This window comes from Variovorax sp. GW821-FHT10B04, from assembly GCF_059415645.1.
This window is the reverse complement of sequence record NZ_JBWKNQ010000001.1, coordinates 167,497-224,251: the sequence shown is the minus strand read 5'-3', so window position 1 is coordinate 224,251 and position 56,755 is coordinate 167,497. Positions and strand designations below refer to the sequence as shown.

At 65.9% G+C, this 56,755-nt stretch carries 52 protein-coding genes (1 of these 52 cut by a window edge); 30 read left to right on the top strand and 22 right to left on the bottom strand.

Going from position 1 to position 56,755, the window contains the following annotated elements; all coding sequences use genetic code 11:
* The 3 genes from AC07PZ_RS01080 to AC07PZ_RS01070 all read left to right on the top strand — a co-directional run.
* Positions 1 to 1,000: the 3' portion of an aldehyde dehydrogenase family protein gene (locus tag AC07PZ_RS01080; protein WP_495293150.1), read on the top strand. It extends 500 nt beyond the left edge of the window; only the last 1,000 of its 1,500 coding nucleotides appear in the window; the start codon falls outside the window, past its left edge; its stop codon occupies positions 998 to 1,000.
* A gap of 54 nt (positions 1,001 to 1,054) precedes the next feature.
* Positions 1,055 to 2,020 carry a Bug family tripartite tricarboxylate transporter substrate binding protein gene (locus tag AC07PZ_RS01075; RefSeq protein WP_495293149.1) on the top strand — a complete coding sequence of 322 codons (966 nt, stop codon included), beginning with the start codon at positions 1,055 to 1,057 and terminating at the stop codon, positions 2,018 to 2,020.
* Between the two features lie 105 nt (positions 2,021 to 2,125).
* Positions 2,126 to 2,983 (top strand): coniferyl-alcohol dehydrogenase, encoded by an 858-nt coding sequence (locus tag AC07PZ_RS01070; RefSeq protein WP_495293148.1) that lies wholly within the window; start codon positions 2,126 to 2,128, stop codon positions 2,981 to 2,983.
* On the opposite strand, the gene AC07PZ_RS01065 is transcribed toward AC07PZ_RS01070, so the two are convergent.
* The 4 genes from AC07PZ_RS01065 to AC07PZ_RS01050 all read right to left on the bottom strand — a co-directional run bounded on the left by AC07PZ_RS01065 (position 2,960) and on the right by AC07PZ_RS01050 (position 7,236).
* Positions 2,960 to 3,826, bottom strand: a complete 867-nt coding sequence (locus tag AC07PZ_RS01065) for a sugar phosphate isomerase/epimerase family protein (RefSeq protein WP_495293147.1) — start codon at positions 3,824 to 3,826, stop codon at positions 2,960 to 2,962. The genes AC07PZ_RS01070 and AC07PZ_RS01065 overlap by 24 nt on opposite strands.
* Entirely contained in the window at positions 3,823 to 5,118 is a 1,296-nt protein-coding gene (shiA, locus tag AC07PZ_RS01060) for a shikimate transporter (RefSeq protein ID WP_495293146.1), read from the bottom strand. The genes AC07PZ_RS01065 and shiA overlap by 4 nt, the downstream gene beginning before the upstream one ends.
* A gap of 166 nt (positions 5,119 to 5,284) precedes the next feature.
* Positions 5,285 to 5,932, bottom strand: a complete 648-nt coding sequence (locus AC07PZ_RS01055; RefSeq protein ID WP_495293145.1) for a TetR/AcrR family transcriptional regulator — start codon at positions 5,930 to 5,932, stop codon at positions 5,285 to 5,287.
* Between the two features lie 179 nt (positions 5,933 to 6,111).
* Complete coding sequence (locus tag AC07PZ_RS01050; protein ID WP_495293144.1) at positions 6,112 to 7,236, bottom strand: NADH:flavin oxidoreductase; 1,125 nt, start codon at positions 7,234 to 7,236, stop codon at positions 6,112 to 6,114.
* A gap of 98 nt (positions 7,237 to 7,334) precedes the next feature.
* Between AC07PZ_RS01050 and AC07PZ_RS01045 the strand changes: the two genes are divergently transcribed.
* Complete coding sequence (locus tag AC07PZ_RS01045; protein WP_495293143.1) at positions 7,335 to 7,748, top strand: winged helix-turn-helix transcriptional regulator; 414 nt, start codon at positions 7,335 to 7,337, stop codon at positions 7,746 to 7,748.
* Between the two features lie 45 nt (positions 7,749 to 7,793).
* On the opposite strand, the gene AC07PZ_RS01040 is transcribed toward AC07PZ_RS01045, so the two are convergent.
* The gene (locus tag AC07PZ_RS01040) at positions 7,794 to 8,177 is read right to left on the bottom strand and encodes a UTRA domain-containing protein (RefSeq protein ID WP_495293142.1); all 384 of its coding nucleotides are present in this window, start codon (positions 8,175 to 8,177) and stop codon (positions 7,794 to 7,796) included.
* Between the two features lie 176 nt (positions 8,178 to 8,353).
* On the opposite strand from AC07PZ_RS01040, the gene AC07PZ_RS01035 reads away from it, so the two are divergent.
* The 10 genes from AC07PZ_RS01035 (at position 8,354) to AC07PZ_RS00990 (ending at position 18,298) form a co-directional block, all read left to right on the top strand.
* On the top strand, positions 8,354 to 9,169 hold the full coding sequence (locus AC07PZ_RS01035; RefSeq protein ID WP_495293141.1) for an SDR family NAD(P)-dependent oxidoreductase: 816 nt from the start codon (positions 8,354 to 8,356) through the stop codon (positions 9,167 to 9,169).
* 61 nt (positions 9,170 to 9,230) lie between these two features.
* Positions 9,231 to 9,896 (top strand): TetR/AcrR family transcriptional regulator, encoded by a 666-nt coding sequence (locus AC07PZ_RS01030; protein ID WP_495293140.1) that lies wholly within the window; start codon positions 9,231 to 9,233, stop codon positions 9,894 to 9,896.
* Between the two features lie 46 nt (positions 9,897 to 9,942).
* The gene (locus AC07PZ_RS01025; protein WP_495293139.1) at positions 9,943 to 11,133 is read left to right on the top strand and encodes an ABC transporter substrate-binding protein; all 1,191 of its coding nucleotides are present in this window, start codon (positions 9,943 to 9,945) and stop codon (positions 11,131 to 11,133) included.
* Positions 11,134 to 11,139: 6 nt separating this feature from the next.
* A complete protein-coding gene (locus AC07PZ_RS01020; RefSeq protein WP_495293138.1) occupies positions 11,140 to 11,907 on the top strand; it encodes an ABC transporter ATP-binding protein in 768 nt (255 codons plus the stop codon).
* Positions 11,904 to 12,620, top strand: a complete 717-nt coding sequence (locus AC07PZ_RS01015; RefSeq protein WP_495293137.1) for an ABC transporter ATP-binding protein — start codon at positions 11,904 to 11,906, stop codon at positions 12,618 to 12,620. The genes AC07PZ_RS01020 and AC07PZ_RS01015 overlap by 4 nt, the downstream gene beginning before the upstream one ends.
* A gap of 32 nt (positions 12,621 to 12,652) precedes the next feature.
* Positions 12,653 to 13,525 (top strand): branched-chain amino acid ABC transporter permease, encoded by an 873-nt coding sequence (locus tag AC07PZ_RS01010; RefSeq protein ID WP_495293136.1) that lies wholly within the window; start codon positions 12,653 to 12,655, stop codon positions 13,523 to 13,525.
* 3 nt (positions 13,526 to 13,528) lie between these two features.
* On the top strand, positions 13,529 to 14,563 hold the full coding sequence (locus AC07PZ_RS01005) for a branched-chain amino acid ABC transporter permease (RefSeq protein ID WP_495293135.1): 1,035 nt from the start codon (positions 13,529 to 13,531) through the stop codon (positions 14,561 to 14,563).
* A 5-nt stretch (positions 14,564 to 14,568) separates the two neighbouring features.
* Positions 14,569 to 15,807 carry a thiolase family protein gene (locus AC07PZ_RS01000; RefSeq protein WP_495293134.1) on the top strand — a complete coding sequence of 413 codons (1,239 nt, stop codon included), beginning with the start codon at positions 14,569 to 14,571 and terminating at the stop codon, positions 15,805 to 15,807.
* Positions 15,808 to 15,811: 4 nt separating this feature from the next.
* A complete protein-coding gene (locus tag AC07PZ_RS00995) occupies positions 15,812 to 17,452 on the top strand; it encodes an AMP-binding protein (protein WP_495293133.1) in 1,641 nt (546 codons plus the stop codon).
* Positions 17,453 to 17,524: 72 nt separating this feature from the next.
* Entirely contained in the window at positions 17,525 to 18,298 is a 774-nt protein-coding gene (locus AC07PZ_RS00990; RefSeq protein ID WP_495293132.1) for an SDR family NAD(P)-dependent oxidoreductase, read from the top strand.
* 48 nt (positions 18,299 to 18,346) lie between these two features.
* On the opposite strand, the gene AC07PZ_RS00985 is transcribed toward AC07PZ_RS00990, so the two are convergent.
* Genes AC07PZ_RS00985 through AC07PZ_RS00955 form a run of 7 tightly spaced genes read right to left on the bottom strand, consistent with a single transcriptional unit; the run spans position 18,347 to position 25,541 of the window.
* Entirely contained in the window at positions 18,347 to 19,471 is a 1,125-nt protein-coding gene (locus AC07PZ_RS00985) for an NAD(P)/FAD-dependent oxidoreductase (protein ID WP_495293131.1), read from the bottom strand.
* The gene (locus AC07PZ_RS00980; RefSeq protein ID WP_495293130.1) at positions 19,472 to 21,394 is read right to left on the bottom strand and encodes an ABC transporter permease; all 1,923 of its coding nucleotides are present in this window, start codon (positions 21,392 to 21,394) and stop codon (positions 19,472 to 19,474) included. It lies immediately after the preceding gene.
* Between the two features lie 3 nt (positions 21,395 to 21,397).
* Positions 21,398 to 22,114: an ABC transporter ATP-binding protein gene (locus AC07PZ_RS00975; RefSeq protein WP_495293129.1), complete on the bottom strand. Its 717-nt coding sequence runs from the start codon at positions 22,112 to 22,114 to the stop codon at positions 21,398 to 21,400.
* Entirely contained in the window at positions 22,104 to 22,880 is a 777-nt protein-coding gene (locus AC07PZ_RS00970; RefSeq protein WP_495293128.1) for an ABC transporter ATP-binding protein, read from the bottom strand. The genes AC07PZ_RS00975 and AC07PZ_RS00970 overlap by 11 nt, the downstream gene beginning before the upstream one ends.
* The gene (locus tag AC07PZ_RS00965) at positions 22,877 to 24,121 is read right to left on the bottom strand and encodes an ABC transporter substrate-binding protein (protein ID WP_495293127.1); all 1,245 of its coding nucleotides are present in this window, start codon (positions 24,119 to 24,121) and stop codon (positions 22,877 to 22,879) included. The genes AC07PZ_RS00970 and AC07PZ_RS00965 overlap by 4 nt, the downstream gene beginning before the upstream one ends.
* Positions 24,122 to 24,132: 11 nt before the next feature.
* On the bottom strand, positions 24,133 to 24,825 hold the full coding sequence (locus tag AC07PZ_RS00960; protein WP_495293126.1) for a DJ-1/PfpI family protein: 693 nt from the start codon (positions 24,823 to 24,825) through the stop codon (positions 24,133 to 24,135).
* 26 nt (positions 24,826 to 24,851) lie between these two features.
* On the bottom strand, positions 24,852 to 25,541 hold the full coding sequence (locus tag AC07PZ_RS00955; RefSeq protein ID WP_495293125.1) for a DJ-1/PfpI family protein: 690 nt from the start codon (positions 25,539 to 25,541) through the stop codon (positions 24,852 to 24,854).
* 96 nt (positions 25,542 to 25,637) lie between these two features.
* Here AC07PZ_RS00955 and AC07PZ_RS00950 point away from each other — a divergent pair, with 96 nt between their 5' ends.
* A complete protein-coding gene (locus tag AC07PZ_RS00950; RefSeq protein WP_495293124.1) occupies positions 25,638 to 26,615 on the top strand; it encodes a GlxA family transcriptional regulator in 978 nt (325 codons plus the stop codon).
* A 34-nt stretch (positions 26,616 to 26,649) separates the two neighbouring features.
* On the opposite strand, the gene AC07PZ_RS00945 is transcribed toward AC07PZ_RS00950, so the two are convergent.
* The 3 genes from AC07PZ_RS00945 to AC07PZ_RS00935 form a co-directional block, all read right to left on the bottom strand.
* Positions 26,650 to 27,075 (bottom strand): YybH family protein, encoded by a 426-nt coding sequence (locus AC07PZ_RS00945; RefSeq protein ID WP_495293123.1) that lies wholly within the window; start codon positions 27,073 to 27,075, stop codon positions 26,650 to 26,652.
* A 3-nt stretch (positions 27,076 to 27,078) separates the two neighbouring features.
* Positions 27,079 to 28,539, bottom strand: a complete 1,461-nt coding sequence (locus AC07PZ_RS00940) for an N-acyl-D-amino-acid deacylase family protein (RefSeq protein ID WP_495293122.1) — start codon at positions 28,537 to 28,539, stop codon at positions 27,079 to 27,081.
* Between the two features lie 65 nt (positions 28,540 to 28,604).
* Positions 28,605 to 29,207 carry a CHAP domain-containing protein gene (locus tag AC07PZ_RS00935; RefSeq protein WP_495293121.1) on the bottom strand — a complete coding sequence of 201 codons (603 nt, stop codon included), beginning with the start codon at positions 29,205 to 29,207 and terminating at the stop codon, positions 28,605 to 28,607.
* Positions 29,208 to 29,330: 123 nt separating this feature from the next.
* Here AC07PZ_RS00935 and AC07PZ_RS00930 point away from each other — a divergent pair, with 123 nt between their 5' ends.
* The 4 genes from AC07PZ_RS00930 (at position 29,331) to AC07PZ_RS00915 (ending at position 35,341) form a co-directional block, all read left to right on the top strand.
* Positions 29,331 to 29,990 carry a response regulator gene (locus tag AC07PZ_RS00930; protein WP_495293120.1) on the top strand — a complete coding sequence of 220 codons (660 nt, stop codon included), beginning with the start codon at positions 29,331 to 29,333 and terminating at the stop codon, positions 29,988 to 29,990.
* A gap of 113 nt (positions 29,991 to 30,103) precedes the next feature.
* Positions 30,104 to 31,942: a sensor histidine kinase gene (locus AC07PZ_RS00925; RefSeq protein WP_495293119.1), complete on the top strand. Its 1,839-nt coding sequence runs from the start codon at positions 30,104 to 30,106 to the stop codon at positions 31,940 to 31,942.
* A gap of 223 nt (positions 31,943 to 32,165) precedes the next feature.
* Positions 32,166 to 32,501 (top strand): hypothetical protein, encoded by a 336-nt coding sequence (locus tag AC07PZ_RS00920; protein ID WP_495293118.1) that lies wholly within the window; start codon positions 32,166 to 32,168, stop codon positions 32,499 to 32,501.
* Positions 32,502 to 32,695: 194 nt separating this feature from the next.
* Entirely contained in the window at positions 32,696 to 35,341 is a 2,646-nt protein-coding gene (locus AC07PZ_RS00915) for a hypothetical protein (protein WP_495293117.1), read from the top strand.
* 57 nt (positions 35,342 to 35,398) lie between these two features.
* On the opposite strand, the gene AC07PZ_RS00910 is transcribed toward AC07PZ_RS00915, so the two are convergent.
* The 4 genes from AC07PZ_RS00910 to AC07PZ_RS00895 all read right to left on the bottom strand — a co-directional run bounded on the left by AC07PZ_RS00910 (position 35,399) and on the right by AC07PZ_RS00895 (position 41,253).
* Positions 35,399 to 37,129 (bottom strand): tannase/feruloyl esterase family alpha/beta hydrolase, encoded by a 1,731-nt coding sequence (locus AC07PZ_RS00910; RefSeq protein WP_495293116.1) that lies wholly within the window; start codon positions 37,127 to 37,129, stop codon positions 35,399 to 35,401.
* A 67-nt stretch (positions 37,130 to 37,196) separates the two neighbouring features.
* Positions 37,197 to 38,099, bottom strand: a complete 903-nt coding sequence (locus AC07PZ_RS00905; RefSeq protein WP_495293115.1) for an SDR family NAD(P)-dependent oxidoreductase — start codon at positions 38,097 to 38,099, stop codon at positions 37,197 to 37,199.
* A 147-nt stretch (positions 38,100 to 38,246) separates the two neighbouring features.
* Positions 38,247 to 39,200, bottom strand: coding sequence for a helix-turn-helix domain-containing protein (locus AC07PZ_RS00900; RefSeq protein ID WP_495293114.1), 954 nt, complete (start codon positions 39,198 to 39,200; stop codon positions 38,247 to 38,249).
* Between the two features lie 133 nt (positions 39,201 to 39,333).
* A complete protein-coding gene (locus AC07PZ_RS00895) occupies positions 39,334 to 41,253 on the bottom strand; it encodes an AMP-binding protein (RefSeq protein WP_495293113.1) in 1,920 nt (639 codons plus the stop codon).
* A gap of 136 nt (positions 41,254 to 41,389) precedes the next feature.
* On the opposite strand from AC07PZ_RS00895, the gene AC07PZ_RS00890 reads away from it, so the two are divergent.
* The 10 genes from AC07PZ_RS00890 (at position 41,390) to AC07PZ_RS00845 (ending at position 51,737) form a co-directional block, all read left to right on the top strand.
* Entirely contained in the window at positions 41,390 to 42,739 is a 1,350-nt protein-coding gene (locus AC07PZ_RS00890; protein WP_495293112.1) for an enoyl-CoA hydratase/isomerase family protein, read from the top strand.
* 4 nt (positions 42,740 to 42,743) lie between these two features.
* A complete protein-coding gene (locus AC07PZ_RS00885) occupies positions 42,744 to 43,385 on the top strand; it encodes a TetR/AcrR family transcriptional regulator (RefSeq protein WP_495293111.1) in 642 nt (213 codons plus the stop codon).
* Between the two features lie 266 nt (positions 43,386 to 43,651).
* On the top strand, positions 43,652 to 44,890 hold the full coding sequence (locus tag AC07PZ_RS00880) for a branched-chain amino acid ABC transporter substrate-binding protein (protein ID WP_495293110.1): 1,239 nt from the start codon (positions 43,652 to 43,654) through the stop codon (positions 44,888 to 44,890).
* A gap of 57 nt (positions 44,891 to 44,947) precedes the next feature.
* A complete protein-coding gene (locus AC07PZ_RS00875) occupies positions 44,948 to 45,889 on the top strand; it encodes a branched-chain amino acid ABC transporter permease (protein WP_495293109.1) in 942 nt (313 codons plus the stop codon).
* A 1-nt stretch (position 45,890) separates the two neighbouring features.
* Positions 45,891 to 47,165, top strand: coding sequence for a branched-chain amino acid ABC transporter permease (locus tag AC07PZ_RS00870; RefSeq protein WP_495293108.1), 1,275 nt, complete (start codon positions 45,891 to 45,893; stop codon positions 47,163 to 47,165).
* Positions 47,162 to 47,917: an ABC transporter ATP-binding protein gene (locus AC07PZ_RS00865; protein ID WP_495293107.1), complete on the top strand. Its 756-nt coding sequence runs from the start codon at positions 47,162 to 47,164 to the stop codon at positions 47,915 to 47,917. Before AC07PZ_RS00870 ends, AC07PZ_RS00865 begins: the two co-directional genes overlap by 4 nt.
* On the top strand, positions 47,914 to 48,630 hold the full coding sequence (locus AC07PZ_RS00860) for an ABC transporter ATP-binding protein (RefSeq protein WP_495293106.1): 717 nt from the start codon (positions 47,914 to 47,916) through the stop codon (positions 48,628 to 48,630). The genes AC07PZ_RS00865 and AC07PZ_RS00860 overlap by 4 nt, the downstream gene beginning before the upstream one ends.
* Positions 48,631 to 48,726: 96 nt before the next feature.
* On the top strand, positions 48,727 to 49,326 hold the full coding sequence (locus AC07PZ_RS00855) for a TetR/AcrR family transcriptional regulator (protein WP_495293105.1): 600 nt from the start codon (positions 48,727 to 48,729) through the stop codon (positions 49,324 to 49,326).
* A 180-nt stretch (positions 49,327 to 49,506) separates the two neighbouring features.
* Positions 49,507 to 51,198 (top strand): catalase, encoded by a 1,692-nt coding sequence (locus AC07PZ_RS00850; RefSeq protein ID WP_495293104.1) that lies wholly within the window; start codon positions 49,507 to 49,509, stop codon positions 51,196 to 51,198.
* Complete coding sequence (locus AC07PZ_RS00845; RefSeq protein WP_495293103.1) at positions 51,195 to 51,737, top strand: cytochrome b; 543 nt, start codon at positions 51,195 to 51,197, stop codon at positions 51,735 to 51,737. The genes AC07PZ_RS00850 and AC07PZ_RS00845 overlap by 4 nt, the downstream gene beginning before the upstream one ends.
* Positions 51,738 to 51,776: 39 nt before the next feature.
* Here the strand turns inward: AC07PZ_RS00845 and AC07PZ_RS00840 are convergent, their stop codons facing one another.
* Entirely contained in the window at positions 51,777 to 52,646 is an 870-nt protein-coding gene (locus tag AC07PZ_RS00840) for a LysR family transcriptional regulator (RefSeq protein WP_495293102.1), read from the bottom strand.
* A gap of 176 nt (positions 52,647 to 52,822) precedes the next feature.
* On the opposite strand from AC07PZ_RS00840, the gene AC07PZ_RS00835 reads away from it, so the two are divergent.
* A complete protein-coding gene (locus tag AC07PZ_RS00835) occupies positions 52,823 to 54,067 on the top strand; it encodes an MFS transporter (RefSeq protein ID WP_495293101.1) in 1,245 nt (414 codons plus the stop codon).
* A 354-nt stretch (positions 54,068 to 54,421) separates the two neighbouring features.
* On the opposite strand, the gene AC07PZ_RS00830 is transcribed toward AC07PZ_RS00835, so the two are convergent.
* Positions 54,422 to 55,816, bottom strand: coding sequence for a GGDEF domain-containing protein (locus AC07PZ_RS00830; protein ID WP_495293100.1), 1,395 nt, complete (start codon positions 55,814 to 55,816; stop codon positions 54,422 to 54,424).
* Between the two features lie 16 nt (positions 55,817 to 55,832).
* Entirely contained in the window at positions 55,833 to 56,624 is a 792-nt protein-coding gene (locus AC07PZ_RS00825; protein WP_495293099.1) for a LysR family substrate-binding domain-containing protein, read from the bottom strand.
* Between the last annotated feature and the right edge of the window lie 131 nt (positions 56,625 to 56,755).

Here is a 56,755-nt window from a genome sequence, read left to right as displayed (position 1 = left end):
CGTGCCGATCACGATGGCGGTGTCCAAGCTGCTGCACGCCCTGTATGCGGGCAACACGCTGGTACTGAAGCCTTCTCCCTACACGCCACTGGCGACACTGAAGCTGGGCGAGATCGGTCGCGACATCTTTCCACCGGGCGTCTTCAACGTGGTGGCCGGTGGCAATGCACTGGGACAGTGGATGTCCGAGCATTCCAGCGCCGCCAAGATCACTTTCACAGGTTCGGGGACGACCGGGCGCAAGGTGGCCGAGAGTGCGGGCCGGGACTTCAAGCGCCTGACGCTGGAACTGGGCGGCAACGACGCAGCGCTGGTGCTCGACGATGCCGATATCGACGCCATCGCACCGCGCATCTTTGGTTCGGCCTTCGTCAACAGCGGCCAGGTCTGCATGGCCATCAAGCGCCTGTATGTGCAGGCGGGCGTCTACGACAGGCTGGTGGAGCGGCTGGTCGGCTACGCCCGGCAGGTTCGCGTCGGCGATGGCTTCGAAGCGCAGACCCAGCTCGGGCCGGTGCAGAACGCGGTGCAGTTCCGCATCGTGCAGGAGTTCGTGGCTTCGGCGCGTGCAGATGGCGCCGACTTCGCGGCAGGTGGCTACGCGCTGAAGCGGCCCGGGTATTTCATGGCGCCGACCATCGCGCTGGGCCTGCGCGAAGGGACCCGCCTGGTCGACGAGGAGCCATTCGGGCCGGTGCTCCCGATCCTGCGGTTCGCTTCGGACGAAGAGGGCGTGGCCCGCGCCAACGCATCGCGATATGGCCTTGGTGCATCCGTATGGTCGGGCGATGCGAAGCGCGCGCAACGGATGGCCGGCGAACTGCATGCCGGCACGGTCTGGCTCAACGACCACGCCGCACCTGATCCGCTGGTGCCTTTCGGCGGTGTCATGCAGTCGGGGCTGGGACGCGAGTTCGGCGTGCTGGGCCTGCAGAACTTCATGGAGCCGGTGTCGGTCGTCACCACACGAACGCCGAGAGCCTCCTGGTTCGTTCCATGAAGGCCGCTCGGCCCATCACCCGAGCACCCTGATTTTTACAACGGAGACATTCATATGCTCAATCGACGGAAGGCCACAGCGTCGCTGCTGGCGGCGGCGGCATGGGCGGGCGGTGCCCGCGCTCAGCTTGTCGGGGACAAGCCCATCACGATCCTGGTGCCCTATCCCCCAGGGGGGCCCGGCGACATGATGGCAAGAACCATCAGCGAAACGATGGGCAGCCGAATCGGGCGGCCAGTCATCGTCGACTACAAGCCGGGAGGCGCCGGATCCATCGCCGCGTCGGCGCTGCTGCAGCAACCCGCGGACGGCAACACGCTGCTCGTGGCCGAGATGTCCGTGCTGTGCACGAACAAGCTGCTCTATTCGAAGCTCCGGTACGACCCGATGGTGGATTTCAGTGCCGTGACGCCGCTTCCGCAGATGCCGGTCGTGCTCTACGTACCGCATGGCAGCCCGATCAACTCGATCGCAGACCTTGCAGTTGCATCGCGCAGCAAGCCCATGAACTACGCGACGCAGGGCAACGGATCGGTCGGCCATATCCTGGGGCAGCTGCTGGCGACGGCCACGGGCGCACAGGTCAACGCCATTCCCTACAAGGGCGCCGCCCCCGCCATGGCCGACCTGATCGGCGAGCAGGTCGACTTCCTGTTCGATGGAATCGGTGCGGGTCTGCAATACGTAAACGCACAGAAGCTCAAGGTCATCGCCGTGGCCGGCCCGAATCGGCTTGCGCAGGTGCCCCATGCACCGACGACCGCGGAGGCGGGGGCTCCGGGCGTCGAGTTGACGGTGTGGTTCGGTGCGGTCACCCGCGCGGGCACACCAGCCACTGCGGTGCAGCGCCTGAATGAAGAGATCAGCCACGCCATGGCGCTGCCGAAGAACACAAGCCGCTTCGGCGATCTGGGCTTTCAGTTCGTCAATCAGTCTCCCGCCGAGTTCCAGAAGTTCATGGGCCGCGAATCCGCGAAATGGGGCGCCTTCTTCAAGGAGCGGAATATCGCCCTCGACTGATGCGCCAGGTCGGCTCTCGAGGCGCGCTGGCATCTCCGGCTCGAGCGGCCGGAGATGCCAGTGGCCAGTGCATGTTCAATTGCCAACGTCTTTCGGATTGAATCGATGTTTCAGAACAAGGTGTTTGTCGTGACCGGCGTCAGCTCCGGCATTGGCGCTGAGACGGCGCGGCTGCTTCGTGGGCAAGGTGCACGCGTGCTGGGTGTGGACCTGCGCCAGCCAGCGATCGGCAGCGACGATTTCTTTCAGACAGACCTCGGCGATCCGGAGTCCATTCAGCGCCTGGTGGCGGCATTGCCGTCGGGTATCGATGGGCTGGCCAACATTGCCGGATTGCCGCCCACGCATCCCGCATCGGCGGTACTCCGCGTGAATCTGGTCGGGCTGAAATACCTGACGTTGGCGCTGGTGCCCAAACTGGCGGACGGTGCGTCCATCGTCAATCTGGCGTCGCTGGCCGGTGCCGGCTGGGCGCTTGCTGTTCCCGCGATCAAGGCTTGCGCCGAACTCCGATTTGCGGACGTCGAGCAGTTCTGTGCCGTGCAGCGCATCGAAGGCGCCCGCAGTTACTTCTTCTCGAAGGAGGCGTTGATCGCCTGGACAATCCAGAACCGCTGGACCTGGCGTTCACGCGGCATCCGGATGAACGCGGTCAGCCCGGGGCCCGTGGATACCCCCATCCTGAAGGACTTCGTCCAGACGCTGGGTGAGCAGGCCGGCGAGCGCATGCGTGCCATGGAGCGCCCAGGGACGCCAGCCGACATCGCTCCCGTCGTGGCGTTCCTTCTCAGCCCTGCGTCCGCATGGGTGCGTGGTGCCAACGTGCCCGTGGATGGGGGACTGCACGCCTATGCGCTGGACCGCCAGCATGGCTTGTCCCAGGCGACGCCGAGTGGGCTCGCAACGGTGCCGAAGGACTGCCGATCGACACGGTCGATATCAGACGACCCGCGGCAACCGTGACCGCAACCAGGCTGCGCTATTGCAGGCTCTTTCGGCAACGACGGATGCAGGCGACAACCCGAAGTCATCGTGAAACACCTCGAAGCTCAGTGGGCCCGCATAACCGGCCTTCCATAGAACATCGGCGTAGGCGACGACTTCGTCGCCATGCAGACCTTCGCCAGGGAAAACGCGTGCATGTCTTGCAACATGCAAACGCTCTGCCGTTCCTGCGAGATTTCGGGTCAGACAGTCCGACAGCTGGAGCAGAAAGACCTTGTCGATGTCCATCCGGGCCAGGGCCTCGGGCGACGTTTGCACGGCGAGCAGATGCAGGGAATCGACGGCCAGGCCAAAGCCGGCCATGTCGACTTGCTGAACCACTTCCCACGCGGCAACGACGTCGCTGACGGCGTGTCCCCAGGAGAGGGCTTCGTAGGCGAGTCGAACGCCGTGGCGCTCGGCCGCCTGGGTGAGCGCACGCAGGTCCGTGACGATCGTCGACCTGTCCTGGCTTGAATCGGGCGAGACGTTCGAGCACACCAGGAGCATGGGTGCGCCGACGTCGACGCACATCTTGAACAACGTCTCTGCGTGTTCGAGCTTGTGCGAGCGCTGCGGGCCAACGCCGAGGCCGTCTGCGTCGCGCAACAGCTGCAGGCCCGTCACGCGCAATCCACTCTCGCGCACCGTGCGCACCGCCTCGGCGTAAGGCAGTTCTCCGACCAGGTCGGAAGCCCAGAGCATGATCTCTCCAAAGCCCGCGGTGCGCGCGGCGTCGAGCCGCGAAGCGAGCGGACCGGCCATGGAGCGTGAATCCATGCCGAACAGAAAAGGGCAGTCGCGTTGCATCGACTCCGTCACTTGCTCGACTCGGTCTGGGGCCGCATCGTGGCGGCAACGATCCCAGAAACGAGACAGCCGCCGGCAAGGTAAGCCGCGACCCAGTGCCACGACCCGCCGCCGTACGCGGCAAGGCCGGCTGCTATCAACGGCGTGAAGCCGCCACCGATGGCGCTTGCGACCTGGTAGCCGACACCCGCACCGCTGTAGCGGTATTCGGTGCCGAACAGCTCGGTGAACATGGGTTGCTGGACGCTCACCGGCATGTCATGCGCCACGTTGTACAGAAGGATCGCGAAGATCACGATGCCCAGGGTCCAGCCGTGCTGCATCGAAAGGAAAAATGGCACCGCGGAAAGGACACCGACGACGGCGCCGCCGATGTAGACGCGCCGACGGCCGTAGCGGTCGGCCATGGTGGCGAAGACCGGCACCGTGATCAGGCTCACCACCCCGACCAGCAGCACGATGTTCAGCAGGAAGCCGCGATCGAGTCCCAGTTGCGCAGTCCCATAGCTCAGCGCAAAAGCCGTCACGATGTACGTGGCATAGAGCTCGCCGAGGCGCAGTCCGATGATCTGCAGAAACGCGACCGGCTGTTTGGTGATGGCCTGCACGATCGGCAGCGTTTCTCGCTTGTCGAGGCGCTTCTGCTGAACATCGCGGAGGAACTCGGGCGTCTCCTCCACGCTCGAGCGGACCCAGAGGCCGATCATCACGAGCACGACGCTGAACAGGAAGGGAAGGCGCCAGCCCCATGAACGAAAGTCATCGTCCCCCATGACCCTGCTCACGATGGCAACCAGGCCTGTCGCGAGGATCAAGCCCACCGCATAACCCAGTTGCACGCCGCTGCTGTAGATGGCTTTCTTGCCTGGCGGTGCGCTCTCGACGGCCATCAGCGCAGCGCCTCCCCATTCGCCGCCCACGGCGAACCCCTGGATCGCTCGCAGCAACACCAGCAGGACCGGTGCCCACCAGCCGATCGTCGCGAAGGAGGGCAGAAAGCCGATCGCCGTGGTGGCCAGGCCCATGATGATGACGGTCAAGGCCAGCATGCGCTTGCGCCCGAGCTTGTCGCCGTAGTGCCCGAAGACGATGCCGCCCAGGGGCCGGAAGAGGAATCCCACGCCGAAGGTCGCGAAAGCGGCGAGCGTTCCCATGGCCGGGCTGACCTGGGGGAAGAACTCCGAATTGAAGACCAGCGCGGCGACGATGCCGTACAGCAGGAAGTCATACCAGTCGACGACGGCGCCGGCAAAACTGCTGAGCGCAGCCTTGCGCGCTTGTCGTTCGGCCGCCTGGTCGAACACAGGTGCCTTGTTTGCTGCTGTCGGTGGGCGCGCGCCTGCTGCCGGAGCGCCCGTTCGGGTCGGTGCCAATGCCATGTGGACTCTTTGAATCAGTGAAGAAGTGGCGTGAATATATTGGACAGTTGGTATGTTTTATCTTAGGGTTAACACCCGGCAATCGCTCGACTCATCCCGTTTTCTTGCGGCGCTTGGGCGCTGGGGCCGTGTCGGCGTCCTGCTTCAGGTCCGAGGTCACGTAGCGCACGACCATGTCGACGACGTTGTCGCGGCGCACGACCGCCGACGATGCGCTGCCGGGTGTCGACTGGAAGATCAGCGAGAACGTCGGCTTGTTGGAGACATGGTGAAAACACAGGGCGCTGATCGACATGTGGATGTCGACGGGATCCAGGTCCGGCCGGAAGGCTCCAGCCTCTACGCCCCTCGCATAGACATCGCGGAGCGTCTCGATCACGGGCTCATTGAGATCGCGAATGAGCGTGGAGCGGGCCAGGTATTCGCCGTTGTTCATGTTCTCGGCCATCACCAACCGCACGAACTCCGGATGGGCCTGGTGGTAGTCGAACGCGGCGCCGATGAGACTCCCCAGAGCCGCGACCGGCTCGAGGTCCGTGAGATGCAAGCCGGACTCGAGTTGCCGGATCTTGCGGTAGGCCTCTTCGAGCACGGCCACATACAGCCCTTCCTTGCTCTCGAAGTAGTAATAGATCATGAACTTCCGGGTGCACGTCGCTGCGGCGATGGATTCGATCCGCGCACCGGCAAAGCCCTTCTCCGCGAACTCGGTGGTTGCCGCGACCAGGATGTCGGCCATGGTTCGGTCCGGATCGTTGGTTCTCTTTCCAGCAGTTTTTCTCTTCCGCGGCGAGGGCTCCCTGGACGTCGGGACAGGAGCAGATTCGTTCATGTGTTCAAGGCGCTGGAGAGAATCCAAAGATTATCGAGCAGGCCCGAGGCCTGCGGCCTCACGAACCGCAGGCGCGATGCCGGTCCTCAGACGAGTTCGCCGAGCGCCTTGGCGGTGAAGTCCTTCATGCTCGCCATGTCGCCGGCGCGCACCTTGGTCACCCAGTCCGGGTCGCCCAGCAACGCGCGGCCGACGGCGATCAGGTCGAACTCGTCGCGCTCCAGGCGTTCGAAGAGATTGCCCAGGCCTGCGGGCTGCGAACTCTTGCCACCGAAGGATTCGAAAAAGTCGCCCGACAGCCCGACCGAACCCACGCTGATCGTCGCCGCGCCGGTCAGCTTCTTGGCCCAGCCCGCGAAGTTCAAACCGGCCTCGCCGTCGAGTTCAGGAAACTCGGGTTCCCAGAAGCGGCGTTGCGAGCAATGCAGCACGTCGACGCCTGCCTCGACCAAGGGCAGCAACCAGTCGGTCATGGCTTCCGGCGTCGGCGCGAGGCGCGCCTTGTAGTCCTGCTGCTTCCACTGGCTCACGCGCAGGATGATGGGAAAGTCTGGCCCCACCGCGGCGCGGACGCTCTTGACGACCTCGGATGCAAAGCGCGAGCGCTCCTTGAGCGTCGCACCACCGAAGCGGTCGGAGCGCTTGTTGGTGCCTTCCCAGAAGAACTGGTCGATGAGGTAGCCGTGGGCGCCGTGCAGTTCCAGCGTATCGAACCCCAACCGCTTGGCGTCCGCGGCTGCATGGCCGAAGGCCGAGATGGTGTCCGCGATCGCCTCGTCGGTCATCGTGACGCCACGCGGCGTTCCCGGCGCGAGCAGGCCGGAAGGTCCTTCGGCCGGGGCGGGCGGTGTCCATGTCGTTTGAGGGTTGCCTGCGGTGCCGACGTGCCAGAGCTGCGGGCCCATCTTGCCGCCGGCGGCGTGCACCTGATCGATCACGTGCTGCCAGCCGGCCAGGGCCGCCTCGCCGTGGAAGAACGGTACCTGCGGATCGTTCTTGGCGGCAGGGCGGTCGACCACCGTACCCTCCGAGAGGATCAGGCCGACCTGCGCTTCGGCGCGGCGGCGATAGTAGGTGGCGACGTTGTCGCCGGGCACGCCTTCAGGTGAGAACGAGCGCGTCATCGGCGCCATCACGATGCGGTTCTTCAGTTCGAGCGGCTTGATGCGAAGAGGGCGAAAAAGCGTGTCGGCACGGGACAGGGATGTCAAGAAAGGCTCCAATCTGTGATGAATGGCGGCCAGTATAGAAAATAAACCTGGGATAAAATAGCCACCTGAAAACCACCAGGTAGCCTTGGAGATACCGCATGTCGGCTTGCCCGTCCGAAGAGTTCAATGCCAACTGCCCGCAGCGGCTGCTGCTCGACCAGCTGACCGAGAAGTGGTCGATGCTGGTGCTCATCGCGCTCAACGAGGAGCCCCTGCGTTTCAACGCCATCAAGCGGCGACTGACGGGCGTCACGCAAAAGGCGCTGACGCAATGCCTGCGTCGACTCGAGCGCAATGGCATCGTGACGCGCCGTGTCGTGCCGGCGTCGCCGATCGCGGTGGAATACGCCATCACGCCGCTGGGCCGCAGCGTGCAGCGGCCTTTGAAGGAGATGTACCGCTGGACGACCGAGCACATGGACGAGATCGAGCAGGCACGCGCGAGCTTCGATCGGAATGCGCTCGGCGATGTCGATGAAGGGCGCGGTGCGTCGCTCGCTGCAGTCGGCTGACGGGGCACGGCTTCCGGTCGAACGGCAGCGCCGCAGCGCTTCCGGCTAGCGGTCGACCGAATGCTGGTACGAGCCCGCCGACAGGGTGTTGATGGCCGATGCCGGTATTTCCATGAGAAAGCGTGTTCGCTCCGGCACCGCCACGCTCTGCAGGTGATAAATGGGATGGCCGTCCTGGGCATAGAACAGCCGCGTCACCTGGATCAGCGGACTGCCCACATTGGTCTCCAGCAGGCTGGCTTGCTGCGGATCGGCGAGGATGGCCGAGATTTCCGCGGCCTGCTTGGCCGCGACGACAGGGCGCGCGTGCGGAGGCGAGTTCGTTGAAGGCCCGTGCCTTGCCTGCCACGTCCAGACGCTCCACGAACTTGCGGAGCATCGGCGTGTCGATGGGGCCAGGGCAGACGACGTTGAAGCGCACCGGCGCAAGCTCGTAGGCCGCGGCCTTGGTCACGTCCGCCGCGCGCCCGTGATGGTGTGTTCGACAGCCGACTTCACGCGCCGATCGGCAAGGTCCGTGGCATTAGGGATTAGCCGGATGGGTGCGGCAGATAACATCGTTACCATGCGGGTAACGTCGTTATCTCAACTGGTGATCCTTGACCATGTCCCTGCGCCTGAACGAAAAAACTGCACTGATCTTTGGTGGTGGAATGCCCGAGGAAGCCGTCGGAAACGGCGCTGCCATCGCGCTGCGGATGGCCGAGCACGGCGCCACGGTCGTCGTGGCGGACAAGGACGGCGAAGCGGCTGCTCGCACACGGCACGCCATCCGGCGAGCGGGCGGTCGCTGCGAGATCGTGCAGGCCGACGTCTGCGAGGAAGAGCAGATCCGCGAAGCCGTGCAGGTGGCTCTCGCGCTGAACGGCAACATCGACGTCCTGGTCAACAACGTCGGCATCGTGACGCTGGGTGGCCCTGAAGAGGTCGACGTCGATGCCTGGGATCGCGCATTCCGGGTCAATGTGCGCTCTGCCTTTCTGGCCTGCAAATACGTGCTGCCCGTGATGAAGGCGGCGAGCCGGGGATCGATCATCCAGATCTCGTCCGTGGCGTCCACGCGATGGGGAGGCACGCCTTTCTGCGCCTACACCGCAACCAAGGCCGCCCTGAATGCGCTGGGCCAAAGCGTGGCGATGCAATACGCCCCGCACGGCATCCGCTGCAACAACATCCTGCTCGGTCTCATCGACACGCCGCTGGTGCGCCAGCAGCTCGGCACCACCGACCCCCAGGGCATCGACAGCCTGCTCGCGGCGCGCAACGCACTGTGCCCGACCGGTGCCATGGGCACGCCGTGGGACGCCGCCGAGACCGCACTCTTTCTTGCAAGCGACGAGTCGCGCTACATCAACGGGATCGACCTCGTGGTGGATGGCGGACTGCACAACCAGGTCCTTCCGCCTGCGCGCCGTTCCTGACGGCATCGCCGGCAACTCCTTCTCATCGAATCAAGACATGCCAACCAAACATACAGCTTCCATGGCCGGCTCATCGGCCCTTCCAGATCCGAACGGCATTCCCGCCGAACTGCGCGATCGCCTGTCGCCTGTCGTGATGGACTCGTATTCGGCCGGTGACTTTCATCGGGTCGACATGCGCAGCATCGCGCGTGAGGCGGGAATGAGCTTTCGCACCATCTACCGATACTTCGGCGACAAGGAGTCGCTGCTTTTCTGGTTCATCCAGCACTGGCTGAGCGACCTCTATCCGGCGGCGCTCGAGCCCCTGGAGGGCGACGCCGGCCTGAAGGTCAAGCTGCTCGGCGTGCTCGAGGCCCACCTGGCGTTCTACGAAAAGCACCCGAACGTCGGTCGCATCATCTTCATGACCGTGCCGCTCGAGCGCTGGATGCGCGATCCGAGCTACGCCCAGCGTGAACTCATGCAGAGAGTGCTGCAGGCCATCAACGAGGCGCAGCAGCGCGGCGAGCTGCGCGCCGACATCGACAGCCGCGTGATCCTGGACGCCTGGAGCGCCATCTTCAACCGTGCCTTCCTGATGTGGGAATACCGGCGGCGCAGCTACTCCCTGACAGGGCAGGCCGCGCCTCTGTTCTCGATCCTGTGGCATGGCATTGCCGGCACGGCGTCGCCCGCCAAGACAGCGGCCGCCCGAAAGACTGCGTCGAAGCGCGTCTCCGGCTGAGCCGACGCTGCCTCTCCCGATTTCCACAACGACGACGAGACAAACCATGAAGAAAAGACAGTTCATTGCAACGATGGCAGGCGCCGCTCTGGGTGGTGTCAACGTGATCATGCCGGCCCACGCCGCCAACGCGCCGGGCATCGACAGCCGCGAGATCAAGATGGGACAGACGCTGCCTTTGAGCGGACCGGCGGCCGCCTACGCCGCCACCGGCAAGGTGATGGCGGGCTACTTCGCCCGCATCAACGCGGAAGGAGGCATCAATGGCCGCAAGCTCACGCTCGTTCAATTGGACGATGGCTACAGCCCGCCCAAGACCATCGAGCAGTCACGCCGTCTGGTGGAGCGCGAACAGGTCGCCTTCGTCGTCTACCCGATCGGCACACCCACCGGCGTCGCCGCGCGCAGCTATTTCAACAATGCGAAAGTGCCGCAGCTGTTCGTGGGCTCCGGTGCCGCCACCTGGGCGGACGACGTGGCGAAATTTCCGTGGAGCAGCGGCTGGCAACCTCTGTATACCGACGAGGGCCGCAGCTTTGCACGGCACATCCTGAAGAGCCAGCCTGCCGCCAGGATCGCGGTGCTCTACCAGAACGACGATGCCGGCAAGGACATGGTGCGGGGCCTCAAGGAGGGACTGGGTTCCGCGGCGGGCCAGATCGTCCGGGAGGAATCACACGAGGTCACCGATCCCACCGTGGATTCGCAGGTGCTGTCGATGCAGGCGGCCGGCGCCGACGTGCTGGTGATGTGGGGCTCCCCCAAGGCCACGATCCAGACGATCCGCAAGGTCCGTGACATCGGCTGGAATCCGGCCTTCTACATCAATCAGAACTCGTCCTCCGTACCGAACGTGCTCACGCCGGCCGGACTGGACAAGTCCAAGGGCATCATCAGCGCCGCCTTTCTCAAGGACCCCGCCGATCCCGCCTGGAAGGACGACCGCGAGGTGCAGGAATGGATGGCCTTCATGGACAAGTTCAATCCTGGCGCCGCCAAGGACTACTTCGCGGTCTACGGCACCTGCATCGCGCAGACCACGGTGCAGGTCCTGCGGCAGTGCCGCGACGACCTGTCTCGCGAAAACATCCTTCGGCAGTCGCGCCGGCTCGACATGGACCTGCCGATGTTCCTGCCCGGCGTGCGCATCAAGACGAGCGACGCCGAACCGCACCCGGTTCGCAGCCTGCGCCTGCAGCAATTCAATGGCACCAACTGGACGATCCTGTCCGCCTGAGCCGAGATGCAGTCCACGCTTTCGATCAAGGACCTGACGATGCGCTTCGGCGGCATCGTCGCGCTGGATGGCTTCAGCATGGAAGTGCCGCAGGGCAGCATCTTCGGGCTCATCGGTCCGAACGGCGCCGGCAAGACGACCTGCTTCAACTGCATCAGCGGGCTCTACAAACCGACCACCGGCAGCGTGGTCCTGGGGCAGACCGAAGTGACGCGCCTGCCACGCCACCGAATGGCCCGCCTGGGCCTGAGCCGGACGTTCCAGAACGTCGCGCTGTATCCGTCGATGACGGTGCACCAGAACGTCATGGTGGGTGCGCACAGCCGGTATCCGGTCACGCTGGCGGGCACCGCGCTGCGCACGCGTGCGACCCGGACGGCAGAGCGCGAGGTGAAGCAGGCAGCCGACGACGCGCTGGCGACGGTCGGCCTCACGCCGCTGGCTGACCGCAGCGTGGCGGAACTGCCCATCGGCATCCAGCACCGGATCGAGATCGCCCGCGCACTGGCAACCCGGCCCAAAGTGCTGCTGCTGGACGAACCTGCCGCCGGTCTGACCGCGGGCGAAGTCGACAGCCTGCGCGACGTGCTGCTGCGCCTGCATGCGGAGCTGGCCCTGACCATCGTCATCGTGGAGCACAACATGCGCTTCGTGATGAAGACCTGCGACGAGATCGCGGTGCTCAACTTCGGCCGCAAGATCGCCCAGGGCAAGCCGGACGAGATCCGCAACGATTCCGCGGTGATCGAAGCCTATCTGGGAGGCGTCGCATGACGCATCGACTGGAATTGCGCGGCCTGGTCGTGGCGTACGGCCGCACACGCGTCGTGCACGGCGTCGACCTGCATGTCGACGAAGGCGAAATGGTGGCGCTGCTGGGCGCCAACGGCGCGGGCAAGACGTCGACGCTGCGTGCCATCAGCAACCAGCAGGTCGACGCAGCGGGCAGCATCCACTTCGAAGGCAAGGACCTGCGCGGCATGGCGGCACCCGCGGTCGCGCGGCTGGGCATCGCCCACGTGCCGGAGGGGCGCGGCACCTTCGCCGACTTGAACGTGCTGGACAACCTGCGCATCGGCGCCATCCAGCGACGCGACAAGGCGGGCGTCGAGCAGGACATCCGGAAGATGCAGCAGTTGTTTCCAAAGCTCGCCAGCCGCGCCACGCAGGCGGCCGGAACCCTCAGCGGCGGCGAGCAGCAGATGCTGGCGATCGCCCGCGCGCTGATGATGCGGCCGAAGATGCTGCTGCTCGACGAGCCCTCGTTCGGTATCGCGCCGCGAGTGACGCAGGAGATCTATGCCTTGCTGGGCGAACTGCGCAGGACCGAGGGCCTGACTGCGCTCATCGTGGAGCAGAACGCGGAGTTGGCGCTGTCGCTGGCCGACCGCGCCTACGTACTCGAGAGCGGGCGCATCGCAACGCTGGGCACGCCTGCCGAACTGCGAGGCAACGAAATGATGCGCCAGAGCTACCTGGGTCATTGAGCCCATTCCACATCGTCGTCAAGAACTCCCTCATGCAAGCATTCATCCATCAGATCGTCTCGGGCCTCGCTGCCGGCGGCATCTACGCAAGCCTGGCCATCGCCCTGGTACTGATCTACCGCTGCACCGCATCGGTCAACTTCGCGCAAGGCGAACTGGCGATGTTCTCCACCTACATGAGCTGGGCGCTGGTGCAGTCCGGCATTCCGTGGTGGTGGGCGTTCGTGCTCGTCGTCGCCGGGTCGTTCGTGCTGGGCTTCGCGCTGGACCGCGCGATCTTTCAGCCGCTTCGGCACCGGCCGGTGCTGTCGGTCGTCGCGGCCAGCATCGCGCTGCTGATCATCGTCAACAGCCTCGTCGGCATGCTGTTCGGCTACGAACTCAAGGAGTTCGCCTCTCCCTTCGGCGGAAGGATGGGTTTCGGCGAGCCCTATCTGTCGGCACACGAGGCCGGGGTCCTGCTGGTCACCCTGGCCGAGTTGCTGGCCACCTACGTCTTCTTCCGGTACACGCGCTTCGGCCTGGCAATGCGTGCGGTGGCCGTCAATGCGGCGTCGGCGGAGTTGAGCGGCATCGGCACGAACACCGTGCTCGCCGTGGGCTGGGGCCTGGCAGCCGTGGCGGGCGCGGTGGCAGGGCTCATGGCGGCACCGATCGTGTTCCTGGAGCCGTCCATGATGATGGGCCCGCTGATCTATGCGCTGGCCGGCGCGTTGCTCGGCGGCATATCGAGCCCCGTGGGCGCCGTCATCGGCGGCTTTTCCGTGGGCATCGCGGAGAACCTTCTGGGCGCCTATGTGGTGGGCAACGACCTGAAGCTCACCTGCATCATGTTCCTGATCATCGGCTGCCTCGTGCTGCGACCTGCAGGTCTCTTTGGCAAACAGATTCAGGCGAGGGTCTGAGCCATGAACGCCATCGTTTCGAAGCGTGCGGCCGTTGCATTGCCGCAGCCCGCCAGGACGCGCCGAACGGCGCCCGCGATCACGCTCTCCATCGCGCTCGCGACCCTGGCCTTGCTGGCGTGGGCGTTCGGCTGGCAGAGCTATCCGCTCTTCGTGCTGACACAGGTGCTGATCTTCGGCATCGCGATCCTGGGGTTGAACCTGCTGACCGGCTACACCGGACAGATCTCGCTGGGCCATGGCACCTTCTTCGCGTTGGGCGCCTATTGCGCGGCGGTGCTGGCTTACCGGTTCGGCTGGCCGTTGTACCTGGGCATCCCGGCCGCGGCGGTGTTCTGCTATGCGATCGGCTTCCTTTTCGGGTTCCCGGCATTGCGCCTGCCGATGCTGTACCTGGCGTTGTCCACCTTCGCCGTGGCGGTCGTCACACCCCAGACGCTGAAGTGGAAAAGCATCGAATGGTTGACCGGTGGTGTCCAGGGCATCGTGCTGAACAAGCCTGTGTTTCCGGGCGTGCTGGCCGACAAGCCGGACTGGTGCATCATGGTTTGCGTGGCCGCCTGCGCGCTGCTCGCCCTGTTGCTGGCCCGGCGAATTCTGGGCTCGCAGTTCGGGCGGCTGATCGATGCGTCGCGCGACCATCCGCTGGCGGCGACGGCCGGCGGGCTGGACGTGACCGCCATCAAGACGCAGATGTTCGGCCTCAGCGCGGCGTACACGGGCCTTGCGGGCGCACTGAGCGTGCTTGCCAGCCAGTTCGCTTCTCCCGAGAGTTTTCCGTTCCTGTTGTCGGTCTCGTTGCTGGTCGGCAGCTTCGTGGGCGGTATCCGCAGTCTCGGCGGCGCATTCATCGGCGCAGCGTTCATCGTGCTGACCCCCAACCTGGCCGAGAGCATTTCCCAGTCGGCGCCGTGGCTCGTGTTCGGCATCGCGCTGATGGTCGTGGTCTTCCTTGCGCCACACGGCATCGGCGGCTGGCTGCAAGGCGCATGGCAGCGCAGGACGCTCCGTCCCGACGACACAACAACAACTCCCTGACCCTCATGACCAACAAAGTCTTCATTGCCGGCACCGGCATGACCCGTTTCGGAAAACACCTGGACCGCGGCCTCAAATCCCTGGCCGCCGAAGCCATCGACGAGGCCCTGAACGACGCCGGCATCGCCCCGTCGCTGCTGCAGGCCGCCTACATGGGCAACGCGGCGGCCGGTGTCATGACAGGGCAGGTGCTCATCCCGGGGCAGGTCGTGCTGCGCGGGATGGGCATCGGAAGAATTCCGGTGATCAACATCGAGAACGCGTGCGCGACGTCCGCCACCGCATTCCAGCAGGCGGTGACCATGATCGAGCTGGGCGCGCACGACATCGTGCTGGTCGCCGGCTTCGAGAAGCTCTACAGCGAAGACAAGGCGCGCACCTTCTCGGTGTTCCAGGGTGCCGTGGATCTGGAGGCCATCGACGAGGTACTGGCCGCCCTGGCGGCCAACATGTCGCGCACGGGCGCCGCAGGCGACATCGGCGAAGCCGGCCGGTCCCGGTCCTTGTTCATGGACCTGTACGCCGGCATGGCGCGCGACTACATGCGCACCACCGGTGCCACGCGGCGCGACTTTGCGGCCGTCGCGGCCAAGAACTCCTTTCACGGGAGCCTGAACCCGAAGGCACAGTTCCAGGACGTGCTGAGCATCGAGCAGGTGCTTGCAGCCCCCCTGATCGTCGACCCGATGACGCGGCCGATGTGCGCACCCATCGGCGACGGCGCGGCGGCCCTGGTGTTGGTGTCGGAGAAGAAGGCGCGCGAGATGGGTCTCCGGGATCGGGTGCGCGTGCTGTCGTCCGTGCTCGCATCGGGCTGGGACTACGAACCCGGCGAGACGACGCGCCTTGCGCCATACGCAGCCCGGCGAGCCTATGACGCGGCCGGCCTGGGCGCGCGCGATCTCGACGTCATCGAATTGCACGATGCCGGCGCTCCCGCCGAGCTCATGTACTACGAATACCTGGGACTGGCCGATGCCGGCGGCGCGGCCGGCCTGCTGGCCAGCGGCGCAACCCGGCTCGGCGGCGCCATACCCGTCAACCCTTCAGGCGGACTGCTGCGAAAGGGCCACCCCATCGGCGCATCGGGCTGTGCGCAGCTCGTCGAACTGGCCGACCAGCTGCGTGGGCGCTGCGGTGGCAGGCAGGTGGAGGGCGCGCGCACCGCGCTCGCGGAAAACGGCGGTGGCTGGATCGGCGACGACGCCGCCGCCATCGTGATCAGCATCCTTCAGAAGGAGTGAGAGAGTGACTGCGATCTCCCACGACAGCATCGCTGCCATCGTCCGCGCGTTCGCGCTGGCGGAACCGCGTCGCGAGGCCTTGGTCTTCGAAGGTGCGAACGTGCGACCCGACGATGTCCGCACCTACGGCGACCTCTGGCTCCATGGCCAGGCGCTCGCCCGTGGAATGCGGCGGCGCGGCGTCGGCGCCGGAACCGTCCTGGCGGTGCTGATGGCGAATCACGCGGAGTTCATCGAACTCATGGTGGCGGCCGCCCTGCTGCGAGCGGTTCTCGTGCCCATCGATCCGCGCACCAAGGGCGAGAAGCTCGCGTTCATGATCAGGAACGCCGGTGCGCAGGCCGTCATCGCCGCCGACTATGCGCTGACCAACGTCGAGGACGCTGCCGAAGGCGGACTGGACATCGGCTGGCTGGCTGCTCTCGCGACCGACGAAGGTCCGGGCCGCGCGCTGTGGAGCCGGAACGTCGAGGACTTTTCGGCCCTCGTGCAGCGCGAAGGGGAGGAGCTTCCCGTGCCGCAGGACACCGGCGAAGAGACCATGTTGATCATGCACACCTCGGGCACGACGGGGGATCCCAAGGGAATCGTGCTGACGCATCGACGCTTCTGCGAGACCTCGGCGCGTGCCCTCGGGCTGTTCGGATACCAGGCCACCGATCGGCTTTACTCGGGTCTTTCGCTGACGCATGCAAACGCGCTCCTCGTGACGCTGGGGCCGGCAATGGTCGGCGGCGTCCGGATGGTCTTCTCGCGGCGTTTCACGAAGACGCGGCTGTGGCCGCTCACACGCAAGTACGGCTGCACCAGCTTCACGTTGCTCGGGGGAATGACCACCGCGCTGTATGCCGAACCGCCGCGCGAGGACGACTCGGACAACCCGGTGCGCTTCGTCGTGTCGGCCGGTATGCCGGCTGCGATATGGCGGAACTTCGAGCAGCGCTTCGGCGTGGACGTGCTGGAGTTCTATGGGTCGGCGGAAGGCGGCCTCGCGGTCAATCCGATAGGAGGCGGTCCGGTCGGCAGCGTCGGAAGGATCGCGCCCGGATTCATCTACCGCCTGGTGGACGAATCAGGCCAGGGCGTGCCGCGCGGCTCCCCTGGCGAATTGCTGCTGCGAGCTGCCGATGGATCGCCCTTCAAGGTGGAGTACGTCGGCAATCCCCGGGCCTCGGCACAGAAGACCCAGGACGGCTGGCTCCACATGGGTGACGTGCTGCGTGAAGATGAGGCCGGTTGGCTGTTCTACGAATACCGCAAGGGCGGCGGCATACGCCGCAATGGTGACTTCATCACGCCCGCGTATGTGGAGAAGGCGATCGCCGAGTCCGGCCTGGTGCACGACGTGTACGTGTACGGCGTGCCCGCCGCTTCCGGCGCCCCGGGGGAGAAGGACGTTGTCGCGGCCGTGGTCCCGAATTCATCGCCGCAGTTCGATCCGCAGGACCTCTTTCGTCGATGCCGCCTGATGCTCGAACCCAACTTCGTGCCGACCTTCATTCAGGTCGTCGCGCAGATCCCGAAGACGGCGTCGGAGAAGCCGCAGGAACGCTTCCTGATCGAAGCCCTCGTGGCGCAACCGCAGGACGTGCATGCCGAGGCCACGCAACGCCGGGATCTGCCGCGCGAGATCCTGCGTGGTTGATGCAGCCACCGTCCATGACCCGGCGATCGCGACCTCGCACGCGACGCTCCTCCTCGCTGAAAGAAGTTCCTCATGCACATTCAAGACAAAGTCGTCGTCATCACCGGAGGCGCCTCCGGCCTGGGTCTCGCGGCGGCGCGCTATCTGATCGAGGAGAAAGGCGCGAAGGTCGCGCTTCTCGACCTGGATGACGATGCGGGGCGCCGCGCCGTCAGCGAACTGGGCGACCGGGCCATGTACGCGCGCGCCGACGTGAGCAGCGACCAGTCGCTGCGGCTCGCGCTCGATGCGGTGATGTCGCGCTTCGGCGCCATTCACGTTGGCATCAACTGCGCGGCGATCCTCGGGCCGGCCAAGGTACTCGACCGGGACGGCAGGGCCACGCCGCTCGCCCACTTCACGCGGACGACCATGGTGAATCTCGTCGGAACCTTCAACGCCATGAGCCAGTGCGCCGAGCGGATGACGGCCAACGACCCCGAGGATGGCGAGGAGCGCGGCGTGGTGATCAACATCTCGTCGGTGTCCGCCTACGAGGGCCAGATCGGCCAGTGCGCGTACTCGGCGACCAAGGCCGGCGTCATCGGCCTGAACATGCCCGCTGCGCGTGAGCTGGGTGCACGAGGCATCCGCGTCAACTCGATCGCGCCGGGCCTCTTTCTCACGCCGATGGCAGCGCAGCTCGACAGCAAGGCGCTCGAGCGGCTGCGATTGCAGGTCGAAGCGCCTCCGCGCATGGGCGAGACACGCGAGTTCGCTCATTGCTGCGCGTTCATCATCGAGAACGCATACCTGAATGCCGAGACGATCCGACTGGACGCGGCCTCGCGCCTGCGCGCTCGCTGAAAGACAAATGCCGACTTTGGGCTGACCTGCGCCGCTCGGGCGGCGCCGTCAGCGCAGCCGCCGCGGCGAAAGCGCCTCTGCCACCACGCCGTGCGCGGCCAGGTGCTGCGGCATCTCTTGCCCCAGCAGCAAGGCGCCGGCCAGCGCCGCCGCTGCCGATGCCGTCTGGACCCCGTAGCCGCCTTGCGCCGCCACCCAGAAGAACTGCGGACAGTGGTTGTCCGCGCCGATCACGAGATCGCCGTCCGCGACGAAGGAGCGCAGGCCGGCCCAGGTGTGCTTCGGCCTCCGGATCTGCATGGTGGTGACTTCCTCGATGCAGTAGATGCCGGTGGCGACATCGAGTTCTTCGGGTTGGATGTCCTGCGGGTCCACCGGATCGGCGTTCGCGGGGGAACCGAGCAACTGGCCGGCATCGGGCTTGAAGTAGTAGCTCTCGTCGACGCCGATGACGGCAGGCCAGCTGGCGATGGCACTGCCAGCCGGCGGATCGAAGGTGAAGGCGGTGCGGCGCTTGGGCTGCAACCCGATCGGCATCGCGCCGCAGCGAACGGCCACCACATCGGCCCAGGCGCCAGCGGCATTGACGAGCTGGCCAGCGGTCAGCAAGCGTCCATCGGCCAGCTCGATCGTCCACTGGCCAGCCGCGCGCTGCGCCGACGATAGCGCCGCGTTGTTCAGCAACTGCCCGCCGTGCCGGCGAAAGCCGCGCAGGTAGCCCTGGTGCAGGGCATGCACGTCGATGTCCATCGCATCCGATTCGTACACGGCGCCGCAAATGAGATCGGCGCGCAGCGCGGGGCAACGTTCGATGACCTGCGACGTGGACAGCAGCTCGACATCCGGCGACCTCTCGCGCGCGAACGCGAGGGCATCTTTGAGCGCCTGCTCCTGTCCGGTCCTGGCCACGTGCATCACGCCGCGCGGCGACAGGATCGGGTGCTCGGCGAAGCCTTCGGGCGGAACTGCATAGAAGGCGCGGCTCGCACAGGTCAGCGCACGGATCATCGGCGTGCCATAGGTCTCCATGAAGAGCGCCGCAGAGCGGCCGGTCGCGTGGTAGCCGGGTTGTTCCTCCATCTCCAGCAGCGCCACGCGCGCGTGCGGCGCGAGCTGCCATGCGAGGGATGCGCCGGCGATGCCCGCGCCGACGATGACGATGTCGAACTGCACTCAATGCTCCTGGTGTGCCTGCAGGGGAGTCGCGGCGCGGCTGCTCTCGGCCTTGCGGGCCGGCAGCCTCGCGCCTGCAAATGCCGCGGCGAACGTCCCCGCGATGCCCGCGCGGAACGAGAGAACGACGATGAAGAAGACGAGGCCCTGGACCACCGTGACCCAGTCCTGCAGCCCCGCCATGTAAGTCTCCATGCCGATCAGGGTCAACGCGCCCAGCACCGGGCCGACGATGGTGCCCAGGCCGCCGACCAGCGTCATCAGCACGAACTCGCCGGACATCTGCCAGGTCGCGTCGGTGAGCGTCGCGATCTGCACCGCGATGGCCTTGGTCGCGCCGGCGAGGCCCGTCACGCCGGCCGAGAACACGAACACCGCCAGCTTGTAGCGGTTGACGTTGTAGCCCAGGGACACGGCGCGCGGCTCGCTGTCGCGAATGGCCGCGATGATGCGTCCGACCGGCGAGTGCACCAGCCTTGCGATCATCAGGATGCAGGCCGCGCAGATCAGCAGCACGAAGAAATAGGTCGAGATGTCGCTCTTCAGGTCCCACACGCCGAAGGCCACGCCGCGCGGAATGTTCTGCATGCCGTCCTCGCCGTTGGTGAAGGGCGCCTGCACGCAGAAGAAATAGACCATCTGTGCCAGCGCCAGCGTCGACATCGCGAAGTAGATGCCCTGCAGCCGGACGGCGATCACGCCCACGATGCCGCCGAGCACGACCGAGGCGGCCGTTCCCGCGAGGATGGCCCACTGCGGCGCCATGCCGAAGACCGTGGCCAGGTACCCGGACACATAGGCCGAGAAGCCGAAGAACATTGCATGGCCGAACGACAGCACGCCCATGTACCCGAGCAGCAGGTTGACGGCGCTGGCAGCCACGGCGAAGCAGAGCACCTTGATCAGGAACACCGGGTAGACGAAGAACGGCGCCGCCACCAGCGCCGCGACTGACACCGCGAGCATCAGCCAGGCCAGAGGCCGGCTGCGCGTCTTCGTCGAAGAAGCCTGGCTGGTCATGGCGCCCGAGAATTTCTGCGTGATCACGCCCTTGCCGAAGAGACCCTCGGGCTTGATCAGCAACACCGCCGCCATGATGATGAAGACTACCGTGTCGGCCAGCGGCGCATAGAACACCTTCATCAGTCCTTCCGAGAGACCGAGCAGGTAGCCCGTCATGATCGCGCCCTTGATCGAGCCCATGCCGCCGATCACCACGACCGCGAAGATCACGACGATCAGGTTCGAACCCATGGCCGGGCTGACGTTGTAGATCGGTGCGGCGAACACCCCCGCCAGTCCCGCCAGGCCGACGCCGAAACCATAGACCAGCGTCACCATCAGCGGCACGTTGATGCCGAAGCCGCGCACCAGGTCGGGCCGCTCGATGGCGGCGCGCAGGTAGGCGCCGAGCTTGGTCTTCTCGATCACGAGCCAGGTGCCCAGGCACACGGCGAACGAAGCGAACAGCGCCCACAGCCGGTAGTAGGGCATGTAGCCCAGGCTCGTGCGAAAGCCGCCGGGGATCGGGTTCTCGTACGGCAGGCCGGCCGCGCCGAAGCTCTTGCGGTAGAGCCCCTCGATGATCAGCGTGGCGCCGAAGGTCAGCAGCAGGCCGTAGGTGTGGTCCAGGTGGTAGAGCCGGCGCACGAAGAGCCGCTCCATCAACATGCCGCTCGCGCCGACCGCGAGCGGTGCCAGCACGATGGCGAACCAGTAGTTGATGCCGGCCCACTGCAGCAGCATCCAGGCTGCGAACGCACCCATCATGTACTGCGCGCCATGCGTGAAGTTCACGACGTTCAGCAGGCCGAAGATGATCGCCAGCCCCAGGCTCATCATCGCGTAGAAGGAGCCGTTGATCAGCCCCAGCAGGACCTGCCCGACGAGTGCTTGGGGCGAGATGCCCAGAATGTCAAACATGGTTCAGATCCCGAGGTGCGCCTGGACACGCGAGAGGTTGTGGTTGATCTCGCTGCGCGAGAGTTCGTCGACGATGCGGCCCGTCTCCATCACGTAGTGCCGGTCGGCCAGCTCGCAGGCAAAGCGCAGGTTCTGTTCGACCAGCAGGATGGTGAAGCCGCGGTCCTTGAGCTGCTGGATGGTCTTGCCGATGAGCTTCACGATCACGGGCGCAAGACCTTCGCTGGGTTCGTCCAGCAGCAGGAACTTCGCGCCGGTGCGCAGGATGCGCCCGATGGCGAGCATCTGCTGCTCGCCGCCCGACAGCTTGGTGCCCTGGCTGGCGCTGCGCTCGTGGAGATTGGGAAAGAGCCGGTAGATCTCGTCCACGCTGAGGCCTCCTTCGCGGATCACCGGTGGCAGCGTGAGGTTCTCCAGCACGGACAACTGCGAGAAGATGCCGCGCTCTTCGGGGCAGTAGGCCATGCCCAGGCGTGCGATCTGCTCGGGCAGGCACCGTGCGATGGCCGTGCCATCGAACTCGATGGAACCGGACTTCTCGTCGATGAAACCCATCAGGCATTTCAACGTGGTGGACTTGCCCGCGCCGTTGCGCCCCAGCAGCGTGACGACTTCGCCGCGCTTCAGGTGGAAACTGATGTCGTCCAGCACCTGGTTGCCCAGGTAGCCGGCGCGCAGGCCCTTCACATCGAGGACCGGGGAGTTCGCCTCAGTGACCAATGTAGGCCTCCAGCACGCGCGGGTCTTCGGCCACGGCGCCATAGGCACCTTCCGCGAGGACCTCGCCGCGGCACAGCACCGTGACGACATTGGAGAGTTTCTGCACGACCTTGAGGTTGTGCTCGACCATCACGATGGTGTTTCCGCCACCGCCGGACTGCTGCGCGATGAGGTCGGTCACGCGCGCCACGTCCTCGATGCCCAGGCCCGCCATCGGCTCGTCGAGCAGCGCAAGCTCCGGCTCCAGCGCAAAAGTGGTCGCGAGTTCGAGCGCACGCTTGCGGCCATACGGCAGTTCGCCGGCCGCCACATGTGCATACGCACTCAGGCCGAAGCGCTTGAGCAGATCGGCCACGCGGTCCTCGATCTCGCTCATGCAGGCGGTGGAGCGCCAGAACACCCTGGCGAATCCCGCCATCCGCTGGAGCGGGATGCACAGGTTCTGCGAGGCAGTGAGATGCGGGAACACCGCCGAGATCTGGAACGAGCGAACCACACCCTGGCGTGCGAGCTGCGCGGGCCGGGTGCGCGTGACGTCCGCGCCCTTGTAGGTGATGCTGCCCGCGTCGGCTTCGAGAAAGCGGGTGAGCAGGTTGAACAGCGTGCTCTTGCCCGCACCGTTCGGGCCGATCACCGAGTGGATGGTGTTGCGGCGTACGTTGATGTCCACGTTCTTCACGGCGGTGAAGCCGGAGAAGCTGCGCGTCAGGCCCTTTGCGACAAGAATGGACTCGGCGTCCACGTCGCTTGCAATGGCTGCGTTCATTTCTTCTGAATGCTCGCCTTGTCCACGAGCGGACAGTCGCTTTCGCCGAGCGGCGATAGCGCATCGCTCGCCGGGATGATGGTGTCGACCTTGTAGTAGTCCCATGGGTATTTGGAGTCGGCTTTCGACTTCACCGTCACCAGCAGGAAGTCGTGGCTCAGCTTGCCGTCGGGGCGCAGCATCGCGTTCTTCACATACATGTCGTTGACCGGCGTGCTGCGCATCTTCGCGTCGACCACATCGGTGGCATCGCTCCTGGTGGCGACCACGGCTTTCAGGTAGTGGCTCGCGGCCGAGTACATCGACGCCTGCGTGGCCGTGGGCATCGCCTTGAAGCGCTCGAAGAAGCGGCGGCCGAAGGCGCGCGCCTGGTCGTCCTTGTCCCAGTACCAGGCGGTGGTGGCCGACAAGCCTTCGATCACGTCGAGGCCGGCCGCATGCACGTCGGAGATTTCGAGAATGGTGGCGACCGGCTTCTGCTTGCCGTTCTGCATGCCGAACTCCTTCCACTGCTTCATCGAGTTCACCAGCTGCGCGCCGCCGTTGGCGAACATCACGGCCTTCGCGTTCGAGCTTTGCGCCTGCAGCAGGAAGGAGCTGTAGTCGGAGGTGGACATCGGGTGATAGGTCTCGCCCACGCTCTTCCCGCCGTTGGCCGCGAGGATTTCCTTGGCGACCTGCACCGCGTTCTTGCCGAAGGCGAAATCGGCTGCGACGAAGTACCAGGTATTGCCCCCGCTCTTGAGGATGGAGCGCACCGGGCCGGACACGAGCGCGTAGGAGTCGTGCAGCCACGAGTAGCCCGTCTTCACGCACTGCTTGCCGGTGAGTTCCGTGGTGCCGATGGCACCGTACATGCCGATCTTGTTCTTCTCCTTGATCACCGTCTGGATGCCGAGCGCCACGGCCGAATTGCTCACGTCCATGATCGCGTCGACATGCTCGACATCGAACCAGCGCCTGGCGATCGTCACGCCCAGGTCCGCCTTGTTCTGATGATCGGCCACGAGCACTTCGACCTTGATGCCGCCGAGCTGGCTCTTCATGTCCTCCACCGCCATCGTCACCGCGAGCGCCGAGCCGGGGCCGCTCAAGGCGGAGTAGGGGCCGGACTGGTCGTTGATGACGCCGATCTTCACGACGCCGTCGGAGATCTGGGCGAAGGCAGGCGCGGCCGCGAGCAGCGTGGCCGCCAGCAGTGCAGGTGCGCAGAGAGGTCTGCGATTCAAGGAGGAGGTCATGACGTTTCCTTTCAGGCGAGGGGATCGAGGGATTTCATTGCTTGGGCGGCCTTGGCAGAGGCCTCGCGTCTCCTGATCAGCATGGGCTCGGCCATGGTGCGCACCTCTTCGACCAGCGCGGCGGATGCGACGCGCGGGTGGCCACTTTCGAACGGCGGCTGGGGGTCGTATTCCATGAAGAGCTGGATCTTCTTTGCTTCGTGTTCGCCGCGCAGCACGGCCAGCACGCTGAATGCAAAGTCCAGGCCGGATGTGACGCCACCGCCGGTGATGCGGTTGCGGTCGATGACCACGCGCTCGTCGGTCGGCACGACGCCGAACTGCGCGAGCTGGTCGAACGAGAGCCAGTGGGTGCTGGCCTTGTAGCCCTGCATCAGGCCCGCCGCGGCCAGGAGCAGCGAGCCGGTACAGACGGACGTGATGTACTTCGCGCCGGCCGCCTGCTTCCTGAGGAAGGCGAGTACGTCGGCGTCGTCCATCAGCGGAATCTGCCCGGGGCCGCCCGGGATCATCAGCACGTCGAATTGCGGTGCATCGGCGAAGCTCACATCGGGAGTCAGCTTGAGGCCGGTGTCACCGGTGACGGTGTCGGTGCTCTTCCAGACGAACTGGACCTTGCTGTTGCTGGCCCGCGAGAGGATTTCGAACGGGGCCAACACGTCCAGCGAGGTGATCTCCGGAAAGATCAGCATGCCGATGCGCAAGGGCGCGGAGGATTGTGCTGGTGCGTTCATGATGCGAGCCTTTCAATGGCGGCCTGGGCGAGCGACACGCCCCTGGCGTTGCGTGCGCGCACGATCGCCTCGCGCTCAGGCCCCGCCGCGGCGGGCGAGCCGCAATCGAACGGAGGTCGGGGGTCGTACTCCACGCCCAGCTGGATCAGCCGCGCCGCTTCTTCGCCGGCCAGCTCCGCCGCGAGCGTGAGCCCGAAGTCGATGCCCGAGGTCACGCCGCCGCCGGAGATGCGGTTGCGGTCGCGCACCACGCGTTGCGCCACGGGCGTCGCGCCGAACGCGGGCAACAGGTGCAGCCACGACCAGTGGCAGGCGGACTCGTAGCCTTCGAGCAAGCCCGCGGCGCCGAGCACGATCGAGCCCGTGCAGACCGACGAGATGTAGCGCGCCTTCCGTGCCTGCTTCTGCAGGAACGCGATCGTGACCGGATCGTCGATCAGCGGCACGACCCCCACACCCCCGGGCACGCACAGCACGTCGAGCGGTGGGCAATCGGCAAACGTGGTGGTCGGGTTGATGCTGAAACCGGCATCGGTCATCACCGGTTCGATGGCCTTCCACGCCAGGTGGATCTTCGCGCCCGGCACCCGGCTCAGGATCTGCACCGGGCCCGTCAGGTCGAGTTGCGTCACGTCGGGGAAGAGCAGGAAACCGATGTGCAGGGTGGTGGTGGGTGTCGGTGTCACGCGTCGATGTCCTTGCTGGTGATGGTGTGTTCGAGGCTCCAATTCTGTGGAGCCGACTGCTTGGCGTAAATGACAAAACAAAGCTAATATTTGCCAATGTCATCATCCCGACACGTCGCCATCCTCACCTTTCCGGGCGTGCAGATCCTGGACGTTTCAGGCGCGGCGTCGGTCTTCGCGGCAGCCAACGATGCGCAGGGTTCGCCCTTCTACAAGGTGCACATCCTGTCGGCCGAAGGCGGTGTCCTGCAGAGCAGCAGCGCGGTCGAGCTGGCGACGCGTCCGATCCGGAGCGTGCCCGCATCGAATGTCGACACGCTGCTGATCGCAGGCGGCGAACACACCGGACTGATGGCGATGGCGCACGACAAGGCCGTGCAGCGCTGGGCGGTCAAGGCGTGCGGCAATGCCCGGCGGTACGGCTCGATCTGCACCGGCACCTTCGCGCTCGCGCAGTTCGGCCTGCTGCGTGGCAAGCGCGTCGCAACGCACTGGTCGACCTGCTCGCAACTGTCGGAGACCTATCCGGACACGCAGGTGGACGTGAACGCGCTGTACGTGAACGACGGCAACATCTGGACCTCGGCGGGCGTGACCACCGGCATCGACATGAGCCTGGAGATGGTGGCCGCCGACCTGGGCGGCGAGATCGCCAATGCGATCGCCAAGCGCCTCGTGCTGTATGCGCGCCGGCCCGGCTACCAGTCGCAGTTCAGCCCGGTGCTCGACGCGCAGACGCATGCCGACGCGCCGTTCTCCGCGCTGATCCACTGGATGCGCGAACACCTGTCGGAGCCGCTGGACGTGCCCAGGCTCGCGGCACGCGTCGCGATGTCCGACCGCACCTTCCTGCGCAAGTTCACCCGCTCGACGGGCGAGACGCCTGCGCATTTCGTCGAAACGCTGCGGCTCGACCACACGCGCAACCTGCTGGCGGTGGGCGTGTCGATCAAGGAGATCGCGGCGAAGACCGGCTACTCGACGGCGGCGCAGCTGTCAAAGGCATTCGACCGGCGGTTCGGCATGACGCCGCTGCTGTTCCGGGAATTGCATTGCCGGCGCGAGGCGACATGAGGCGGCGTGGACCGGCGTAATCCGGCGTGGTGCATCAGCCCTTGATCGGGTGCATCCCGCAGTAGGCGCCGCCCGCGCAAGACGTCGGCACGTAGAGCTCGCCCTGGATGCGCCAGCCTGCCTCCGAACGCAGCCATTGCGCCATGTAATTCCCGCTGACCCGCACCGGCCCGTCGATGTCCGTCCAGGTGGCGACCCAGTCACCGGATTCAAGCGCGACCTTCCACGCCGCCATGGCATGCACGGTGGACGGCGTGCGTGTGTAGATCGTGTCGGAGCGCGTGGCGAACTGCGCTTCATAGAACTGCCGATTCGCTTCGATGCCCGAAAGCTGCAGCGACATCGAGCCGAGCACATGGACCTCGTCGGTCCAGAAGCTGGCGATCGTGTCGACATCCTTGCGAAGGATGGCCGCGTTGGATGCCGTTCTCGCCGCACGGATGAGTTCTTCGTCGGTCATGTCTCAGGCCTTTGCGGCGTCGCGGCGCGTGATGACCTGCCCATGGCGCGCACCCGTGTGCCTGCCGTGCTGCCAGGTGACGGCGCCATTGACGATCACCGCCTCGATGCCTTCGGCCGGCGTGTCGGGTGTCTCGTAGCTCGCCGTGTCGCGCACGCCCATCGCGTCGAAGATCACGAGGTCCGCGTGATGCCCGGCTTTCAGCGTGCCGCGCTCGTGCAGCCCGAAGTTGCGCGCGGTGAGCCCCGTCATCTTCCAAACGGCCGTCTCCAGCGGGAACAGGCCGACGTCGCGGCTGTAGTGGCCGAGCACGCGCGGAAAGGTGCCCCACAGGCGAGGGTGCGGCCTGGTGCCCAGCGGAATGCCGTCGGAGCCGATCATGGTTTCATCGAACGCGAGCACGCGCTGCACGTCGTCCTCGTCCATGATGAAGTAGATCGCGCTGCCCGGCTGCAGGCGGCGCGCGGCCTCTTCCTTGCTCACATCCCATTCGGCCGCGATGTCGTCCAGGTCCTGCCCGGCGCGTTCGGGATGCGGCTCGCTGCTGGCGATCAGCACGCGGCCGCCCAGCATGCCGCGGTCGGTGCGCAGCGCGGTGGAGCCGGCGGTGTACGGGTAGCAGTCGAGCGACACGCATTGATGCCGCATGGCCTCGCGAATGATGGGCAAGGTCAGCTTCGTCTTGCCGAAGTTCGCCTTGTGCATGGCCTTGTGGTGCGACACGACCACCGGCACGTCGAGCGCGCGGCCGATCGCGAATGTCTCTTCCAGCGCCTCCATGATCTGGTCGGACTCGTCGCGCATGTGGGTCACGTACAGCGCCTTGCGCGCGGTCAGCGGCCTGCCGACCTCGATGATTTCCTCCGTCGTTGCCTGGGTCGCGGCCGGGTAGAAGGTGCCGGTCGAAAGCCCGATGGCACCGGCCTGCATGGCTTCTTCGACGTGCGCGCGCATGGCGGCAATCTCGTCGTCGCTCGCGGGGCGATCGGTGTCGTCCATCGTGAGCGCGCGCAGGGTCGAGTGGCCGACCATCGCGGCCACGTTGACGGAGGAGGGCGTGGCACGCAGCGCGTCGAGGTAGGCGGCGAAGGATGTGAAGCGGCCCTCGGCGGGCGAGTCGAGCAGGCTGAGCGGCATGGGCAGGTCCATGCCTTCGCGCAGCGGTGCGGCGCTGATGCCGCAATTGCCCGCCACCACCGTGGTCACGCCTTGCGAGACCTTGAAGGGCATCGTGGCGTGCGAGAGCACGGCCTGGTCGTCATGGGTGTGGGAGTCGATGAAGCCGGGGGCGACGATGAATCGGGTGGCGTCGATCACCTGTGCCGCGGTGGCGGCGCCGAGCTCACCGATGGCGATGATGCGGCCATCGGTGATCCCGATGTCGGCTGTGAATCGAGGGGCCTTCGTGCCGTCGATCACGGTGCCGTTGCGGATGAGCAGGTCGAAATGGTTGGGCGTGGTCATGATTCATTCTCGGCACCCGTCCGGCTTGCGTAAACGACAAATGGAATCCCAAATCCGCCAAGCGCTCAAGGCGAGACGCCGCGGAACCACGCATAGACGGACTTCGACTGGTGCTTGAAGGCCTCGCCCGCATTCGCCTTGATGGCATCGTGCGGCGCCTCGGTGAAGTTGGTGGCGGAGCAGTGCGCGACCCTTGTCGCATGGCCGTCGGCACCGACGTCGGTCACCAGGCCGACATGGCCGAAATTTTCCTTGCTGCCCTGCTTGGGATAGACCACCAGGCAGCCCGCCACGGCGCGGTCGATCTGCCGGAACCGCAGCCCGGCACCGGTCGCGTCGGCCCAGATGCTGTCGGTGTTGATCCAGAGCGCCGGGCCATCGGCGGGCGCAATGCGCCGCGAAATCCCCAGTGCCCAGCACACGTAGCCCGAGCAGTCACAGGCCGGCGCGACGAGGCCGGGATCGTCCACATCCAAACCCGCCGCCAACGCCAGGGGCCGAAGCATCGCCTGCTGGTCGGGTGGCAACCGGGGCCATTCGCGGCCGACGGCCAGCGCCTCGGCCGGAGAATCGGCGGCCGGGTAGAGGCCGCCGGTGCCGGCCCAATACAGCGTGCCGCGGCCCACCATCGACAGGGCCCGGCCCAGAACTTCTTGCACGGTCGTCATCGCAACTCCTGGTCAAGGCTGAAGACCATACGCCGGGCTGGCGCTCCTCGCCATCACGTGTTGACGCGATGGCTCATGGATGGGGAGGATGTCAAAATCCCGTCGTCGTCGCCAGGAGGAAAGATGCCGACCAGGGTGCTGATCGTCGAAGACGAGCCGGAATTCATGCGCCGATTCTCCAATGCGGTGCTGAACGATCCGTTGCTGAGCCTGGTGGCTGCCGTCAGCACGGGACAGGCGGGCATGGCCATGCTCGACCTGCAGACACCGGACGTGCTCCTGGTGGATCTCGGGCTGCCGGACATCCATGGCGTGGACGTGATCCGTCACGCGGCGCGGCACCATCCGGCCTGCGACATACTGGTCGTCACCATGTTCGCCGACGACGACCATGTGGTCACTTCGATCGAGGCCGGTGCCAGCGGCTATCTGCTGAAGGACGCCTCGGCCGAGCGGATCGCGTCCAGCATCCACGAGCTGCGCTCCGGCGGTGCGCCGATCAGTCCAGGCATCGCGCGGAAAGTGCTGGAACGATTCCGGTCCAGGGCCATGCCTGAAACGAGCGCCAGTCCGATGCCCGTGGCCGAGCCCTCGCTTCTCACGCCGCGCGAAGGGGAGCTGCTGCGGATGATCGCGAAGGGCTACACGTTCGAGACCATCGGCACCTTGCTCGACATCTCGCCGCACACCGTGGTGGCCCACGTCAAGAAGATCTACCGCAAGCTCGCCGTGCACTCGCGCAGCGAAGCCGTCTACGAAGCCAGCCAGCTGGGCTTGCTGTGAGCCGGCGCGCTGCCTTTTCCTTTCTCCTGAACTGTCTCCGGTGGGTCATCGTCGCGATGGCGATCGGATCCTGGGCCGACGCCGCCTGGTCGGCGGCCGTGGAATTCAGGCACATGCAGAGAACGACCTCGCCCTCCGTCACGCCGCCGGGCGATCGCGATGGCCCCGTCTCCTGGGTGGACGTGAGGTTGCCGGATTCGGTCGCCCCGAGCGATTCGTCATCGGGCACGCTGTGGTATCGGGGTGACTTCGACTGGACGCCCGACCCCGACAGCCGTGCGCAGTGGGCGGTGTGCCTGCCATTTCTCTACGAGGGCGGCGAGATCTGGATCAACGGGATGCTCGCCGGCAGCGTGCCGGAGGGATCGCCCACGGTGCAGGTGCGCTGGGAGCGGCCGCACCTCATCACGGTGCCGGCCGGGCTGCTTCGACCGGGCCGCAACCAGATTGCGATCCGCACGGGTGCTTCCACGGACCAGACCATCCAGCACTTTCCGCGCGTCCTGGTCGGGCTGGAGTCCGAGCTGCGGCCACGCGCCGACCGCCGGACCTTCTGGGTCCGCACCATGCCGCAGGTGACGGTGGTCGTGTGCCTGCTGGTGTCGGGTTTCGTCCTGTTCATCTATTGGCGCCGCCGAAGCGAAGTGCTCTACGGGCTGTTCGGCCTGGCCAGTGCGCTGTGGGGCGTGCGGACGATGACTTTCATCGTCGAGCGCATGACGACCGAGAGCTGGAATCTGTGGCGCATTGCCTACCACTGCGCGACGGGCGGATTCATCGTCGTGCTGGCGCTGTTCGCCATGCGCCTGGCAGGCATCTTCTGGCCGAGGGCCGAAAAGATCCTGGTGTTCTATTGGCTCGCCGGCCCGCTCTGGCTGTGGTGGGCGGGTTCCGGCGACGAGGTCATGGTGAACCGCATCTGGACGGCGGGCCTGATCCCGATCGGCCTGGCCATCCTGTGGGTATCGGCCTGGGCCATGTGGCGTCAGCGCACCATGGCGGCGGCGATCATGCCCGTCACGCTGGCCATCGCGGTGCTGACCGGGGTGCACGACTACGCGCTGGCCTGGAACCCCGGTGCGCTGGCGCACTTCCTGCCCGAGGCCTGGATCGGGCAACGCATCTTTCTGCTGCACTATGGCGCCAACCTGGTGCTGCTCGGGATGGGCGGGCTGCTGACGAACCGGTTCATCCAGGCGCTCTCGTCACTGGAACTGGCCAACGGCAGTCTTGCCGAACTCAACGAAACGCTGGAGTCCCGCGTCGCTCAGCGCGAACGACGTCTGGCGGAGAACTTCGCGCGCATGGCCGAGCTGCAGCGCGAACACGCCGCCGCACATGAGCGGCAATTGATCATGCGCGAGATCCACGACGGTCTCGGCTCGCGCCTGTTCACCTCGCTGTTGCGGGTGGAGCGCGGCGACATGAGCGGCACGCAGATCGCCGAGGCTCTGCGCGACTGCATCGCGGACATGCGCCTGTCCCTCGAAGTGCTGGCACCCGACGACGACTTCCAGGCGGCGCTGGGCAACTTCCTGTTTCGCTGGCAGACCCAGATGCGAGAGGCACAGGTGATGCCCAGCTGGTCGATCGACGTCCCGGAGGGCGGCCTGAACCTGTCGCGCCAGACCGCGCTGCAACTGCTGCGCATCACCCAGGAAGCGCTGACCAACGTACTCAAGCACGCCGGCGCGAAGAACGTGCGCATCGACCTGCGCCAGCGCGGTGACCGACTGGAACTGGAAGTGGCGGACGATGGCCGCGGCGCGGATTTCTCCGAACAGCGGCCAGGGCGTGGCATGGGCAACATGCGGGCACGCGCCAAGCAGTCGGGCGGGGAATTGAGCGTGCGATCGGGGCCGGGCGGTACCAGATTGTTCCTGTACCTGCCACTGGCCAAACGTTCTACGGATCCGATGCCGGCCTCCACCGGCGAGCGCCCCATCCCATAGATACGCGATCGCCTCGCGCCCTCGCGGCATTTGCAGGCAAAGACGTCGTTCCTAAAGTCGTGCCACTCCTGCCACTCTTTCGTGGAAGGAGCTTCGTCACGAAAAGGAGCGTCATGACGCAGCACATTTCTCGATGCGGCCGGGTCCGCATGGCGGCTGTCGAAATCGACATGCGGGTCGGTCCAGGCCGCAAGCGTTCGGAGGGCAGCGCGCGATGATGCCGATGGCCACCGTCCCCACCGAAAGCGTCTGGCTCGGCGCCATTGCCTGGTTGTATCTGGTCACGAACGCGACCCGCCTCGTGACGTATCTCCCGCAGATCATCGCGGTATGGCGCTGCAACGATGGCGCGCACTCGGTCTCGGTCCTGACCTGGGGTTCATGGGTGCTGTCGCAAGGGACGGCCATGCTGTACGGGATGGTCGTGCTGCGCGACCTGCCTTTCGTGCTGATCTCCGTGATCAATTTTCTGGGTTGCGCCTGCGTCACCGCCATCGTGTTGCGGCGCCGCGCGCAATGGAAGCGCATGCGCGCACCGACGGCCTGCGCGCAGGGGTAGCGCGTGGCCCCGATTCCCGTCATATCCCGAACGGCCATCGCGTGATGGCGGGATTTCCGCAGCCGGTGGGTGTCCCTAGGCTCGCGTTGACCCAGCGGCCGCCCGACCCGACCCGATTCAAGGTCCGCACCACGCGTGGTTCGCCGCGCATGGCCGGGTCACCGCCCCCTGTTCATTCTGAGATGGATCGCACCATGCCAACCCTCGTCCTGCCTTTTCGGTCTCCCATCGCCCGGCTCCGCGCCACGGCGCTCTGCCTGTGCGTTGCGCTGCTCGCAGCGTGCGGCGGCGGCGGCAGCAGCGCCGACGCACCGCCACCCGGCGCCGGCGTTCCGCCGCCATCCGATGGGGTCACGCCAGCGGTGACGGCGCCCGTCATCACGCAGCAGCCCGCGAACCTCTCGGTCGCCAGCGGACAGAGGGCGAGCTTCACGGTCGTCGCCAGCGGCACCGCACCCCTGGCCTACCAATGGCAGCGCAACGGCGCCGACATCGCAGGCGCAACGTCCGCGGCCTATTCGGTTGCCGCCACCGCGCCGATCGACAGCGGCGCGGTCTTTCGCGCGGTCGTCAGCAACACGGCGGGAAGGGCGACCAGCAATGGCGCCACGCTCACGGTCACCAGCGTGGCACCGGTGCTGGCGATCACGCAGCAGCCGGCGAATGCAGCGGTGACCGCCGGCAATCCGGTGTCGCTGGTCGTGGGCGGAAGCTGCAGCAGCGGCACGCTGGCGGTCCAGTGGCAGCGTGCCGCGGCAGGCACCTTCACCGACATCGCCGCCGCGACGGCGGCCAACTATTCGTTCACGGCATCTGCGAGCGACAACGGCGCGCAGTTCCGCGCGAACCTGAGTTGCAGCGGCCAGTCGACCACGGCCAGCGGTGTCGCCGTGCTGACGGTCTCGATGCCCGCCGCGCTGACCTTGCGCTACCTTGGCGAGAACACGCGCGACCCGGCCCGGATCATTCCCGGCGCGGTGGTCCGCGAACCGGCGGGCAGCTACGCATTCGTCAGCGGCAACCTGATCAAGCGGCTGTCGGCGGACCAGTCGTCCATCACTTTCGTGACGGGCACCAACGGCTCGGGCGCCATCGACGGCGGCCCCGCCGTCGCATCGTTCAACACGCCCAAGGGCCTGACGGTCGACGTGGCCGGCAACCTGTACGTCGCCGACACCAACAACTACACGATCCGCAAGGTCACCGCGGACGGCACGGTGTCGACGATCGCCGGGGTGGCGAACGCGGGCGGCGCCGTCAATGGCACGGGGCCCGCCGCGAGCTTCTACCTCCCGACCGGGATCGCCATGGGGCCGGACGGCAACCTGTATGTCGCCGACTCGGGCAACAACAAGATCCGGCGCGTCACACCTGCCGGCATGGTCACCGACGTTGCCGGCACCGCGCTGGCCGGCTTCAAGGAGGGCGCCGCGAGCAGTGCCCAGTTCTCCTCGCCGTTCGACGTGGCCGTGGCCGCCAACGGCGACGTGTATGTCTCGGACACCGGCAACAGCCGGATCCGCCGGATCTCGGTGGCCGGCGTGGTCACGACGCTTGCCGGCACCGGCTCGAACGCCACGCTCGCCCCGCAGAACGGCATCGGCACGGCGGCCGACATCCCCGGGCCCAACCATCTGGCCATCAGCGGCAACACCTTGTATGTCTATGACGCGGCCGGCCTGATCCGTGCGATCGACATCACGACCGCCGCGGTCACGACCTTCGCGGGCACGCCCGGCAATCCGGGGCCGGGATATGTCGACGGCCTGCCGGGGCACGCCTTCCTCGACAACTCGCAGCAGAACGGCATCACGCCGACCGGCGATGGCGGCCTGATGATCGGCGACCGGCGCGCGCTGCGCATCACCGATGCGACCGGCCGTGTGCGGTCGATCGCGACCGACACCTTCAACTTCTCGGGTGGCACCAGCGACACCACGACCGGCGTGCTGGCGCAGTTGCCCTTCGGGCTGGCGATCAACCGGGCCAATTCCCTGTTTGCCGACCCGGCCGGTGGCGTCGTCGTGGCCGACAACGCCGCCAGGTCGATCCGTCGCATCGACAACACCGGGAGCGTCACGCTGCTGGCGGGCCTGCCCGGATCGCCCGCCGGTGTGGTGGATGGCAAGCGGAACGAAGCCGTCTTCGCCAACGTCGGCGACTCGGTGACGGTGGCGTCCGACGGCACGGTCTTTACCTCGGACAACTACGGGGTGCGCCGCATCTCGCCCGACGGCACGACGACGTTGCTGGCGGGTTCCAGCACGACATTCGGCTATGCCGACGGATCGGCGTCGATCGCGCTGTTCAACACCAACCGCGGCATGGCCATCGCGCCGAATGGCGATCTGTTCGTGTCGGACGCCGGCAGCCAGACGATCCGGCGCGTGAACGCCGTCACCGGCGCGACGAGCACCTATGCGGGCGTCTTCAATCGCTCGCGGCTGGATGGCACGCTGGCCACCGCGGGGTTCCCGGGGCCGGGGCAGCTCAACACGGCGCCCGACGGCTCCCTGTGGGTCAACGACGGGGGCTTCCTGCGCCACATCGCAATCGACGGCACGGTCACGTCGCTGCAGGGCCTATCGTCGGTCCGCAGCTTCGCGATCGATACCGACGGAACGATCTACATCGGTGCCATCGGCGGCCTGTACTCGGTCCAGGCCGGCGTGACCTCGGGCATCGTCACGCCGACCCTGCTGATCCCCGCAGGCACCCAGCTCGCCGTGAGCCCGGCGACGGCAACGACCGGCACGAACATCGCCGCGATTGCACTGCTCGGCCACAAGCAGGTCGTGATGATCGCGGACAGCCGCCTCGCGGTCGCGACGTTGCCGTGATGTTCCGGAGACGAGACGCCCGGCCTTGCGAGCGTCTCGGCGGCTCGGGTCCGCTTCTTATTCAGCGCATCGGAACGACGCCGCCTGGTCGACATTGCCCGACACGTACTTCGGCCATTTCGGGTAGTCGCACAGCGGTCTCGTGCGCCCGGGCACACCCACGGCATCGGTGACGATCTGCCGTTCGGGTGCCGCGCCGTCGACCGACCACCGGTCGATCGCCGTGAGCGAATCCCAGCTGGCGTTGAAGACGCTGCTGCCCGCGTGCCCGTATCCGGCCACTTCGTAGAAACGCACGAACGTATCGACCTGCGCCGCGCCCATCTGCGACTGCAGGCGCTGGTAATACTGTTCGGTGGCGCGCGAACTCACGACCACGTCGACCAGTCCGTGCGCGAGCAGCAGCTTTCCACCCCGAGCCTTGAACGCCGAGATGTCGGTGCTGGCGTCCAGCAGCGCGCTGATCTCTTGCAGGCGATTCGCCCAGGCGCCGGGAGCTGCGGGATCGAAGGCCAATGCATCGAACTTCGGGTCGCGCGCAACGAAGTACCGCAGCCACTGGTCGGTGAGGACGCTCATGTACGGCGCATTGGCCGGCATGGGCCGCGCGGGTTGCGAAGCGCCGAAATTCACGAAGGTCACGTAGGGCTGAACCGGCGACTTCCAGCTGGCGATGCCGGTGTCCGCGCCCCAGACGTTGTAGCCCGGATAGCTGGTGTCGCCGTTCGCCATGGGCAGCCGGAAGTCGAGCGGGCCGTTGATGGTCTTCATCGCACGGATCTGTGCGTCCGACAGGCAGCTGTCGCCGGTGTCGGCTCCTCCGGCACATCGGACAGGCGCGCCGCGAAGCGTCGCGGTCGACGGATCGAATCGTGCGTTGCATGCCTTCTGGTTGCTGATCAGGCCGTCGACCACGCCATCCAGGCCGTCGCAGCTTTCCATCGCCGCTTCGTACAGCACGAGTCGCTTCGCGGCGTTCGGGTAGGCGCCGGGCTGTGCCAGCGCGCGGCTCAGATGATGTCCGCCCAGCAGCGCGCCCACGTCGTTCCATGCGGGGTACCACGCGATCGCGCCGTCCCAGTCCGCCGGCCATCGCTGGATGATCGTCAGCGCCTCGCGTCCGCCATTGGAGCCGCCCGCGAAATACGACTTGACCGGGCTCGTTCCGTAATGCGCCTTGATGATCGCCGCAGCGGTGTCGCGCGTCTTCTTCAAGGCATCGCCACCATAGTTGCGCAGCGCTTCGTCATGCAGGCCGAACAGCCCGTCGCGCGAACCCAGGCCATTCGATTGGTGGCCGGAGTCGCTGGCGAAGGTCGCATAGCCCTGGCCGAGAGGTGTGGGCCTGTCGACGGGACCGGCCGGGACATTGGACCTGACGCCGGGAATGGTGCCGTTGAAGCCGCCGCCGCCGAACATGACGGCCTTGCGGTTCCAGTTCACCGGCAGGCCGACCTGGAACAGGATGTTGGGCGCCGTGACGTCGACGGGCGAGATCCTCCCCGACACCTCGCAATACGCCGGGATGGCGGTGGCGCCGGAGCCGCTGGCCGCCACGAGGTTGGCCGAGGTCACCGTTGCCCCGGACGTGGGCAGACCGATCGAACCCGCCGGAACGGCCATGCCCAGGAGCTGCTCGCAACTGAGCGTGGCGGACTTCGCCGATGTGCCTGTCATGCCGGCGCTGCCTGTGTCCGGGCCCGTTCCCGTGCCGACGCACGCGGCCAGTGCCATGGCGGCGACACAGGCCGTGCCGATCGCCGTCAGTTGTCTGATTCTGCTTTTCATATGTCTCCTGCTGTTGTTGTTCGAGAGAAGGGCTTGCGGCGTGGCGCACGGGTGCGCCGCCGCCAACTCAGCCCGGCAGCGCGACTTCGATGCCCGCCTTGGCCAGCTCGAGCCGGTATTGCTCGAAGCCGGTGCCCGGTACGCATTCGTCTTCGCGGTCGCGGATTTCGTCCATGCGGGCGTGCACCTGCTGCGCGGCGTCGGGCGCATCGCCGATGAAGATGCCCCGCGTCATCGTGATGTTCGCGCTCTCGAAGCTGCCCGCGCCGGCGAGCAGGATGGCGCGCGTGGGCGCGTCGTCGCCGACCAGCGCGACCAGGCCCGGGCTGACCGCCGCGGGCTGAAGCCGCGCCAGCGCATCCGGCGCGAGAACGCCTTCCGTCATGGCCGTGGCGGCCGTGGGTGCGAGGCAGTTCACACGGATGTTCTGCCGCTCCCCTTCCAGGGCCAGCGTCTGCATCAGACCGACGAGCGCCATCTTGGCCGCGCTGTAGTTGGCCTGGCCGAAGTTGCCGTACAGCCCGGAAGACGACGTCGTCATGACGATGCGCCCGTACTTCTGCGCACGCATGTGCTCCCACACCGCCTTCACGCAGTTCACGGCCCCCATCACGTGCACATCCATCACCAGCCGGAAGTCGTCCAGCGACATCTTGGCGAAGGTCCGGTCCCGCAGGACACCGGCGTTGTTCACGAGGATGTCGATCCGTCCCCATGTCGCGATGGCGCGGGCGACCATGGCCTCCATCTGCTCGAACGCGGTGACATCGCCGCCATCGGCCAGCGCGACGCCGCCCGCCCGCACGATCTCGTCGACCACGCAATGCCCCGGCGAACCCGGCTGCGCCCCCGCGACATCGTTGACGATCACGCGCGCCCCATGGCTCGCGAGTGCCAGTGCGTGCGCCTTGCCGAGGCCGCTGCCCGCGCCCGTGACGATGGCGACGCGGCCATCCAGAAACTTCTTCATTTCGAATCCTTTGAATGCGCGCGGCGAGGAGCCCGATGCAGCGCACGGCTTGCTCCCCGAACCGCCAAGGCAGTGTCCGCCCGCAGGATCCCTGGAGTCTTCCGCCGCCGCGCAGCGAACTTGCGCGTCAGCGCAGCCGTGATGCGTTCAGGCCACGGCGGCGCTGCGCGCGCCGGTCGGTGACGTGCCGAAGCGGCGGCGGAACACGCTGCTGAAGTGCGACATGCTGTTGAACCCGCTTGCCAGCGCGATCTCGGTCACGGTCCTCGTGCCGAGTGCCGGCGACTCCAGTTCCTGGCGGCACCGCTGCAGTCGCCGCTCCCAGAGGTAGTCGGAGACCGACTGTCCGCTGCCCTTGAACAGGTAGTGCAGGGTGCGCACCGAGAGCTGGTTCGCGTGCGCGATCCTCTCCGGATTCAGCAGCGGGTTGCCGAGATGCGCGTCGATGTAGATCTGGATCTGGCGCAGGCGCTCGTCCCGGACCAGCGGCTCGGCACTCGGGCTGTCGTGGGGATCGCACTCGAGTGCCAGGGTCAGCAGGTCCAGCAGCCGCGTTCCGAGTTGCTCGCGCACGGCAGGACGAAGCGAGCCGGCCTCGAGAACCATGCTCGTGCACAGCGCGGACACGATGCGGCCCATGCCGAATCCCGTCTGGATGACCTGCGGCCTGTCCAGCGCCGCGGGTGCAAGCCGTTGCGCGAGCGCTGCGCGCGGCAGCTCCAGGTAGAAGGCGCGGTAGGCGTCCGCATTCCGGAGGCTGTAGGTGTCCGAGGCCGAAAAAAGGCAGGCGCTGCCGGGGTCGCAGGCCAGCACGCGCCCGCCTTGTTCGACCGTCTGCCCGCCCTTCTGCATGATCGCAAGGTACATGCAGTCCTTGTCCAGCTGCGCCACGTGGCTGCGGCGGCGAGTGATCTCCTGCGGCGAGAGCAGGCAGTCGGTGACGGTGACGTCGCCGAAGCTGGCTTCCTTGACGAAGCCCTGGTAGTCGTCCGTGGCGTCGCACCGGCTGTCCACGCGGACATAGAGCGAGCACAAGGCTTCCTGCCATGCCAGATGGCGCTTGAACTGGGGAAGCTCATGTGTCGAGAAAACGAGGTTCATTCCGCACTCCGGGCGTTGTGCGCGAACGTTAAGCCTCCCGCCGCAGAACGGCATCGGTAGTTGCACCGACTGAACAGTCTAAGTTTTCATTCTTCCATCCGTGAGGAGTTTTATTTACTACAGACTGATTGGTCTAAGTAGGCAGATCTCCTCCAGCCCAGAGAACGTCGAACTCGAAGGGGAGATCGGCCACGCGCGACAGGAGGTTGCGCGCGATCGTCTCCTTCACCGCTGCATCCAGGAACCCGTCGGCCGTACCTGCGAGCGTGACGGTGACGACGCTCGTGGGCCTCGTGCCCGTGTCGACACGCAGATCCGCGATGCGGACGTTTGCCGCGACGGCCGACAGCTCGAAGCGGAGCTTCTCCACCAGCGCCTGCCGGCGCAGCGCGGGCTTGAAGATCTTCCCGACCTCGGTGGTCGGCAGGGCATCCACGACGAACACATGGCGCGGCTTGGCCGGCGGCTCGTGGATGCGGCGCTGCAGGAAGGCCTGGAGCGCGTCCAGGTCCAAGTGGGCGCCGGGCAGCGCCACGGCGAACAGCACCGGCACTTCCCCCGCGTAGCCGTCGGGCATGCCGACGGCGGCGCAGGCCGACATGCCGGGAAAGGCGAGGGCGACCTCCTCGATGGCGGCGGGATCGATGTTGTGCCCGCCGCGGATGATCAGGTCCTTCTCGCGGCCCGTGAGCACGAGCCAGCCTTCGGGCGTCAGGTAGCCCAGGTCGCCCGTGATGAGCCAGCCGTCGTGCGTGAAGGCGCCCCGGGTATGGCGCGGATCCACGTACCCCGAGACGATCTGCGGGCCCCTGCAGACCACCAGCCCGATCTCGTTGGGTGCCGCCTCCGTGCGCGGGCCGCCATCGCCGTCGTTCTGCTTCCACACGGCCACCTCGGAGAACGGACAACGCAAGCCGACGCTGCCGCGCACGTGCCTGCCCGCGAAGGGTGTGGCGGCGATGGTCGCGACCGACTCCGTCATGCCGTACTGCTCGAGCAGCGGAATGCCGGCACGCTGTTCGAAGCGCTCGGCGACGGTCGCGGACAGCACGGCGCCTCCGGTCTGCGCCATGCGGAGCGACGAGATGTCGCGGTCGCCGACCGGAATCTCGCCCATGGCACCGATCGTCGTGGGAACCGATCCGGTCATGGTCGCCCGAAAATGTTCGGCGATGGCCCAGACGTTGCGGACCATGGCGGGGTCGCGATAACCCACCGGCCCCATCACGACGACGTGACCACCGGCGCCGAGGACCGACATGCCCCACGTCGACGTGCCGCCGACATGGAACATGGGCAGGCCGTTCATCCCCACATCGAACTCCGTGATCCCGAAGGACTGCGCGAAGCACCAGGCTGCGTGGACCTGGTTGCCATGCGTGTGCGGCACCAGCTTCGGCACGCCGGTCGTGCCGCCGGTGTGAAAGAGCGCGGCCAGCGTGCTGCGGTCGATGCTGCGCGGATGGGTCAGCGCATCGCCTTCGTGCGATGCCAATGCGCCGTCGAGCGACACGAATCTCCGGTCGCTGTCGTCGCATCCGCCGATGGCCAGCACCGTGTGGATCGTCGGCACCTGGTCGACCACCGCGCGCAACTTCCGCCAGAGTTCGGCGTCCGCTCCCGGCCCCGGACACACCAGGACGCGGCAGTTCTCAGCGCGAAGCAGCTCGGCCAGGATCTCGCCGGTCAGCATGTAGTTCAGGCAGCTGACGACCCCTGCGGTCTCCGCGCCCCAGATCAGCGACGGCACCTGCGCGTAGGTCTTGCTCACGATGCCGATCACGTCGTCCCCCGAGATGCCCAGCGACGCAAAGAGATTCGCGGCGCGCGTGATCTCGCGAAGCAGCTCCCGATGGGTCCACGAACCCGCGACATCGTGTGGATCCGCCGTCGCAAGGACCGTGAGCGCAGGCCGGTCGCCGTGCAGCGCCGCGGTGGCCTCGAACAGTTCGTGGAGATTGCGGGCCGGCACCAGCTCGTCGTAGGGGATCGCTTCGAGCGCGATCACGTCGTCCATCGTCCTGAGAGGTCGGATGGACGCGGTAGTCTTCATAGGGCGTTTCATGCGAGCGAAGTTTGAGGCGCGCGAACGGCGCCGACTTTCGCCCGAGCGCAAGCGTGCTGCTCTCGCGCGCAAAACGGCGCGCAAACCCGCCAGGCCCGCCACCAGCGCGCGAAACTCGGGACGCATGACCCAGCCACAACTCGTCCGCCTGGATCACCACGGCGACATCGCCGTGATGGTGATCGACAACCCGCCCGTCAACGCGTTGTCGCCCGCGGTCGCCGCGTCCATGCGCGACGCCGTCGATGCGTTCGAGCGCTGTGCGCATTCCCGCGCGCTCGTCGTGTGCTGCGTCGGGCGCACCTTCGTGGCGGGCGGCGACATCGCGAGCTTCGACGACCCTGGCTTTTCGGCGACACCGCTCAATCGCACGCTGGCACGCATGGAGAAACTGCAGCGCCCCGTGGTCGCGGCATTGCATGGCTTCGTGCTGGGCGGCGGCCTCGAGCTGGCCATGGCCTGCCATTGGCGCGTGGCTGCGCCGACGACCTGGCTTGGATTGCCGGAGATCAAGCTCGGCCTGATCCCCGGCTCGCTGGGCACACAGCGGTTGCCACGGCTGGTCGGCATGGCCAAGGCGCACGACATGATCTCCAGCGGCGAAAGCCTGGACGCGCGCGTTGCGCTGGCCTGCGGCTTGATCGACCGGGTCGATGACGCCGATGCGGCCACTGCAGGCATCGCTTTCGCAAGGCGGCTGTTGCAGCGCGGGGAGGGCGCGCGTGCCACGTGCGACGGCCCGGTCGACATGTCGGGCATGGCCGATGGCTTCTTCGCCCGCGAGCGCAGGCTGGCCTACGAGGACCGAAGCCGGTTCCCGGCCTCGCTGGCGGTCGTGGATGCACTCGAAGCCGCCATGGCGTCGTTCGACAGGGGCGAAACGGTCGAAGCCAGGCTGTTCGAAATGCTGCGCCGGTCGCCCGAATCGAAGGCGCTCCGCTATCTATTCTTCGCGCAACGAAAGTCGGCGCGCAGAACGGATGACGAAGCGGCCGATCCGGCGAGCCCGTACGCCCCGACTCACCGGGCCTTCCTCGGCGCCATCGCGCAATGGGAGCGGGACGGCGTCTCGCGCATCCGCCTGGCGCATGCATTGCGCGGCTTCGGCTTCTCGACCTTGCCCGCCGGCATGGCGGCCGACGCACGCAGCGCCCTGCACCTGGAAGAGCCACACCTCATACCGCCGCTGATCGATGCGATCGTCGATGCCGGCGCGCGCCTGCTGGAGGACGGACTCTGCGCGAGAAGCTCCGACATCGACGTCGCCTGGACCCGCGATCATGGGTTTCCGCGCTTTCTCGGCGGCCCGATGTATCACGCCGATGAATCCGGACTCGACCGTGTCGTCGAACGGCTTGCCGCCCGCGGTCTGCGGCCCAGCCGCCTGTTGAGCGAACTGGCGCGGGCCGGCGCGCGGCTGAGCGAATATCGCGCAGAAGCGCGCCCGGATTCGCGGGCTCTGGCCCGACAATGAAAACATGCCAGCCACGAAAGACCCGAACCCGGCAGCGCAGGCCCGTGGGCCGCAACTGAGGTCGCGCGAGCGTTACGATGCTCGCCTGGAGGACGTGATCTCCACCGCCGCCGAGGTGTTTGCGCGCAAGGGTTTCAGCGCGACCACCATCGACGACCTGATGGAGGCCACGGGACTCAAGCGCGGCGGCCTCTACCACTACATGACCTGCAAGGAGGACTTGCTGGTCGCGATCCATGAGCGGTTGATCGCACCGCTTCTCGCCGAAGCCGAGCGGATCGACCTGGAGCCGCACGATCCTCCGACCGCGGTGCGGATGCATGCGCATGCCCTGGCGCACAGCCTGCGGGACTATCGCCACGAGGTCATCGTGTTTCTCAATGAGTGGCGGCTGATCCGCGACGATCCCCAGTGGACGGACATTCGCCGCGCGCGGCGCGACCTCGAACACGTCATCGAACGCAGCCTGCGCCGCGGCGTCGCACGCGGCGACTTCGTCATCGCGGACACACGCCTGGCGACGCTGGGATTGCTCGGCATGTTCAATCATGCGCATCAGTGGTTCGATCCGCAGGGCCGTTATGCGGTCGAGGATCTGGCCGAGCAGTTCGCCGACATCTTCCTTCAGGGCATCCGCACGCGCTAGCGGAACGCCGGGCTTCACGGCGGACGCCGAGCCGCCCCGCACCCTTCGCCGCCGAATGCAACCGCGCGGCGCACCCCGCGTCGGCGATGCACGCTCACGACACGCGCATGCACTGCGGGGCAAGACGCTTCAATCGTTCCAGTCAAGACTAGCAGCCGCGTCGTGAAGCAGTCCCTCGACTGCGACCTCGAACGCCCGAACGCTCCGCACACCACGTGAGCGACCCCTGCTCAGCACTTTCAGTCAAAGAACTGGAGACACTCGATATGAAGAAGAAGCTTCTCACGGCCGCCACGGGGCTGTATGTTCTCGCCGCTGCGGGATCCGCGGTCGCGGCGCCCCTGAAGATCGCCATCAACGACTCGTTCTCGGGTCCGCAGGCTTCCACCGGACTGCTCTATCGGACCGCAGCGCGCTATGCCGTCGCACAGATGAACGCCGCCGGCGGATGGAACGGCCAGCCGATCGAGCTGCTGGAATACGACAACCTCGGGACGGCAGTGGGTGCCGCCGACAAGACCCGCGCCGCGATCGCCGATGGCGCGCAGATCTTCCTTCAAGGTGGCTCGTCGGTGGTCGCGGCCCAGATCACCGACGACGTGCGCAAGTACAACCTGCGCAATCCCGGCAAGGAGGTCATGTTCGTCAACATCGGCGCCGTCGCGTCGGAGCTCACCGGAGAGAAGTGCCACTTCTATCATTTCAGGATGACCGGCAATGCGCAGGTCTACGTGCGGGCGCTGGTCGCCGCCATGAAGGAGCAGGGCGCGCTGGGCACCGATGTCTACGCCATCAACCAGAACTATTCCTGGGGCCAGGACATGGAGAAGGCCATCGTCGACAACGCCGGGCCTGGCGGCTACACGGTCGTCGAGAAGACCCTTCACGACGTCAACAAGATCCAGGACTTCTCGCCCTACGTGGCGAAGATCGCGGCCTCGAAGGCGAGCACGGTACTGACCGGCAATTGGTCCAACGACCTGCTCCTGATGATGAAGGCGACGAAGGCGGCCGGACTCAAGGCGCGATTCGGCACCGTCTTCCTGGACCAGCCCGGCAACATCGCCAATGGCGGCGATCTCACCGTCGGCCACTTCGTGGCGCATCCGTTCAATTCCGAGGCCGGTGGCGCGGAGGGCGACAAGTTTGCCGCCGACTACAAGGCGAAGACGGGCCACTTCCCGGCTTTCATCGAGCCGCAGACCGTCTTCGGCCTGGCCTTGGTCCACGAGGCGCTGAAGTCGGTCAAGGCGTCCAACGGCGTGTTGAGCGTGAAGGCGTTGGCGCTGGCGATGGAGACCACGAAGGTCAAGACGCCGGTGGGCGAGCTGTCCATTCGGGCCGAAGACCATCAGGTGCTGCTGCCCGTGGTCGTCTCGACGGTGAGCAAGGACGCCAAGTACAAGGCCGACGACACGCAACTCGGCTTCAAGCCGGTCAAGGTCGTCTCGGCCAAGGATGCGAGCGCGCCCGTTCAACCCAGCTGCGTCATGCAACGTCCCTGACCTGCCACGGCGCCGGCCGCCGCGCACGTGCGGCAGCCGGCCGGTGCCATCGAATCCATGGACTACTTTCTCGTTTCTCTCTTCAATGGCGTCATCTACGGGTTGCTCCTGTTCATGGTGTCGGCGGGCCTCACGCTGATCTTCGGAATGATGGGCGTGCTCAATTTCGCGCACGCGTCGTTCTACATGCTCGGCGCCTATTTCGCCTATGCGCTGCAGCGGCCGCTTGGCTTCTGGATGGCGATCATCGCGGCGCCGATCCTCGTCGGCCTGGTCGGCGCTCTGGTGGAGCGGTATCTGCTGCGCAGGGTCCATCACCACGGCCACGCGCACGAGCTGCTGCTCACGTTCGGGGTGTCCTTCATCATCGCGGAGGTGATCAAGCTGGTGTTCGGCAATTTCCCCGTCGACTACCGTGTGCCGGCCGCGCTGGACTTCTCTGCCTTCTCGATCGGGCATTCGGAGTACCCGTTCTATCGCTTGCTGATCGGCGTCGTGGCCCTCGCCATGTTCGTGGTCATCTATGCGGTGCTGACGTACACGCGGGTCGGCATCGTCGTGCGTTCGGCCATCTACAAGCCACGCATGGTGGAAGCGCTGGGGCACAACGTGCCACTCGTCTTCATGAGCGTGTTCTCTCTGGGCGCCGCGCTCGCCGGGCTCGCTGGCGCGGTTGCCGGCGCGTTCTACACGACCAATCCCAACATGGCGATCGAACTGGGCGTGATCGTCTTTGTCGTCGTGGTCGTCGGCGGACTCGGGTCGCTGGGTGGTGCGATGGTCGCGTCGCTGCTGATCGGCGTGATCACTTCCGTCGCCGTGGGTATCGATGCGAGCTTTGCCGACCTGCTGTCGATCGTGGGCCTGCGCTCCTGGGCCATGGCGCAGGGCGGCCTGTTGTCGCTCAAGGTGTCCAGTCTCGCCGCCACCATCCCGTTCGCATTGATGCTGCTGGTGCTGCTCTTCCGGCCCCACGGCCTCATGGGGGAGAAGTCCTGAAATGAAGAAGTCCCGATGGTTCCTTCTCGCCGCTGGCCTGGCGCTGCTCGCCGCGCTGCCCGTGCTGCTGTCGCAGGGCTTGCTCAACGCCGCCATCCAGATGCTCATCGCGGCGCTCTTCGCCTGCGCCTACAACCTGTTGTGCGGGCAGGGGGGCATGCTCTCCTTCGGCCATGCGGCCTATTTCGGCATCGGCGCGTTCGCCACCGTGCACGCGATGAACGCGCTCGGAGGCGCGGGCCTGCTGCCGACGCCATTGATTCCGCTGGCTGGCGCAGTCGGCGGCTTCGCATTCGGTGCGGCGATGGGGTGGTTCGCCACGCAGCGCGCCGGCACCTACTTCGCCATGATCACGCTCGCGATCGCGGAGCTGGTCCATTCGCTGGCACCGCACATCGCCCAGGTGTTCGGAGGCGAGGGCGGAATCTCCACGATGCGCATGCCCGCGTGGGGATTCGACTTCGCCAGCACGACGCAGCTCTACTATCTCGATCTCGCCTGGGTGCTCGGCTGTCTGGCGCTGCTGTGGTTCTTCACCTTGACGCCGCTCGGTCGGCTGACGCTCGGATTGCGCGAGAACGCCCACCGCCTGCGCTTCCTGGGCTATGACGTCCATCGCGTCAGCGTCATGGTGTTCGCGGTATCCGGTGCGTTCTCGGGCGTGGCCGGCGGACTCCAGGTGCTCGGGAATGAGGCGACGAACTATGTCGTCTTCGATGCCGGGGTCTCGGCGGCCGTGGTGCTCAATACCTACATCGGCGGTGTGAACGCCTTCCTGGGCCCCGCGCTGGGGGCCGCCCTGATGACCTTCTTCGGCTATGCGGTCTCCGACCTGACGCAGTCGTGGCTTCTCTACCAGGGCATCATCTTCGTGTCCGTCATGCTGTTCATGCCCACGGGCCTGGCGGGCCTGATCCGCAACATCGGCGAGACGGTACGCAGTGCAGGCATCGCAAAGGCAGCGCCCGCCTTGCTCGCCAGCTTCCTGGCTTTCGTGCTGATCGCCGTTGCCTTCGTCTTCGTGGTCGAGCTGGCGCAGAGACTGTTCTCGCAGGACTACCAGTCCCTGGCATCGGCAAGTGCGACGGGTTGGCCGCCAGTCCGCGCTTTCGGGGCATCGTGGAATCCAATGTCGCTCGTCACCTGGTCGATCCCGCTCGCGCTGGCGGGTTGCGGCCTGCTGGTGTCGTATGCGGCGCGCAGGCTCCGCGAGCCAGACCCCGAGGGCGCCGGCCCGCTGGCCGTGGCCACCATCCGATCCGCAGGTGCCAAATGACGAGTCCCATTGTTCGACTTCGATCGGTGCACAAGAGATTCGGCGCCACCGAGATCATTCGCGGTGTCGACCTCGACCTGCTGCCCGGTGAGCGGCACGCGATCATCGGCCCGAATGGCGCCGGCAAGTCCACGCTCTTCCACCTGATTTCCGGGAACCTGGTTCCGACGTCCGGCGAGATCCGGCTGCGCGACGCGCGGATCGACGGCCTGGCGCCACAGGCGATCAATCGTCTCGGCCTGGCGCGATCGTTCCAGATCACGAACATCTTTCCGAAGCTGTCGGTCTTCGAGAACCTCCGGCTCGCGGTGATGCGGCCCTTCGGCCTGCAGTACAACGCATGGCGCCTGCTGGACCGGCACCGGCGCATCCGGCAAGAAACGGAGCGGCTGCTGGAACTCGTGCGGTTGGGGCACCGGGCGGCGTCGGTTGCGGGTGCGATGTCCTATTCGGAGCAACGGGCGCTCGAGATTGCGATGACCCTGGCGTCGGACCCCCAGGTGATCCTGCTCGACGAACCCATGGCCGGCATGTCCAACGAAGAGACCGCCTATACGGCGGCGCTGATTCGGGAAGTCACCGGCCATCGCACGCTGCTCATCGTGGAGCACGACATGGAGGTCGTGTTCTCGCTGAGCGATCGCATCAGCGTGCTGGTCTACGGGCAGGTCATCGCGACCGGCACGCCGGCGGAGATCAGGAACAACCCTCAAGTCAAGGAAGCCTATCTGGGTGAGGAGAACGCAGCATGAACGCCGCGCCATTGCTGTCGGTGTCGGGACTGCACGCGCATTACGGCAAGAGCCACATCCTGCGGGGAGTGTCCTTCGACGTGGGCCGTGCGGAGATCGTGAGCCTGCTCGGCCGCAACGGCTCCGGCCGTTCGACGACGATGAAGGCGATCATGGGCCTGGTCACGCCTTCGGCCGGCTCCGTCAGGTTGGGCGGCCAGGAGGTCTCGGTTCTGCGCCCGTTCAGGATCGCCCGCACCGGACTGGCCTACGTACCGGAAGAGCGCGAGGTCTTTGCCAACCTCACGGTCGATGAGAATCTGCGCATGGGCATGCAGCCGCCAGCACCCGGCGCGCCGCAATGGACCCTCGACGAGGTGTTCGACTATTTCCCCCGCCTTCGCGAAAGGCGCAGCACCCGGGCGGGAAGTCTCTCGGGTGGCGAGCAGCAGATGCTCACCATGGGTCGTTCGTTGCTCGGCAATCCCCTGGTGATGCTGATCGACGAACCGACCGAAGGCCTCGCGCCCAAGATCGTTGCCGCGGTGGGCGAATTCATCCAGGACATCCATCGGCGCGGTGTGTCCGTCGTGCTCGTGGAGCAGAAGCTCGCGATCGCGTTGAAAGTGTCCTCTCGCGTATGCATCATGGGACACGGGCACATCGTGTTCGAGGGCACGCCTGAGGCACTGCAGCAGGACCCGGGTCTTCTCGATACGTGGCTCGCGGTCTGAGTTGACGGCGGCGTTCCTCGCGACCGGCTCCGCGCCGGTCTTCGCATTCAGTCTGCCGGCGCTTGACATCGACCAACTAGTAGATAGACTGCGCGCATGAATTCCCCGGAACTCACTCCCAAGGCAGCCGAGATCGCGCGGTGCACCCAGCTTCTCCTCGCGACGAAAGGGTACAACGGCTTCAGCTACGCAGATATCTCGGAGATCGTGCATATCAGCAAGGCCAGCATCCACCACCATTTCCCCAGCAAGGCTGAACTGGTTCAAACCGTGCTGCGTCGCTATCGCGAACAAGGTCGCGAAGGTCTGGCGGTGCTCGAGAAGCAGATCGCCGATCCGCTTGGCCGCCTCCGTGCCTACACGGGGTACTGGGAGGCCTGCATTCGGAACGGCACGTCCATGTTCTGCATCTGCGCCATGCTGGGGTCTGAACTGTCTGCCATCCCCGCGGAGGTCGCGGATGAGGTTCGCGGACATTTCGTGGATCTGACGGCATGGCTGGCCACGGTCCTGAAGCAAGGCGCCGCCACCGGGACCTTCCTGTTGCGAACCACGCCCAAACTCGAAGCGATGGCTTTGATGGCCACTGTGCACGGCGGCATGGTGGCGGCCCGTGTGTATGACGACCCGAAGGCATTCAGCACGGTGGTGCAACAGGGCGTGCGCCAGTTGCTCGCCCCAGTTCACCAACACTGAAGCGCATGGAGTTTCAGGATGCACCTTCCTTCATTTGATCCCGCTGTCTATCAACTAGTAGATAGATTTCGATGGTCCATTCACTGTATCCGCAGGCAGCCTGGCTGTCGCCTGAGGCGCGCCGTTTGGTCGCGCTGAAGGCGGCCGACGACGCCTCACTTTCTTGAACGAGGAATGAATATGACTGACACCAGGCTCCGCCCCAGGCTCTCCGAAAGGGGAGATGGATGGCTGAAGCGATACTATTTTTCCCGCGCGGCCTTCTCGATCTGCTGGGTTGTGGCTGCGTTTGCATTTGCCGGAAGGCTGCCGGCACTTTCCGCACTGCTGCTCGTCCTTTATCCGGCCTGGGACGCGCTCGCCAATCTGGTGGATGCCCGCCGAACCGGGGGCTTGAAGAACAACCGCGCCCACGCACTCAATGTCGCCGTGAGCAGCCTGACCACGGTGGCCGTTGCGATCACGCTCGGGCAAAACATGCATGCGGTACTCGCCGTGTTTGGTGCATGGGCGTTTCTGGCAGGACTCCTTCAACTCGCCGTAGGCCGGCGTCGATGGAAAACGCAAGGGGCGCAGTGGGCGATGATCCTGAGCGGCGCACAGTCTGCACTGGCCGGCCTTTTCTTCATCCACCAGGCCACCGGCGCCAAGGTGCCGGCCATTTCCGACATCGCACCCTACGCCGCTTTCGGTGCCTTCTACTTCCTTGTCTCGGCGCTCTGGTTGACCGTATCCGATGTGAGGCGCCGGAAGGCGGCAACGGCGACCGAACAAGACAACGCCATGGCGGTCGACATGCCGATCGACTCTCTTCGTAAAAATGGCGCCATGTCCGGCACGTCGGTCGCCTTGCGATTCCTCGCGATCGGACTGATCGTCGTCGGTGCCGGCTGTGCCTTCGCCTATGCAGCAGGATGGCTGACACCGGCGCGCCTCGGCCCGGCAAAGATCGTGGATTCGCTCGCGCCACCGGGCGGTCCGGCCAAGGGCTTCAGGCGCAACCATGCCAAGGGAATGTGCTTCGCCGGGAGCTTCGAAGCGAATGGCGCCGGCGTCGTGCTGTCGCGTGCGCCCATGTTTGCTGCGGGCACTTATCCGGTTGTCGGCCGATTCAATCTGGCCGGCCCGTTGCCCACAATGGCTGACGGAAGTGCGCGCGTGCGCGGCATGAGCTTGCGGATCCAGGAACCCGACGGGCAGGAGTGGCGCTCGGCCATGATCAACGCGCCATTCTTCCCGATTGCCACGCCGCAGGATTTCTATGCACTGCAGCTGGCAAGCGCCAACAAAGCCGATCCCACCGCAGTGAAGCGGTTCGCAGCTGCCCACCCTTCGCTGGGCGCATTCGGCGCATGGGCGAGCATTGCGCCATTCACGGAGTCCTATGCCGAAGACCGCTTCAACAGTCTCAACAGCTTCGTGCTGACCAACATGCGGGGCCAGGACCAGACGGTTCGCTGGTCTTTCATTCCCGAGGCTGAGGCGGTCGCGGTGCCCGTGACGGAACTCAAGAGCCGTGATCCCGACTTTCTCTTCAAGGAGATCGCCGGGCGGGTCGCGGGTGCTCCGCAGAAATGGCGGCTGGAGCTGACGATTGCCAACCCCGAAGACCCTACCGCCGATCCCAGCAAGGCCTGGCCGGAAGACCGCCGCAAGGTGGAGGTGGGAACGCTGGTGGTCAACAGGGTCGAGGCCGAGGCGGATGGCGCCTGCCGCGACATCAACTTCGATCCGACGGTCCTGCCGGCAGGCATGCGCACTTCGGACGACCCATTCCCCGCCGCACGCTCGGCTGCGTATGCCGTGTCTTACGACCGCCGTACGGCTGAAGCACACAGCTACCCGCACACCCCTATGGAGAGCAAGCCATGAGTCGCCCCATCGCCAGGTTCAATCTCCTGCAACGCACCCTTCATTGGATGATGGCCATCGGCATTCTCGCGATGCTGTTCATCGGTGTCGGCATGGTGTCCACCGTCGACCGGATCTATCTGACTCTTGTCGGCATCCACAAACCGCTGGGCATCGCGATCCTCGTGCTGGCCGTGGTCCGGCTCACCGTGCGCCTGCGCGCCGGCGCACCGGCCCTGCCGGTCGACATGCCCGAGCCGATGAAGCTCGCAGCCAGGCTGTCGCATGTGGCTCTCTATGCACTGATGATCGCGATGCCTCTTATTGGCTGGTCCATGCTGTCGGCTGCGGACTATCCGGTGATCGTGGCGGGAATGAGGTTGCCGCACATTCTTCCCGCCAATGCGGAACTGCATGGCTTGCTGAGCGCCGCACACCGTGCATTCGCGTACTGCCTGTTCGCGTTGATCCTGCTTCACCTGGCTGCGGCACTCTTTCATGCCTGGGTGCGCCGTGACGACGTGTTCCAGACAATGGCACCTTGGCGTGGACGTCGCTGAGATACACCGCAACTACGGTTGACGCGACAGGAAGAAGCATCAGGCGGCCCAGATCGGCTTGATCATCTCGATGAACGTGCGCAACTTCGCCGGATAGAAGCGAGCGTAGGGATAGACCAGATGCACGGGTATCGCGGATGCATGCCAGTCCGGAAGAACTTGAACCAGCCGGCCCTGTTCGAGATCCTCCTTGAAGACCCATGCAGAAGCGACCGTCACGCCCGCACCCATGACCGCCGCACTGCGTAGGGCATAGAGATTGTCGGTACTCATGCGCGGGCGCATCTGCACATTGCATGTTTCGCCGCTAGGTCCATGCGTCAGCAAGACTTCGGTTTGGTAGACGGTGCGCAGCGCGAGCCATGGGAGAGACGCGAGTTCCGACGCATGCATGGGTGGCCGCACTCCATCCAGCAACGATGGCGCAGCCACCACGATCTGGGCGACTTCCGACAACTTGATGGCGACGACGTCGGGCTCGATCATGTCGCCCACCTGAATGGCGCAATCGATTCCTTCGGCGATGTAGTCCGGCCGCCGGTCGTCCAGCAACCACGCGACCGAGACGTCGGGGTACAGCCGCAGGTACCTTGTCAGCGGACCGACCAGCAACTCCTGACCGAAAGCCCGGGGCACGAGAACACGCAGTGTTCCCTCAGGCTTGTCGCGGGCGCCGCGCGAGTTGGCCTGGAACGCATTCCAACTGGCAATCACTTCCTTGGCCTGTTCAAAGCACTGGGCGCCGTCCTCGGTGAACTTGATGCCGCGCGTGGATCGACTCAAGAGCGTCACGCCAAGCAGGCGTTCGAGTGCCTGCAGCCGTCGACTGACGGTGGGCTGCGTCGTGCCCATCTGCGTTGCGGCCGCCGACAGGCTGCCGGCCTCCACGACGCGTACGAAGTTCTGCATCAGGTCGATCCGGTCGGCCGTGGCTGTCGCCGGACTCAGCGGAGGAATAGAGATCGGGGCGGATCGAGAAGGCATACGCCAAGCGTATAAGTCTTTTGCGCCGCGTGCCACTACCGCTTGCATCTATTTCCCAACAGACTCGCGGCCCGTTGCATCTTCATTCGAGGTTCTTTCCCGTGTCATCCATTCATCCAGCGCATACGCACCCGCCATTGGGGCAAGTCGCCGCGCCCGTGGCGCCATCGCGCTCGCTCGTACTCCTTCTCGCAATGGGAGCAGGCCTGGCGGTCGCGTCCATCTATTACAACCAGCCCATGCTGGCGGTGCTCAGCACCGACCTTGGCACCTCCGGACGCGTGATCGGCTTTGTGCCGACCCTTACGCAGCTCGGCTACGCGTTCGGGATTCTGTTTCTGGCTCCGCTTGGCGATCGTTACGACAGGCGCCGCATCATCCTGATCAAGGCGGCGGTACTTTCTGCGGCACTGCTGCTTGCGGGCGCATCGCCAGGCATCGGGACCTTGCTGATCGCAAGTCTCGTGATCGGCCTTTCGGCCACGATGGCCCAGGACATCGTTCCTGCCGCAGCCACCCTCGCGCCCGAAGCAAGCCGCGGGAAAATCATCGGCACAGTGATGACCGGCGTACTGCTCGGCATCTTGCTGTCTCGTGTCGTCAGTGGTCTCGTGGCCGAGCAGTTCGGCTGGCGGATCATGTTCATCGGGGCCGCGGCGAGCGTCGCCATCATTGGTGCAATTGCATGGCGCGGGCTGCCGCGCTTCAAGGCAACCACGCACCTGCGATATGGCGCGCTGCTCGCGTCGCTGGGAAAACTATGGAAGCAGCACGGTGCATTGCGTCGCGCGACATCGGCACAGGCGCTGCTGTCGATCGGCTTCAGCGCCTTCTGGTCGACACTGGCCGTGATGCTTCATGGCCAGCCCTTCCATCTAGGCTCGGCGGCGGCGGGTGCATTTGGGCTGGCCGGCGCAGCGGGGGCGCTGGCCGCGCCGATCGCCGGCCGGATCTCCGACAGTCGAGGGCCGGAATTCGTCTCGCGCCTGGGATCCGGGCTGGTCGTCGTGTCGTTCGCCTCGATGGCGTTGGCCCCGCTGTTGCCGCCTCGGGCGCAACTCGCACTTCTTGTCGTTGCGGCGATCGGCTTCGATCTCGGCGTTCAAGCGACAGGGGTGGCGCATCAGACGATCGTCTACGGCATCGAGCCGAGTGCGCGAAGCAGGCTCAACGCCATCCTGTTCACCGGCACTTTTCTGGGCATGGCCATTGGATCCGCATTGGGCGCGCTCGTATTGGCGCAATGGGGCTGGACTGCGGTAGTCGCCATGGTCACGCTTTCCGCAGCCGCTGCACTGGCCGTGCGGCTATGGCCTGGTTCGACGCAAGCCAAATCAGCGCATTGAAGGCGCGATCGTGTCTTGCAGCCAGGCACCGGGCTGGCGGCAGATCGGCGCCGTCGGCAACTGCGGTCAGGTGCTTCGACCGCCCCATATCTTCCACCAGGCCCGCTTTCTGTTGCGGAGCCATTCGGGGCGGGTATCCAGGCTGCTGGGTGCCGCATGAACGAAGCCCGCACCGCCGCGTCGGCGGAGTTCCGCCTCGAACGCATGCGCGATGCCTCCCGCAGACCTCTCCCCATGCAGCGCACGCTGGCGCCAGTCACTTGCATGTCGTGCGAGCTCTTCGTCGCTCAGGCTTCGTAAGTCGTTCATTGGATGATCGGAGATGTTCCGGCACATGACATGGAAGCAATCGTTCTACAAAGAAGTGGCACCTGCGCCCGCCACACGGTTACGCCCGGATGTCTTCGACTGAAAGAGAAGCCGATCCGCGCGACGGTAGAACGATTGAGCCTGTTCATCCGGACGGATCTGAACAATGCCGATACTGATGCTCAATTGCCCGAGTGCGTCCGCCGCGATCTCCGCCGGACCGAGGGCATGAATGGCGGCGCGCAATTTTTCTCCGTGCGCAAGCGCCTGCGGAAGAGAGCAATCGAAGAGCAGCAGGCCGAATTCATCGCCACCAAGACGGGTGGCCACGTCAAGAGGGTTGCGGCGATGCGCCGTGATATGCCGGCCAATGGCGACCAAGGCCGCGTCGCTGGCCAGGTGTCCATGCCGATCGTTGTACTGCTTGAAGTGGTCGACATCGATGAGCATGAAAGACATGCTGCATCGATGTGTGCGGGCGTGCTTTTGCACTTTAGGAAGATGGTCGTCCATCCAGCGCCGGTTGTGCAGGCCCGTCAAAGGGTCGAGTGCGGCCTGCTGCCGCAGCAGGCGATCCCGGAGGAACTCGCGCCGACTCGCGAGCTCGCGCGCGTATCCCGCGATCCCCGCGAATCCTGCCGTGAGCAGAAGCACGATGAGAAAATTCGAGTGCATCGACAGCGCTTTGCCGGGCAGCAGCACGAGGCCGGGCAAGCTGCTTGCGAACGCCATCGCGAAAGCCAAAGCCATGCTTTGGCGAAACGCCAGACCGATCGGGAAGAATGCGGCGAGGATCAGCAGGAGAAGGTCGGCCGATGGCAAATCGCTCACGCGACCGAGCGCCGATATCGTCCCTCCGGCAAATGCAGCGCACAGGAGCACCGCGGTGCACAGGATGTCGCTCCGCATGGTGCAGCCCCACCTGATCAGCGCAATGCAGGCGAGACTGAACATCAGCTCGGAGCCTCGAACCAGCAAGGTGCTGAGCAGCCAGGGAGGGGGCGCCATGGGCGCCGCAGGAGCGAGCGGCCGAAGCAGGTCCGTGATCGTCAGGACACAACATCCAATCACGACCAGCCACATCAGGAGCGTGCCGTTGCGCTGATGCGTCTTGCGCAGGTAGCGGGTGTATTCCTGCTCGAGCGCACCGTCGAGCCGGATCCGGCGCGAGTCGGTGGAAAGCGGCTGCGGCGAGAGCGTCTGGAAGTCTGCGGCTGGCATCGCAGGGTGACCGAACTTGGACACCCACGCGCGCGCAGTGCGGTGCGTGTCCCTCTCCTCGATCCAGTGCGTGCCCGATCCGAACAACTCATTGGCGGTGCGCACGACGATCTCGCAGTCTTCTCGTGCAGCCGGCGTGCATTCGCTCCAATCGGCGTAATCCTGCAAGCGATGTTGCGGCGAGAGCTGCCCGCTGTGGCCGATGCGAATCTCTTTCATGAGCGTGGCAGAAGCCTCATGCCGTGCGCGAGGCGCTGGTGGACAACCGGATCGCGCGATCGATGTAACGACGAATCGTGGCAGTCGACCGGGCAGGCCGATAGAGCAAGTGGGCCGTCGGGCAGCCGGGCCAACCGCTCACCGGTCGGCTGACCACATCCCGGTTGTCGCAGCCTTGGAAGTGTGTCTCTGTGGAAAGACCCAGGCCATAGCCTGCGGCGACGAGCGTTGTCATCAGGTTGCGGCATGCGACGCGCTCGGCGATCGCCGGCAAAAGACCGATCGATCGCATCATCCGAACGAGCACGTCGACACCGATGCCGACACCATCCGGCTCGCAGAGCACGAGTGGATGGCGTGCAATCTCGGTCAGCGGAAGTTGCTTCTCGCGCGCAAGAAGATGGTGTGCCGGTACCGTCGCGATCATCTCGGCCCGCCACAAAGGGACGCAGCGAATGGCGCCGTCTGTGTAAGGGGTCAATGAAAGGCCGATGTCCAGCAGATCGCCGTGCAGGCCACGGATCTGTTGGCGCAGCGGCAGCTCGTACATGCACAGACGAATGCCGGGATCGTCTTCGAGGCTCGCCCTCCGCAAGTCATCCAGGGCGCTTCTGGAAATGCTGCCGGTCGAGCCAATGCGAAGTGCGCGAGGTCCGTCGTGGACTGTTGAGTAGCTCGGCGTGGAGTTGGTGCCACGGCGCTGCCCAAGAAAGGTGTCAGCCACTCTTTTGTTGACGGCTGAGATGCTTGCCGTCTCCAGTTCCGGGTCTGCTTCACCAGCTGTATCACGGTTCAGTTCCCGCCTCATGGCTGCGATCGCAGTTGTCAGTGATCGGGGGGCGGAGAGGCGCCTCGTAGCGTGTGAATGGACTGCAGATCCTTCGCCAAAGAAAGGAAGTACTGCAGATCTTGAATGCCAAAGTCTCGCTTCCTCATGAT

Bases quoted from the DNA above. Each gene is read 5' to 3' on its own strand.
- AC07PZ_RS00845 (WP_495293103.1), top strand. From the start codon at position 51,195: ATGAGTCGCCCCATCGCCAGGTTCAATCTCCTGCAACGCACCCTTCAT.
- AC07PZ_RS01075 (WP_495293149.1), top strand. From the start codon at position 1,055: ATGCTCAATCGACGGAAGGCCACAGCGTCGCTGCTGGCGGCGGCGGCA.
- AC07PZ_RS00910 (WP_495293116.1), bottom strand. From the start codon at position 37,129: ATGAAAAGCAGAATCAGACAACTGACGGCGATCGGCACGGCCTGTGTC.
- AC07PZ_RS00945 (WP_495293123.1), bottom strand. From the start codon at position 27,075: ATGACCGACGAAGAACTCATCCGTGCGGCGAGAACGGCATCCAACGCG.
- AC07PZ_RS01000 (WP_495293134.1), top strand. From the start codon at position 14,569: ATGACCAACAAAGTCTTCATTGCCGGCACCGGCATGACCCGTTTCGGA.
- AC07PZ_RS00855 (WP_495293105.1), top strand. From the start codon at position 48,727: ATGAATTCCCCGGAACTCACTCCCAAGGCAGCCGAGATCGCGCGGTGC.
- AC07PZ_RS01030 (WP_495293140.1), top strand. From the start codon at position 9,231: ATGGCCGGCTCATCGGCCCTTCCAGATCCGAACGGCATTCCCGCCGAA.
- AC07PZ_RS00980 (WP_495293130.1), bottom strand. From the start codon at position 21,394: ATGTTTGACATTCTGGGCATCTCGCCCCAAGCACTCGTCGGGCAGGTC.
- AC07PZ_RS00970 (WP_495293128.1), bottom strand. From the start codon at position 22,880: ATGAACGCAGCCATTGCAAGCGACGTGGACGCCGAGTCCATTCTTGTC.
- AC07PZ_RS00920 (WP_495293118.1), top strand. From the start codon at position 32,166: ATGGCCACCGTCCCCACCGAAAGCGTCTGGCTCGGCGCCATTGCCTGG.
- AC07PZ_RS01035 (WP_495293141.1), top strand. From the start codon at position 8,354: ATGTCCCTGCGCCTGAACGAAAAAACTGCACTGATCTTTGGTGGTGGA.
- AC07PZ_RS00850 (WP_495293104.1), top strand. From the start codon at position 49,507: ATGACTGACACCAGGCTCCGCCCCAGGCTCTCCGAAAGGGGAGATGGA.
- AC07PZ_RS01055 (WP_495293145.1), bottom strand. From the start codon at position 5,932: ATGGCCGACATCCTGGTCGCGGCAACCACCGAGTTCGCGGAGAAGGGC.
- AC07PZ_RS00865 (WP_495293107.1), top strand. From the start codon at position 47,162: ATGACGAGTCCCATTGTTCGACTTCGATCGGTGCACAAGAGATTCGGC.
- AC07PZ_RS00895 (WP_495293113.1), bottom strand. From the start codon at position 41,253: ATGAAGACTACCGCGTCCATCCGACCTCTCAGGACGATGGACGACGTG.
- AC07PZ_RS00890 (WP_495293112.1), top strand. From the start codon at position 41,390: ATGACCCAGCCACAACTCGTCCGCCTGGATCACCACGGCGACATCGCC.
- AC07PZ_RS00860 (WP_495293106.1), top strand. From the start codon at position 47,914: ATGAACGCCGCGCCATTGCTGTCGGTGTCGGGACTGCACGCGCATTAC.
- AC07PZ_RS01045 (WP_495293143.1), top strand. From the start codon at position 7,335: ATGTCGGCTTGCCCGTCCGAAGAGTTCAATGCCAACTGCCCGCAGCGG.
- AC07PZ_RS01005 (WP_495293135.1), top strand. From the start codon at position 13,529: ATGAACGCCATCGTTTCGAAGCGTGCGGCCGTTGCATTGCCGCAGCCC.
- AC07PZ_RS00880 (WP_495293110.1), top strand. From the start codon at position 43,652: ATGAAGAAGAAGCTTCTCACGGCCGCCACGGGGCTGTATGTTCTCGCC.
- AC07PZ_RS00965 (WP_495293127.1), bottom strand. From the start codon at position 24,121: ATGACCTCCTCCTTGAATCGCAGACCTCTCTGCGCACCTGCACTGCTG.
- AC07PZ_RS00940 (WP_495293122.1), bottom strand. From the start codon at position 28,539: ATGACCACGCCCAACCATTTCGACCTGCTCATCCGCAACGGCACCGTG.
- AC07PZ_RS00935 (WP_495293121.1), bottom strand. From the start codon at position 29,207: ATGACGACCGTGCAAGAAGTTCTGGGCCGGGCCCTGTCGATGGTGGGC.
- AC07PZ_RS01010 (WP_495293136.1), top strand. From the start codon at position 12,653: ATGCAAGCATTCATCCATCAGATCGTCTCGGGCCTCGCTGCCGGCGGC.
- AC07PZ_RS00825 (WP_495293099.1), bottom strand. From the start codon at position 56,624: ATGAGGCGGGAACTGAACCGTGATACAGCTGGTGAAGCAGACCCGGAA.
- AC07PZ_RS00925 (WP_495293119.1), top strand. From the start codon at position 30,104: ATGCAGAGAACGACCTCGCCCTCCGTCACGCCGCCGGGCGATCGCGAT.
- AC07PZ_RS00905 (WP_495293115.1), bottom strand. From the start codon at position 38,099: ATGAAGAAGTTTCTGGATGGCCGCGTCGCCATCGTCACGGGCGCGGGC.
- AC07PZ_RS01020 (WP_495293138.1), top strand. From the start codon at position 11,140: ATGCAGTCCACGCTTTCGATCAAGGACCTGACGATGCGCTTCGGCGGC.
- AC07PZ_RS00875 (WP_495293109.1), top strand. From the start codon at position 44,948: ATGGACTACTTTCTCGTTTCTCTCTTCAATGGCGTCATCTACGGGTTG.
- AC07PZ_RS00950 (WP_495293124.1), top strand. From the start codon at position 25,638: ATGTCATCATCCCGACACGTCGCCATCCTCACCTTTCCGGGCGTGCAG.
- AC07PZ_RS01015 (WP_495293137.1), top strand. From the start codon at position 11,904: ATGACGCATCGACTGGAATTGCGCGGCCTGGTCGTGGCGTACGGCCGC.
- AC07PZ_RS01025 (WP_495293139.1), top strand. From the start codon at position 9,943: ATGAAGAAAAGACAGTTCATTGCAACGATGGCAGGCGCCGCTCTGGGT.
- AC07PZ_RS00885 (WP_495293111.1), top strand. From the start codon at position 42,744: ATGCCAGCCACGAAAGACCCGAACCCGGCAGCGCAGGCCCGTGGGCCG.
- AC07PZ_RS00915 (WP_495293117.1), top strand. From the start codon at position 32,696: ATGCCAACCCTCGTCCTGCCTTTTCGGTCTCCCATCGCCCGGCTCCGC.
- AC07PZ_RS00870 (WP_495293108.1), top strand. From the start codon at position 45,891: ATGAAGAAGTCCCGATGGTTCCTTCTCGCCGCTGGCCTGGCGCTGCTC.
- AC07PZ_RS00830 (WP_495293100.1), bottom strand. From the start codon at position 55,816: ATGAAAGAGATTCGCATCGGCCACAGCGGGCAGCTCTCGCCGCAACAT.
- AC07PZ_RS00900 (WP_495293114.1), bottom strand. From the start codon at position 39,200: ATGAACCTCGTTTTCTCGACACATGAGCTTCCCCAGTTCAAGCGCCAT.
- AC07PZ_RS00930 (WP_495293120.1), top strand. From the start codon at position 29,331: ATGCCGACCAGGGTGCTGATCGTCGAAGACGAGCCGGAATTCATGCGC.
- AC07PZ_RS00990 (WP_495293132.1), top strand. From the start codon at position 17,525: ATGCACATTCAAGACAAAGTCGTCGTCATCACCGGAGGCGCCTCCGGC.
- AC07PZ_RS01070 (WP_495293148.1), top strand. From the start codon at position 2,126: ATGTTTCAGAACAAGGTGTTTGTCGTGACCGGCGTCAGCTCCGGCATT.
- AC07PZ_RS00840 (WP_495293102.1), bottom strand. From the start codon at position 52,646: ATGCAGAACTTCGTACGCGTCGTGGAGGCCGGCAGCCTGTCGGCGGCC.